At 54.9% G+C, this 56,782-nt stretch carries 56 protein-coding genes (2 of these 56 cut by a window edge); 46 read left to right on the top strand and 10 right to left on the bottom strand.

Annotated features, from left to right (window positions below; translation table 11 throughout):
- Window positions 1–141: the 5' end (the start) of a vWA domain-containing protein gene (locus P9H32_RS12535; protein ID WP_322609240.1), read on the bottom strand. The gene continues 1,326 nt to the left of window position 1, outside the view; only the first 141 of its 1,467 coding nucleotides appear in the window; its start codon is at window positions 139–141; its stop codon lies beyond the left edge, outside the window.
- A 98-nt stretch (window positions 142–239) separates the two neighbouring features.
- Here P9H32_RS12535 and P9H32_RS12540 point away from each other — a divergent pair, with 98 nt between their 5' ends.
- Complete coding sequence (locus P9H32_RS12540) at window positions 240–689, top strand: hypothetical protein (protein ID WP_322609241.1); 450 nt, start codon at window positions 240–242, stop codon at window positions 687–689.
- Window positions 690–718: 29 nt separating this feature from the next.
- On the opposite strand, the gene P9H32_RS12545 is transcribed toward P9H32_RS12540, so the two are convergent.
- Window positions 719–1,693, bottom strand: a complete 975-nt coding sequence (locus P9H32_RS12545) for an NmrA family NAD(P)-binding protein (protein ID WP_322609242.1) — start codon at window positions 1,691–1,693, stop codon at window positions 719–721.
- A gap of 147 nt (window positions 1,694–1,840) precedes the next feature.
- On the opposite strand from P9H32_RS12545, the gene P9H32_RS12550 reads away from it, so the two are divergent.
- The 7 genes from P9H32_RS12550 (at window position 1,841) to P9H32_RS12580 (ending at window position 9,769) form a co-directional block, all read left to right on the top strand.
- On the top strand, window positions 1,841–2,680 hold the full coding sequence (locus P9H32_RS12550; RefSeq protein WP_322609243.1) for an NAD(+)/NADH kinase: 840 nt from the start codon (window positions 1,841–1,843) through the stop codon (window positions 2,678–2,680).
- 212 nt (window positions 2,681–2,892) lie between these two features.
- Window positions 2,893–4,251: a cytochrome ubiquinol oxidase subunit I gene (locus tag P9H32_RS12555; protein WP_322609244.1), complete on the top strand. Its 1,359-nt coding sequence runs from the start codon at window positions 2,893–2,895 to the stop codon at window positions 4,249–4,251.
- Window positions 4,252–4,253: 2 nt separating this feature from the next.
- Window positions 4,254–5,255, top strand: coding sequence for a cytochrome d ubiquinol oxidase subunit II (cydB, locus tag P9H32_RS12560; RefSeq protein WP_322609245.1), 1,002 nt, complete (start codon window positions 4,254–4,256; stop codon window positions 5,253–5,255).
- Window positions 5,256–5,342: 87 nt separating this feature from the next.
- Window positions 5,343–6,416: a VanZ family protein gene (locus P9H32_RS12565; protein WP_322609246.1), complete on the top strand. Its 1,074-nt coding sequence runs from the start codon at window positions 5,343–5,345 to the stop codon at window positions 6,414–6,416.
- Complete coding sequence (locus P9H32_RS12570) at window positions 6,368–7,555, top strand: VanZ family protein (RefSeq protein ID WP_322609247.1); 1,188 nt, start codon at window positions 6,368–6,370, stop codon at window positions 7,553–7,555. Before P9H32_RS12565 ends, P9H32_RS12570 begins: the two co-directional genes overlap by 49 nt.
- A gap of 85 nt (window positions 7,556–7,640) precedes the next feature.
- Window positions 7,641–9,071, top strand: a complete 1,431-nt coding sequence (locus tag P9H32_RS12575; protein ID WP_322609248.1) for an efflux transporter outer membrane subunit — start codon at window positions 7,641–7,643, stop codon at window positions 9,069–9,071.
- A complete protein-coding gene (locus tag P9H32_RS12580) occupies window positions 9,068–9,769 on the top strand; it encodes a potassium channel family protein (protein ID WP_322609249.1) in 702 nt (233 codons plus the stop codon). The genes P9H32_RS12575 and P9H32_RS12580 overlap by 4 nt, the downstream gene beginning before the upstream one ends.
- Before the next feature lie 15 nt (window positions 9,770–9,784).
- Here the strand turns inward: P9H32_RS12580 and P9H32_RS12585 are convergent, their stop codons facing one another.
- On the bottom strand, window positions 9,785–10,825 hold the full coding sequence (locus P9H32_RS12585) for an LIM domain-containing protein (protein WP_322609250.1): 1,041 nt from the start codon (window positions 10,823–10,825) through the stop codon (window positions 9,785–9,787).
- Between the two features lie 131 nt (window positions 10,826–10,956).
- Between P9H32_RS12585 and P9H32_RS12590 the strand changes: the two genes are divergently transcribed.
- From P9H32_RS12590 to P9H32_RS12615, 6 genes are all read left to right on the top strand, one after another.
- Window positions 10,957–11,496, top strand: coding sequence for a glycine cleavage system transcriptional repressor (locus tag P9H32_RS12590; RefSeq protein ID WP_322609251.1), 540 nt, complete (start codon window positions 10,957–10,959; stop codon window positions 11,494–11,496).
- A 32-nt stretch (window positions 11,497–11,528) separates the two neighbouring features.
- Complete coding sequence (locus tag P9H32_RS12595) at window positions 11,529–12,908, top strand: PFL family protein (protein WP_322609252.1); 1,380 nt, start codon at window positions 11,529–11,531, stop codon at window positions 12,906–12,908.
- A gap of 78 nt (window positions 12,909–12,986) precedes the next feature.
- Complete coding sequence (gene msrA / locus P9H32_RS12600) at window positions 12,987–13,538, top strand: peptide-methionine (S)-S-oxide reductase MsrA (RefSeq protein WP_322609253.1); 552 nt, start codon at window positions 12,987–12,989, stop codon at window positions 13,536–13,538.
- Between the two features lie 89 nt (window positions 13,539–13,627).
- Window positions 13,628–14,269 (top strand): PAQR family membrane homeostasis protein TrhA, encoded by a 642-nt coding sequence (gene trhA, locus P9H32_RS12605; protein WP_322609254.1) that lies wholly within the window; start codon window positions 13,628–13,630, stop codon window positions 14,267–14,269.
- 188 nt (window positions 14,270–14,457) lie between these two features.
- Window positions 14,458–16,074: a bifunctional phosphoribosylaminoimidazolecarboxamide formyltransferase/IMP cyclohydrolase gene (gene purH / locus P9H32_RS12610; protein ID WP_322609255.1), complete on the top strand. Its 1,617-nt coding sequence runs from the start codon at window positions 14,458–14,460 to the stop codon at window positions 16,072–16,074.
- Between the two features lie 260 nt (window positions 16,075–16,334).
- Window positions 16,335–18,041, top strand: coding sequence for a DEAD/DEAH box helicase (locus P9H32_RS12615; RefSeq protein WP_322609256.1), 1,707 nt, complete (start codon window positions 16,335–16,337; stop codon window positions 18,039–18,041).
- 12 nt (window positions 18,042–18,053) lie between these two features.
- Here P9H32_RS12615 and P9H32_RS12620 read toward each other — a convergent pair whose 3' ends face one another.
- Window positions 18,054–19,961: a RecQ family ATP-dependent DNA helicase gene (locus P9H32_RS12620; RefSeq protein ID WP_322609257.1), complete on the bottom strand. Its 1,908-nt coding sequence runs from the start codon at window positions 19,959–19,961 to the stop codon at window positions 18,054–18,056.
- Window positions 19,962–20,092: 131 nt separating this feature from the next.
- Here P9H32_RS12620 and P9H32_RS12625 point away from each other — a divergent pair, with 131 nt between their 5' ends.
- The 4 genes from P9H32_RS12625 (at window position 20,093) to P9H32_RS12640 (ending at window position 26,555) form a co-directional block, all read left to right on the top strand.
- Entirely contained in the window at window positions 20,093–20,869 is a 777-nt protein-coding gene (locus P9H32_RS12625) for an META domain-containing protein (RefSeq protein ID WP_322609258.1), read from the top strand.
- Window positions 20,870–20,953: 84 nt separating this feature from the next.
- The gene (locus P9H32_RS12630; protein ID WP_322609259.1) at window positions 20,954–22,645 is read left to right on the top strand and encodes a hypothetical protein; all 1,692 of its coding nucleotides are present in this window, start codon (window positions 20,954–20,956) and stop codon (window positions 22,643–22,645) included.
- Between the two features lie 14 nt (window positions 22,646–22,659).
- On the top strand, window positions 22,660–23,445 hold the full coding sequence (locus tag P9H32_RS12635) for a TIGR00266 family protein (protein WP_322609260.1): 786 nt from the start codon (window positions 22,660–22,662) through the stop codon (window positions 23,443–23,445).
- 140 nt (window positions 23,446–23,585) lie between these two features.
- Window positions 23,586–26,555 (top strand): AIR synthase-related protein, encoded by a 2,970-nt coding sequence (locus P9H32_RS12640; RefSeq protein WP_322609261.1) that lies wholly within the window; start codon window positions 23,586–23,588, stop codon window positions 26,553–26,555.
- 219 nt (window positions 26,556–26,774) lie between these two features.
- Here P9H32_RS12640 and P9H32_RS12645 read toward each other — a convergent pair whose 3' ends face one another.
- On the bottom strand, window positions 26,775–27,356 hold the full coding sequence (locus tag P9H32_RS12645) for a TetR/AcrR family transcriptional regulator (RefSeq protein WP_322609262.1): 582 nt from the start codon (window positions 27,354–27,356) through the stop codon (window positions 26,775–26,777).
- A 247-nt stretch (window positions 27,357–27,603) separates the two neighbouring features.
- On the opposite strand from P9H32_RS12645, the gene P9H32_RS12650 reads away from it, so the two are divergent.
- The 13 genes from P9H32_RS12650 (at window position 27,604) to thiE (ending at window position 41,947) form a co-directional block, all read left to right on the top strand.
- Complete coding sequence (locus P9H32_RS12650) at window positions 27,604–28,158, top strand: carboxymuconolactone decarboxylase family protein (protein ID WP_322609263.1); 555 nt, start codon at window positions 27,604–27,606, stop codon at window positions 28,156–28,158.
- 86 nt (window positions 28,159–28,244) lie between these two features.
- Window positions 28,245–28,979: an SDR family oxidoreductase gene (locus tag P9H32_RS12655; protein ID WP_322609264.1), complete on the top strand. Its 735-nt coding sequence runs from the start codon at window positions 28,245–28,247 to the stop codon at window positions 28,977–28,979.
- Window positions 28,980–29,059: 80 nt separating this feature from the next.
- Entirely contained in the window at window positions 29,060–29,998 is a 939-nt protein-coding gene (locus P9H32_RS12660) for a ketopantoate reductase family protein (protein WP_322609265.1), read from the top strand.
- Window positions 29,999–30,058: 60 nt separating this feature from the next.
- A complete protein-coding gene (locus P9H32_RS12665; protein ID WP_322609266.1) occupies window positions 30,059–30,868 on the top strand; it encodes a haloacid dehalogenase type II in 810 nt (269 codons plus the stop codon).
- Window positions 30,861–32,024 (top strand): iron-containing alcohol dehydrogenase, encoded by a 1,164-nt coding sequence (locus tag P9H32_RS12670; protein WP_322609267.1) that lies wholly within the window; start codon window positions 30,861–30,863, stop codon window positions 32,022–32,024. Before P9H32_RS12665 ends, P9H32_RS12670 begins: the two co-directional genes overlap by 8 nt.
- A gap of 20 nt (window positions 32,025–32,044) precedes the next feature.
- A complete protein-coding gene (locus P9H32_RS12675) occupies window positions 32,045–33,082 on the top strand; it encodes an NADP-dependent oxidoreductase (RefSeq protein WP_322609268.1) in 1,038 nt (345 codons plus the stop codon).
- A gap of 12 nt (window positions 33,083–33,094) precedes the next feature.
- Complete coding sequence (locus tag P9H32_RS12680) at window positions 33,095–33,742, top strand: DsbA family oxidoreductase (RefSeq protein ID WP_322609269.1); 648 nt, start codon at window positions 33,095–33,097, stop codon at window positions 33,740–33,742.
- Between the two features lie 184 nt (window positions 33,743–33,926).
- The gene (locus P9H32_RS12685) at window positions 33,927–35,153 is read left to right on the top strand and encodes an efflux RND transporter periplasmic adaptor subunit (protein ID WP_322609270.1); all 1,227 of its coding nucleotides are present in this window, start codon (window positions 33,927–33,929) and stop codon (window positions 35,151–35,153) included.
- 35 nt (window positions 35,154–35,188) lie between these two features.
- Entirely contained in the window at window positions 35,189–38,344 is a 3,156-nt protein-coding gene (locus P9H32_RS12690; protein ID WP_322609271.1) for an efflux RND transporter permease subunit, read from the top strand.
- Window positions 38,341–39,681 carry a TolC family protein gene (locus P9H32_RS12695; protein WP_322609272.1) on the top strand — a complete coding sequence of 447 codons (1,341 nt, stop codon included), beginning with the start codon at window positions 38,341–38,343 and terminating at the stop codon, window positions 39,679–39,681. Before P9H32_RS12690 ends, P9H32_RS12695 begins: the two co-directional genes overlap by 4 nt.
- Window positions 39,682–40,074: 393 nt before the next feature.
- Entirely contained in the window at window positions 40,075–40,395 is a 321-nt protein-coding gene (locus P9H32_RS12700; RefSeq protein WP_322609273.1) for a hypothetical protein, read from the top strand.
- 104 nt (window positions 40,396–40,499) lie between these two features.
- Window positions 40,500–41,294: a hydroxyethylthiazole kinase gene (gene thiM, locus P9H32_RS12705; RefSeq protein WP_348534485.1), complete on the top strand. Its 795-nt coding sequence runs from the start codon at window positions 40,500–40,502 to the stop codon at window positions 41,292–41,294.
- A 2-nt stretch (window positions 41,295–41,296) separates the two neighbouring features.
- Entirely contained in the window at window positions 41,297–41,947 is a 651-nt protein-coding gene (gene thiE / locus P9H32_RS12710; protein WP_322609275.1) for a thiamine phosphate synthase, read from the top strand.
- A gap of 98 nt (window positions 41,948–42,045) precedes the next feature.
- Here thiE and P9H32_RS12715 read toward each other — a convergent pair whose 3' ends face one another.
- Window positions 42,046–42,591: a MarR family winged helix-turn-helix transcriptional regulator gene (locus P9H32_RS12715; protein ID WP_322609276.1), complete on the bottom strand. Its 546-nt coding sequence runs from the start codon at window positions 42,589–42,591 to the stop codon at window positions 42,046–42,048.
- Between the two features lie 105 nt (window positions 42,592–42,696).
- On the opposite strand from P9H32_RS12715, the gene P9H32_RS12720 reads away from it, so the two are divergent.
- The 9 genes from P9H32_RS12720 to P9H32_RS12760 all read left to right on the top strand — a co-directional run bounded on the left by P9H32_RS12720 (window position 42,697) and on the right by P9H32_RS12760 (window position 48,792).
- Entirely contained in the window at window positions 42,697–43,602 is a 906-nt protein-coding gene (locus P9H32_RS12720) for an EamA family transporter (RefSeq protein WP_322609277.1), read from the top strand.
- A 15-nt stretch (window positions 43,603–43,617) separates the two neighbouring features.
- Complete coding sequence (locus P9H32_RS12725; protein ID WP_322609278.1) at window positions 43,618–44,235, top strand: nitroreductase family protein; 618 nt, start codon at window positions 43,618–43,620, stop codon at window positions 44,233–44,235.
- 98 nt (window positions 44,236–44,333) lie between these two features.
- Window positions 44,334–44,738, top strand: coding sequence for a VOC family protein (locus P9H32_RS12730; protein WP_322609279.1), 405 nt, complete (start codon window positions 44,334–44,336; stop codon window positions 44,736–44,738).
- An 83-nt stretch (window positions 44,739–44,821) separates the two neighbouring features.
- Window positions 44,822–45,214, top strand: coding sequence for a nuclear transport factor 2 family protein (locus tag P9H32_RS12735; protein WP_322609280.1), 393 nt, complete (start codon window positions 44,822–44,824; stop codon window positions 45,212–45,214).
- 48 nt (window positions 45,215–45,262) lie between these two features.
- Window positions 45,263–45,730 carry a hypothetical protein gene (locus P9H32_RS12740; RefSeq protein WP_322609281.1) on the top strand — a complete coding sequence of 156 codons (468 nt, stop codon included), beginning with the start codon at window positions 45,263–45,265 and terminating at the stop codon, window positions 45,728–45,730.
- Between the two features lie 78 nt (window positions 45,731–45,808).
- On the top strand, window positions 45,809–46,246 hold the full coding sequence (locus tag P9H32_RS12745) for an SRPBCC domain-containing protein (protein WP_322609282.1): 438 nt from the start codon (window positions 45,809–45,811) through the stop codon (window positions 46,244–46,246).
- 36 nt (window positions 46,247–46,282) lie between these two features.
- A complete protein-coding gene (locus P9H32_RS12750; RefSeq protein ID WP_322609283.1) occupies window positions 46,283–46,753 on the top strand; it encodes a VOC family protein in 471 nt (156 codons plus the stop codon).
- A gap of 44 nt (window positions 46,754–46,797) precedes the next feature.
- Window positions 46,798–47,532 carry a DUF4386 domain-containing protein gene (locus P9H32_RS12755; RefSeq protein WP_322609284.1) on the top strand — a complete coding sequence of 245 codons (735 nt, stop codon included), beginning with the start codon at window positions 46,798–46,800 and terminating at the stop codon, window positions 47,530–47,532.
- Window positions 47,533–48,090: 558 nt separating this feature from the next.
- On the top strand, window positions 48,091–48,792 hold the full coding sequence (locus P9H32_RS12760) for a YczE/YyaS/YitT family protein (protein WP_322609285.1): 702 nt from the start codon (window positions 48,091–48,093) through the stop codon (window positions 48,790–48,792).
- Between the two features lie 10 nt (window positions 48,793–48,802).
- Here the strand turns inward: P9H32_RS12760 and P9H32_RS12765 are convergent, their stop codons facing one another.
- Window positions 48,803–49,972 (bottom strand): MFS transporter, encoded by a 1,170-nt coding sequence (locus P9H32_RS12765; RefSeq protein WP_322609286.1) that lies wholly within the window; start codon window positions 49,970–49,972, stop codon window positions 48,803–48,805.
- A gap of 214 nt (window positions 49,973–50,186) precedes the next feature.
- Here P9H32_RS12765 and P9H32_RS12770 point away from each other — a divergent pair, with 214 nt between their 5' ends.
- From P9H32_RS12770 to P9H32_RS12795, 6 genes are all read left to right on the top strand, one after another.
- Entirely contained in the window at window positions 50,187–50,930 is a 744-nt protein-coding gene (locus tag P9H32_RS12770) for a peroxiredoxin-like family protein (RefSeq protein ID WP_322609287.1), read from the top strand.
- A gap of 41 nt (window positions 50,931–50,971) precedes the next feature.
- On the top strand, window positions 50,972–51,661 hold the full coding sequence (locus P9H32_RS12775; RefSeq protein WP_431311701.1) for a DUF2293 domain-containing protein: 690 nt from the start codon (window positions 50,972–50,974) through the stop codon (window positions 51,659–51,661).
- A gap of 174 nt (window positions 51,662–51,835) precedes the next feature.
- Window positions 51,836–52,411 carry a TetR/AcrR family transcriptional regulator gene (locus P9H32_RS12780; protein WP_322609289.1) on the top strand — a complete coding sequence of 192 codons (576 nt, stop codon included), beginning with the start codon at window positions 51,836–51,838 and terminating at the stop codon, window positions 52,409–52,411.
- A gap of 66 nt (window positions 52,412–52,477) precedes the next feature.
- Window positions 52,478–52,927 carry a DUF3795 domain-containing protein gene (locus P9H32_RS12785; RefSeq protein ID WP_322609290.1) on the top strand — a complete coding sequence of 150 codons (450 nt, stop codon included), beginning with the start codon at window positions 52,478–52,480 and terminating at the stop codon, window positions 52,925–52,927.
- A 153-nt stretch (window positions 52,928–53,080) separates the two neighbouring features.
- The gene (locus tag P9H32_RS12790; RefSeq protein ID WP_322609291.1) at window positions 53,081–53,407 is read left to right on the top strand and encodes a TfoX/Sxy family protein; all 327 of its coding nucleotides are present in this window, start codon (window positions 53,081–53,083) and stop codon (window positions 53,405–53,407) included.
- A 10-nt stretch (window positions 53,408–53,417) separates the two neighbouring features.
- A complete protein-coding gene (locus P9H32_RS12795) occupies window positions 53,418–54,056 on the top strand; it encodes a DNA-3-methyladenine glycosylase I (RefSeq protein ID WP_322609292.1) in 639 nt (212 codons plus the stop codon).
- Window positions 54,057–54,109: 53 nt separating this feature from the next.
- Here P9H32_RS12795 and P9H32_RS12800 read toward each other — a convergent pair whose 3' ends face one another.
- The 3 genes in view from P9H32_RS12800 to P9H32_RS12810 are tightly spaced (at most 12 nt apart) and all read right to left on the bottom strand, a layout consistent with a single transcriptional unit that may run on beyond the window.
- The gene (locus P9H32_RS12800) at window positions 54,110–55,183 is read right to left on the bottom strand and encodes a hypothetical protein (protein ID WP_322609293.1); all 1,074 of its coding nucleotides are present in this window, start codon (window positions 55,181–55,183) and stop codon (window positions 54,110–54,112) included.
- On the bottom strand, window positions 55,164–56,402 hold the full coding sequence (locus tag P9H32_RS12805) for an acetate/propionate family kinase (RefSeq protein ID WP_322609294.1): 1,239 nt from the start codon (window positions 56,400–56,402) through the stop codon (window positions 55,164–55,166). The genes P9H32_RS12800 and P9H32_RS12805 overlap by 20 nt, the downstream gene beginning before the upstream one ends.
- 12 nt (window positions 56,403–56,414) lie before the next feature.
- Window positions 56,415–56,782 carry the end of a M20/M25/M40 family metallo-hydrolase gene (locus P9H32_RS12810; protein WP_322609295.1) on the bottom strand. It continues 850 nt past the right edge of the window, so 368 of the gene's 1,218 nt are visible here — the last part of the coding sequence; its start codon lies off the right edge, out of view; its stop codon occupies window positions 56,415–56,417.

A 56,782-nucleotide genomic window follows, 5' to 3' on the forward strand; every position in this document is an offset into this window, starting at 1 on the left:
CTGAAAAGCGGCACCTTGCTTCTGGTAATATTTCAATGCAACCACGCCGCCTGCCACGAGAATGAGAATCGCATGCAGCGCAATACTGAGGATTGCCGCACTCGAATTCGCAATGCGTTTCTTTGTTTTCTGAACTTCCATACGCTCCCTACCGCAATACAAGGACTCAAGAACTGGAAAAGTTTACGCGAAGCCCTCCGCCAAAGTCAAAGCAATCGAAAAACAGGTTCCCATTTAACATGGGCGGACGGGGGAATAAATCGGCAGAGGGCTGCATTTTCTTTTTGCTTCCAACCATCGGCGATTCGACCTATAAGTTCAGGCACTTTGAATTCCAACCTTTGGAAATTGTACTTATGGAACAGGATCAGAAATTCGAAAATGATGTGCTTTTTAAACCGGCGGTCGGCACCGGGTTTGCGGTGGCCTCGGGACTTTCCTTCTTTTTTCTCTGTATGATTCTGCCGCTGGTTGGGCCGGCGGGAAGCCGGGTGGAACATGCCGGTCAGAATAAAGTGGCATTTCTTGCTGTACTGATTCTTACGTTTGCACTGGCTTCCTTTTCCGTTTTTTCGAAAATGGGACGTCGAAAAATTGACGGCTCGCCATTGCCGCTGTTTTCATTCGGTTTGAGCGGGATCTGTCTTTTGATGCTGGTTATTCTGCTGTTCGACGGATTCGCGATCTGACTTTGAATTCGCTCGTGACCTGAAAAAGGTCAGGATGCCCGGGCGTTTCGAGGCATCGGCTCATCGAATGTTTCAAGGACAGAAACGTTCGTCTCTTTTTGTGCCGATGGACTTTCTTCAAGGGCCCGGCGCATGGCTTCGGCGGCCCGCTGCGGCTTAACCCGGAAACGATGGCGCGGCCGGTTGTTTTCGATTACCGTTGGGTTTTTCACGCCGGCGAGCAGGCGGCGGGCAAGGGTGTAGTTTACGGATGAAAAAAATGCGACCCAGTGGCTGCTCAGCCAAGGTGTAAGGACGGGAACGGGCAGCATCAGCCGGTGCAGACCGCGCAGTTTTGCATATTCTTTCATCAGGTCCCGATAGGAGAGGCAGTCTTCTCCGCCGATTTCAATGATTTCACTGTGCCAGATCGGAATTTCCAGGGATTGGAAAAGATAGGCGAGCAGATCGTCGATGCCGATGGGCTGGGCTTTGGTGCTTACCCAGCGCGGCATAATCATCAGCGGAAGATGCTCGGTGAGGTCGCGGATCAGTTCAAACGAAAGGCTGCCGTTGCCGAGGACAATGGAAGCGCGCAGTTCAAGGGTGGGAATGCCGGAGTGCCGCAGAATATAACCGACATCCTGCCGGCTGCGCAGGTGGGGGGATAGATTATCCTCACTGTTGCCCAGTGCGCCGAGATAGATGATCCGTTTCACGCCGGCGCTGCGCGCCATATGGGCGAAATTTTCGGCGGCTTGGATCTCTTTTTCCTCAAAACCGCGGGTTTCATGAAGGAAATGGACCAGAAAATAGGCGGTGTCGACACCGCAGAATGCGCGCCAGAGGGAGGCGCGTTCGAGCAGGTCGCCTTTAAAGGCGGTTATATTCGGGGCTGAAACGTTTAATCGTGAAGGATCTCGAACGATACACTTGATTTCATGACCGGCCGCGGCGAGTTCGGGGAGCAGTTTTGAACCGATGTAGCCTGTAGCTCCCGTCAACAGAATCTTGTGTTTTTTCATGTGATATCCTCCTGCTTTTTTATTCGTTCGGGCGATACGGCGGTTGCTTACAGATTAAGTGCCTGAGAGTGGAAGCAGTGGTTTCGGCGATTGCGCCGGCGTTTTGAAACGGTTACATTCTGAACCGTGAAAAAAATCGGTGTCATTGTGAATACGAAACGCCCGCGGGCGGAGCATGTGCTAAGTGAGCTGCGAGATCTTGCGGCAGCGTTTGATTTTCGGCTTTTTACAGAAAAGCCGGAAATGGCGGAGGCGTTGAACGCTGAACTGCTGCCGGCCTCTGAATTCGGAAGACAGGTCGATGTGGCTCTGGCGCTGGGCGGGGATGGAACGGTGCTTTACACCGCACTGGCTCTGCACGGTTCCGGGGTGCCGATTATGGGCGTGAATCTCGGCAGTCTTGGATTTCTCACCAGCGTGAGTGATTCGGAAATTCGTCCGGCTCTGGAGGCCATAAAAAACGGGACGTGCAGTGTTTCCGTTCGGGATGTGGCGGAGTGCCGGGTTTTCCGAAACGATGAATTGATCGGCGTGCAACGTTCGCTGAATGATGTTGTGCTGGGCTGGGGGGCGTCGTCGCGCATTAACACATTCAATCTGGTCATCGACGGTGAGAATGTCAGTTCGTTCATGTGCGACGGTATGATTGTTTCAACCCCTACGGGCAGTACCGCGCATTCGCTGTCGGCGGGCGGGCCGATCCTGCATCCCGGCGTGCTCGGATTCGGCATCAATGTAATTTGTCCGCATACGCTGGGTTCACGGCCGTTGGTGGTGCCGAATACAAGTTGTATTGAGATCCGGGTGGTGAAGGCGGTAAAAGAACTGATTCTGTCTATTGATGGACAGGATGAGTTTTTAATGGAGCAGGGCGGACGGATTGAAATCCGGCGCAGTGAGCACGGCGTACAGTTCCTGCAGTTGGAAAACCACAGCTATTTTTCAGTCCTTGCCCAGAAGCTGCATTGGCGCGGTTCAAGTCTTTGAGGAATCGCCGGGCGGTATCGGGGCTGATCGGTTTGTTCTCCTTTCCCTGAAAAAACGTAATGTCAAAACATGTAAATGGTGGTCATATTAATGGCTTATTATTTATCGATAAATAGGTATTGAATTACTAAAATGGTCGGAGTATCTATTTAGTTTCAATTCATGTACAAGCATGTACATGTTTTAAAATTTCACCGAAACTGGAGAGATGAATGGATGCTGTGTTACTGGCGCGTATACAGTTCGCGTTAACGATCATGTTCCACTATATCTTCCCGCCGCTGACGATTGGTCTGGGCTGGATGATTTTTATGTATAACACGCGTTATCAGGAAAACGGGAATCCCATTTTCCGACAACTGGCGCATTTCTGGACGAAGGTATTCGCAATTTCGTTCATCATCGGGGTGGCAACCGGTATCGTGATGGAATTCCAGTTCGGGACGAACTGGGCCGGCTATTCGCGTTTTGTGGGGGATATCTTTGGTGCTCCGCTGGCGGCGGAGGGTGTTTTCGCCTTTTTCCTGGAATCGAGTTTCCTCGGTATTCTGCTCTACGGCCGCAAGCGCGTGTCGCAGAAGCTGTACTGGTTCTCCAGTTTCATGGTGGCGCTGGGAGCAACGATGTCGGCCTTCTGGATTGTGGTGGCCAACTCGTGGCAGCAGACTCCGGCGGGATTTGAAGTTGTCACCGAAACTGTGAACGGGGTGGTCATTCAGAAAGCCGTACTTACGAACTTCTGGGAGGCTGTGTTTAATCCGTCCACACTGCCGCGCTACTCCCACGTCATCACCGGTGCATTGACCGTTGGCGTATTTTTCATTCTCGGTACGTCCGCCTGGCAGGTCGTGAAAGAGCGCAATGTGGAGTTTTTCCGTACGTCTATGCGCACCGCCGTTATTCCGGCGTTTATGGTGATTATGATTACCATGTTTGTGGGACATAAACACGGCCACCAAGTCGCGGAAACCCAGCCGGCCAAGCTGGCGGCCTTCGAAGGAATCTGGGAAAGCGGCCCCAACGCGCCGCTCATGCTGTTCGGTCTGCCGGATCAGGATGCCGAGAAGAACCACTTTGCCATTCGGATTCCCGGGATGGTCAGTCTGATGGTCGGCGGTCGTTTTGATACGGAAATCCAGGGGCTGAAAGACTTTCCGAAAGAGGACCGCCCGCCGGTGGCCATTTCATTCTGGGCGTTTCACCTGATGTTCTACATGGGGATGTGGATGGCTTTTGTTGCATTCATCGGCGTCATTTTCTGGCTCAACAAGAAGCTGCTCGACCATCAGCTTTACCTGAAAATCTGTGCCATCACGGTGCCGATTCCATTCCTCGCCAACGAAGTGGGCTGGGTGGCTGCCGAAGTGGGGCGCCAGCCGTGGGTGGTTTATAATCTGTTGCGTACAAAAGAAGCTGTTTCCAAATCCGTTCCGGCGGGACAGGTGCTCGCTTCCATCATCATGTTTTCCATTATCTATGCGTTGCTTTTCGGCCTCTGGATTTATCTGCTGAAAAACCAGTTTGCCAAGGGGCCCGAATCCATTGAAGCCCTTGAAGGGGAGGTTGAATAATCATGGAAGCATTGCAAATTATCTGGTTTCTGCTCATCGGGATTCTCGTTATCGGGTATTCGATTCTCGACGGATTCGATCTGGGCGTTGGCTTTTGGCACCTCTTCGCCAAAAAGAAAGGGGAACGCACGGCGTTCATTCATTCGATCGAGCCGTTTTGGGACGGTAATGAAGTCTGGTTGCTTACTGCCGGCGGTGCGCTTTTTGCCGCATTTCCGCCGGTTTATGCCACCGTGTTCAGCGGGTTTTATCTGGCGATGATGCTGGTGTTGCTTGGGCTGATCTTTCGCGCGGTGGCCATCGAATTCCGCAACAAGATTGAATCCGAAAAATGGGTGAAGGCATGGGATATTGCTTTCTCGTTCGGCTCGATTCTGCCCTCCATTCTCTACGGCGTTGCCATTGGCAACATTCTCCAGGGACTGGAACTCAACGCCATTGGTGACTATACCGGCGGATTTTTCGCCCTGCTGAACCCGTTCGCGCTGTTCTGCGGGATTGTCGGTCTGGCCATGTTTGCGCATCACGGTGCGCTTTATCTGGCCATGAAGCTCGAAGGCGAAACAGCAGAGCGGGCCGGGAAATGGGCGCAGAAAACCTGGTATATATTTCTGTTCACCTTTATGCCGACCCTGGCTTACGGCGTTAAATTCTGCATCAGCGGGGACTACAAGTTCGTCTGCATGCTTCTTATTGTTTTCGCGCTGATCAGCAATTTCCTGGCTTTTGCGTTCAACAAAAAAGGTAAAGCCGTAGCCGCTTTTCTGTCTTCCTCGGTTACGATCGGGCTGGTTATGCTGTCCGTTGCTGCGGCGCTTTTCCCGAATATCGTGCCGTGCACCAACGAGCCGGACTGGGGACTCACCGTTTTCAATGCGTCCTCCTCGATGCGCACCCTCGGCTGGATGCTGGGCATTGCCCTCATCGGTATGCCGCTCGTGCTGGGCTACACCTGGTTCATTCACCATGTCTTCCGGGATAAGGTAAAAGTCCATAAAGATTAAGTTCGGCATCTATTCTTCCGGTGGTATGTTTTCCGGTCGATGGACGAAAGCCTGAACCAATTGAAAAAGCGGCTGCCGGCGTTAATTATGCTGGCAGCCACTTTGTTTGTCTGGCCGGCAATTGATCCCTGCCGCCCGGCCGGTCAACCGTTGCTCGATCATCCGCAACTGGTTGCTGCTGACTTTGTTCACGGCGATTGTTCTGCAACGAACGGCATTATCCGCATCAATCAGCATGCCGCAGGCGATCATCCGGAAGTGATCTTTGATCTGGGGAATGTATCCCGTTATGAAATCATCCGTCTCAGCGGTTGTCTGCAGGCGGATCCGGTTCCGGATATTCATGCCGGGCATACCGTTTCGCTTCGTCTTGATCAACGGCTGGCCGACGGGCAGTTATTGCGCGGAAGCTGGCACCGGATGTCGGCCGTTGGAACGCTGGAACGTTCTTTTTTCATTCAGGATTACATGCTGGAGAACGATGCCGTTGCTACGCAGGTGGTTCTTTCGCGCCACGGTTCAGTCGGTTCGGCGGCATTTGATTCGATTCAGGCGGTGCCTGTGGTGCGGAGCGGTTTTTACCCCTGGGTCCGCTGGAGTTTTATTCTGACCTGGTGTCTGCTCGGCATATTCTATTACCGGATCTGCCGTCTCCATGAGCGTCCGCTGCGTTACCTCATTCTGCTGAATGCGCTGGTGATACTTGTTGGCGTTATGCTGCCGACACGCTGGTTTCAGTACGGGCCGGGATTCCTGCGCTGGTTTTCCCAGCTCGAAATGCAGACATCGCCGGCTGTTTCTCCGGCATATGAATTGGTTGCAGCCGGGCTGGGCAGTGGTCTGCTGGACCATTTTGAATATATTATCGGACGCTCCACCGGACACTTTCTCTTTTTTGGATCGCTGGCTTTTTTAACCTTTCTTTCGGGGGCGCTGGAGTGTCGGGAATACCGTTTTTATCCGCGGGCCGGGCTCGACATTCTGCTCTTCGGTGCCGTAACGGAGTCGTTGCAGTATTTTGCTGTGGAACGCACGGTCGACATTCAGGATATGCTTTGCAATACATACGGCATGTTGGTTGCGTTGCTGTTGTTTATACTGCTCAGAAAAATATGGAGTTCGCTGAAGTGGGAACAGGCTGGTTCAATAAACTTAGATTAAGGTTTCCCGCATTGGTGCTGCTGGGTATTACCCTGTTGTTCTGGGGGAATTATGACCGTTATCAGCCGGTGGCTGAACCCTTGTTGCAGACCCCGCTCCTGGTAAATGCTTTGCGTACCCGCGGCGATGCCTCGCAAACCAACGACACCATTCGGCTGCATGTTCCAACGGGTGGAAAAAACGCAGAGGCCCGTTTCCGGATTCTGGAAAAGCCCGCTTATTCAACCATCCGTCTTGAGGGCCGAATCCGGACTCAGAATGTGGTGCGTGGAAAATATCCCTGGAGCAGTGCGCGTCTGTTGCTGATCCAGCGTGATGCAAAAGGAAAATGGATTCCGGGAACGCATGGCCTGCTCGATGAGGAAGGGACAGTGCCGTGGACCTTTCAGCAACAGGAATTCGAGGTTTTTCCCGGTGCTGCCACGGTGGAAGTGGTGCTGCAGCAGATCGGGAAATCGGGAACGGCCTGGTTTGATCAGATTATTGCGGTGCCGGTTGAACTTAAATCCACTTATCGTCCGGTTCAACTGCTGTTTCTGGCGGCGTGGCTGTGGATGGGTTTTCTCTATTTTCGGCGTTGCCGGCTGGACCGCCGTAAACTGCGTATTCTCATTCTGCTGAATGTCTTTGCCATTCTCTGTGGAACACTGGCACCCACTCTCTGGATCCAGAAGCCGGTCGACGGTTTAAAGCTGCGGCTGGAGCAGTTGCAGAAACGACTGGAGGCAAACGAGCCAAAGCCTGTGAAGGAGAAGCCGAAGGTTTCTGAGCAGAAATCTGAAAAATCATTTTCACCGAAACCGGTGGTTCGTGAAAAGGAGACGGTCGCCGTGAACGGGATGATTGAGGCCGTTGAACAGGTGCACCGCATCGGTCATTTTGCTCTTTTTGCAACACTCTGTTTTCTGGTCTATTGCTCGGCGGCACTTGAGGGGCAGAGCCGGGAATATTTTGGAAAGGTGGCCTTTGATATTCTGCTTTTTGCCGCCGTCACAGAGTCGTTGCAGTATCTCACGATGGACCGAACTCCGGGATTCAGCGACTGGATCATTGATGTCTGCGGAATGGTTGTGGCCTTTTTGCTGTTCGGTTTGGTTCGTTTCACCGTTCCGGTGTTTTCGGAGGTTGGAAAAAGTTGATGCGGTTTCGGCGTTTGACTTGTGCTGTTGCAGTTTCTATCATCTTTCCCTTAATAAATGATCACTTTTAAAAGGAGCTCTTCCTATGAAATTCCGTTGGTTTCTGTACTCAATTTCCGGTTTGGCTCTACTGAGCGGCTGTTCTTCGCTGCCCTCTGTGGGCCCGGACTATGAAAAACCTGAAGAGTCCGCTCCGGATGCCTGGCACAGTGCGGTACAAAAAGAATTCAAAAGCGGAACGCCGGATTTGAAGACCTGGTGGACGGCTTTTAATGATCCGACGCTGAATTCGCTGATCGAACGGGCTTCGACCAATAACTTCGACCTGAAAACTGCGGCGGCACGAATTGAGCAGGCGGCGTCATTGCGCGGTGTCAGCGCGAGCCGGTGGTGGCCGGAAATTATGGCCGGCGGATCCGCTTCCGCATATCAGACTACTGAGGCGAATACCCCTCTCGGGGAAAGCCGTACCGGCGAATTATACGATGCCTCTCTTTCCATGGCCTGGGAGCTGGACCTGTGGGGAAGGGTTCGCCGTTCTGTTGAATCCGCCGATGCTTCGCTTCAGGCGCAGGTGGAAAACTATCGGGATATTCTCGTCGTGCTTTATGCGGAAATTGCCCAGAACTATATCAGCTGCCGGACGCTGCAGGAGCGGATTTATTTTGCAGAAAACAATCTGGAAGCCCAGGGGGAAACGTTGGAGCTGACGCAGAACCGTTTCGATTCCGGACTGGTCCCGGCACTCGATGTATCGCAGTCGCAGTTGAATCTTTCGCGTACAAAATCCGCCATTCCGTCGCTGCGACAGGAGTTGGTGGTGGCTATCAACCGGCTCAGTGTGCTGGTGGGGGAAATGCCCTATGCGCTCGAGGAAGAGCTGAAAACACGTGCCCCGATTCCTGCGCCGCCCGAAGAGTTGCTGGTCGGGGTGCCGGCCGATCTGCTGCGTCAGCGGCCGGATATTCGCCGTGCGGAACGCGAGCTGGCAGCACAGCATGCATTGATCGGAGCAACTCAGGCGGAGCTGTATCCGACGCTGGCGCTGCCGGGTACACTGGCGGTGGAATCCACGGGTTCCGATCTCTTCAGCGGAGCAAATACCTTTTATAGTTTCGGACCTCAGTTGAAATGGAGTATTTTTAACGGTCGCCGTATCCGCAGTCAGGTCGATGCCGAGAAAGCAGGAACAAAAGCCGCTCTGCATACCTATGAACAGACGCTGCTGCTGGCCCTCGAAGAAGTTGAAGATAATATGTCGGCTTATGCCCATGAAAAAGACCGGATTGAATCGCTGGAAGTGGCGGCGGAGGCCGCTGAGAAATCGGTTGAACTTGTCACAGAACTTTACTCTTCGGGCCTGACCGATTTCCAGAATGTGCTGAACATGGAGCAGGCACTTTTGGAGCAACAGGATCAACTGGCCCGGAGCAAAGGTCTGGTGAGCGCTTACATGGTTGGTGTTTATAAAGCGCTGGGTGGCGGCTGGAGTCTTTCCGAAAAGGATGCTGAATGAGTCGTGCGCGGCCGATTATCAATGCTTTTTTGAAAGGGCGCTTTGGTCTCTTTCTGGCCACGATGATGGCCATGTTTTTCGTCATGCCGATGGCGGGAAAAAATCAGGGCGTGGTTGATAATGCACTCGGCTGGTTCAGTATTGCGGTGCTGCTTTCCTGTCTTCGGGCGATTTCCAGCACCCGGAAGTTTTTTATGTTCATGGCCTGTCTCACGCTGGTCAATGTGATGCTGACCGGGCTTGAAATGGCATGGACTGGAGAGGCGCACGGTTTTCTTTTAGCGGTAACCGGATTCAAGGTGGTTTATTTTGTGCTCGTCTTCTACAGCATCATGCGGTTTGTCCTGATGAATGATGCGGTGACGGAAGATAAAATTTACGGAGCGATCTCCGCCTATTTCCTGATGGGAGTGATCTGGTCTTTTGTATATACCGGATTTTTTATCCAGGATCCGACTTCTTTCAATGTGCCCGAAGCCTGGCTTTCGTCTGATGCCGTCAACTCGTTCTGGGCTGTTTATTTCAGTTTTACCACGCTGACCACTCTGGGGTACGGCGATATTACGCCGCAGACACCTCTTGCTCAGTCCTATGCGATGATGGAGGCGGTTATCGGTCAGGTTTTTCTGGCGGTGATTGTTGCTCGGTTGATTGCTCTGCATATTTCCCACGAACGGGAAAATGATCAAAAAGAGTAGCCGAACCCATCGGGTTTATTCTAGCGGTGCTTTTTTCGGAAGCGAAGACACATCTACTTCTTCAATCCACTGTTTCAGGGCATTCCATCCCTTAAAACCTGCGATATCATTGAAGAAACGATAGCCATCGCCATAGTCTGGATCTTTGCTGGTTTCAATAGTATCCAGTGCATCCAGATAGTTTTTTTTCCGGCAGTACTCTGCTGCGGCGAATTGTGAGATGCCTTCGTGGACCCAAAGCGGAGCATCCTCGAGTTTCGGAAAATGTTCGTGCACCATATCGTGCATCAGTTCGTGGACTGCGGCCACCCGGAAGATCTCTTCATGCAGATGGTTTACAATATAAACAGATTCGGTTGACTGCTTTTCGTTTTTGCGCCAGCTGCCGAAAATTCCGCGTTTAACCAGCATGGTCTGGCGGCTGTAGAGTCCGCGGATGGTCACCGGTTCATCGGTTTTCCGAATGGTGCCGGAAAGCTCTTCCATCTCGGTGCGGTTTACCAGCTTCAGCTGCGGTATGGTCCGGAGCTGAAGCCCGGTCCAGGTTTCGAGCTCCCGGCGGGCGCGGTCATATTGTTCCAGCGCGGCGTCGTCTGTGTAAACCGACCAGCGGCGGCAGGTGCTGCACACGATGCGTCCGTCGCTGAGCTCAGTCGGATCTTTTGCCGGCAGGCCGCAGGAAAAGCAGGTCGGGCTGTTGCTCATGCATTCATCGCAATAGTTGTGTCGGGTAATGCTGTAGCCTGATTCAATATGTGCTCCGCAGATTTCGCAGCGGGGCAGGGTGCTGTTGAAACACTTCTTTGAGCAATATATTTTCCCCTCGGACTCGATGTATTGGCCGTTGATGGGGCGGCCGCATTTGGCACATTTCGGCCGGAGTTTATCTACGCATTGTTGGGAACAGCAGGCGTGCCCTTCATAGTTCCAGTAGCGTCCAGGCAGGGTTTCGCCGCAGACCTCGCACACGGTCGGGTTTTCGTCCGCCAGCAGTTTTGTGCCGGGAAGCACGAACAGGATCTGCAATGCGCTTAACATGGATCGACGGGAAAACATAACGCAATGCTATGCCATCACCGTCGAAACGCAATACCGAAAAATTCCTTTCCCGTGAATAGAGCATTCTTTTTTGTTCCAATGGATGGAAAAAGAGCGATAGTGTCTGTTCAACCATTGGAAAGGTAAAAATGGCGAACAGAAACAATTTGGTAATTTCGGTAATGGATCGCGACCGTCCGGGCATAGTGGCCGAGGTGACGGAAGGCATCAGCTCTCTCGGCGGCAATCTGGCCGATCTGCGTGAATCAGTGCTCCGCGGGTACTTTACGATGATTCTTGTGGCCGATTTTCCGGCCGAAGTGACCGTTGAACAGGTGCAGGAAGCGCTGGCAACAGGAAAAACCTCCCACGTTTCCGTGGAATCGGTTACGGGAACACTCGATGAAACCGAGCGTTCAGAGCAGGTGTACATTCTCTCGGCCGTGGCTAAAGACCGCGTTGGACTCGTGGCACAGGTTTCGCGTTTCTGTTACGACCGCAGCGTCAATATCCTCGACCTCGCATCGCATGTTGATGGCGATCAGTACACCATGATGCTTCAGCTGGAATTTTCCGACACCCGGTCGGTGAAAAAATTCAGATCCGAACTTTCCCGGTTCGGTGAAAAAAGCGGGCTTAATCTGGTGTTGCAGCACAACGATATTTTCCGCGCAACCAACGAAATATAGTAAAAGTTAAAATTTTAAATTGGAAACCTGACATGATCCGCTCCGACCAGATTCTTAAAACCGTTGATATGATCCAGAAAGAAAATCTGGATGTGCGCGCTGTGACCATGGGCATCAGTCTGCTGGACTGCCGTACCGGCGATGCCGAAACCACGGCACAGAAAATACAGGAAAAGATCCGGCTGCTGGCCGGAAATTTTGTGGAAACCTGCGACCATATCGGCGGCATGTACGGTGTGCCGGTGGTGAATAAGCGGATTTCGGTCACACCGGTTGCTCATGTGGGGGCCGGCTTTTCGCTGGACGGTTTTGTTCGTTTGGCTAAAGCGCTCGATGATGCCGCAGCGGAAGTGGGCATTGATATCATCGGTGGCTATTCCGCCAACGTTGAAAAAGGCATCAGCCAGGGCGATATGAACCTGATCCGTGCAGTGCCCGAAGCGTTGGCCTCCACCAGCCGCGTCTGTTCATCCATCAATGCCGGTTCTACACGACATGGTCTGAATATGGATGCCGTAGCGCTGCTGGGCGAAACCGTCAAAGCCGCCGCCGAAGCCAGTAAGGAATCCGGTGGTTTCGGTGCTGCAAAATTTGTGGTTTTTTCCAATCAGCCAGGTGATAATCCGTTTATGGCGGGGGCGATCCACGGACTCGGCGAGGCCGAAGCGGTGATTAATGTCGGGGTCAGTGGACCGGGTGTGATTGCCCGGGCGCTGGAACGAAAAATCGAAGCCGAAGGGGCCGAAAACCTTGGGTTGGATGATTTGGCGGAAGAGATCAAACAGGCGACGTTCCGTGTGACCCGCTGTGGCGAGCTGATCGGCCGACAGGTCGCCGAAACGCTGGGGCTTCCGTTTGGTGTGGTCGATCTGTCTCTCGCGCCGACACCTTCCGTGGGGGATTCGGTCGGCGAAATTCTGAATATTCTCGGGGTGGACGATATCGGGGCACCCGGATCGACCGCGATCGTGGCGATGCTGAACGATGCCGTGAAAAAGGGCGGTTCGTTCGCCTCTCAAAGTGTCGGCGGCTTGAGCGGGGCATTTATTCCGGTGATGGAGGATTCGGTGCTGGCCGATGCCGCCGAACGGGAGTGCCTGATTCTTGAAAAACTTGAGGCCATGACCTGTGTCTGTTCGGTGGGGCTCGATATGGTGCCGATCCCCGGAGACACCAGTCCCGAAACCATTGCGGCCATTATTGCCGATGAACTGATGATCGGGGTGATTAATTCAAAAACGACCGCAGCTCGGTTGATTCCGGTGCCTGGAAAAGCGGCGGGCGAATATGTTTCGTTCGGCGGTCTGTTCGGTGCCAGTGTTGTCCTGCCGGTTCGCAATACCGGGCGCTCTTCACGCTTTGTGAAGTTTGGCGGCCGCATTCCGGCTCCGATTCACAGCTTGAAAAACTGAGAACCGTAACCGCATTTCGGGAAGCCGCCTATTGAACGAAATACAGTAATGTCCCTCTAAACGGAACAGGAGGCCATCATGACATTAAGGTTGTTCGTATTGTGTGCACTGGGGCTGGCTGTTGCGGCCGGCGCGGCGGAAAAGGAGTCGGAAATGGAAAAGGCAATTTTTGCGGCGGGATGTTTCTGGGGGGTTGAAGCCCTGTTTGAGGATCTCGACGGTGTGGAGTCGGCAACGTCCGGTTATACCGGCGGACATACAGAAAATCCCACGTACAAAGAGATCTGTTATAAAGATACCGGCCATGCCGAAGCGGTGGAGGTGATCTATGATCCCGGGAAAGTGTCGTATGAAGAGCTTTGTATTCATTTCTGGCGCCTGCACGATCCGACCACAATGAATCGTCAGGGGCCCGATCGCGGGTCGCAGTACCGCTCCGCCATTTTTTATCTGAATGATGCGCAGAAGGCAGCGGCCGAAAAGGTACTTCCGGAGGCGCAGAAGCGATGGAAAAAACCGATTGTCACGGAAATCACGAAGGCCTCTGCATTCTATCGGGCGGAAGAGTATCATCAGGATTATTTCAAAAAACACGGGCCGCACGGCTGCCACTATTTGCGTGATTGGTAGGGAGGAGGCCGCCGGGTTCTGCGCGGCAGACTGCCGGTGAAATGATTCCGCCATGGGAAGAACATAAAACCTGAATTACAAAATATATCATGGAGAAAAAAGATGATTACAGTGCCGGTGAAGAGCTGGCGAATGCGATAACGCACGGGATCGGTTTTGTCATTGGTATTGCGGTGCTCGTGTTGCTGGTGGTTTTTTCCAGTCTTCGGAAAGGGCCGTGGGAAATCGTCAGCTGCGCCATCTACGGAACGACGTTTATTCTGCTGTTTCTCGGCTCCACGCTTTATCACTCCGCCCGGAAACCGGGCGTGCGGCGGGTGATGAAGATTATCGACCACTCGGCGATCTATCTGTTGATTGCCGGAACCTATACCCCTTTCACGCTGGCCCCGCTGCGGGGTGCGCTGGGCTGGAGTATTTTCGGAGTGATCTGGAGCTGTGCGCTGATCGGGATACTGTTTAAAGCCTTTTTCACCGGTCGCTTTAAGTGGGTTTCTCTGGGGAGTTATCTGCTGATGGGCTGGCTTTGCGTGATTGCGGTGAAGCCGCTGTTTGAACAGCTCTCCACAACGGGGTTCGTGTTTTTTGTGGTCGGCGGCCTGTGTTATACCGTAGGTGCTGTGTTCTATGCCTGGAAATCGCTGAAATGGTCCCATGCCGTCTGGCACCTGTTTGTTCTGGCCGGCAGTCTCTGCCACTTTTTCAGCATTCTCTTCGGTATTGCCTTGTAAAATCGCTCCTTTCCGCCCTGGCTGCATCATTTTTTTCGTCTGAAACTATCTTTTCTAACACCCACGATCGTGGGGGTTAGATGATATACTTGAGCGAAAAGATCCAAGGATTGGAAAAAATGAGTGCAATCGGTTGGGTCTGTCGGTAAAAAACATGGTTTTGAGCCAACCCCAAGGGAGTAATTTGCATGAACGTAAAGATTGAGCGCGCACTTTTAAGTGTATCCGACAAAGCGGGAATTCTGGACTTTGCCCGTCATCTGCATGAAATGGACGTGGAACTGCTGTCCACCGGCGGCACGGCGAAGGCCATTCGCGAGGCCGGTATTCCGGTGAAGGATGTTTCCGAATTTACCGGTTTTCCGGAAATGCTCGACGGCCGTGTGAAAACGCTCACTCCGCAGGTACATGCGGGGATTCTCTACATGCGCGATAATGAAGAGCATGTGAAAACGATGGAGGATCACGGGCTCGGCCAGATCGACCTCGTGTGTGTGAATCTTTATCCGTTCGAGGAAACCATCGCCAAAGAGGGCGTCACGTTGCCGGAAGCGATCGAACAGATCGATATCGGCGGTCCGACCATGATCCGCTCCGCGGCGAAGAACATGAAATTTGTGACGGTGGTCACGGATCCGGCGGATTATGCGCAGGTGATTGAGGAAATGAAGGCGAACGACGGCACCACCACCGAAGCCTTCCGTTTTGTGCTGGGTCAGAAAGTATATGCGCGAGTTGCGGAATACAACGCGGCGATCGCCACCTATCTGGCGGAGCAGGTGGCTGATCAGCAGCTGGCGAAGCCGTTTGTAAAAGCCTATTCCGACGGCAAAGAACTGCGTTACGGCGAAAACTCCCATCAGAAAGCCTGGCTCTACAAAGATGCCGACTCCCGTGAAGCCACGATTGCTCTGACTAAAGTGCTGCACGGAAAAGAAATGAGCTATAATAACTATGTGGATGGCGACGGCGCGCTTGAAGCGGTTAAAGATCTTGCCGGACGTCCCGGTGTTTCTGTCATCAAACACACCAATCCGTGCGGCTATGCCACCGGCGAAACGCTGGCCGAAGCTTTTGAAGCGGCGTGGGCCGGTGATCCGATCTCGGCTTTCGGTTCTGTGATTGCGGTCACTGAAAAGGTCGATATGGCGACGGCGTCCTGTCTTGATGGCCGTTTCATCGAAGCGATTATTGCTCCGGGTTACGACGAAGATGCACTGGATCATCTGATGAAGAAAAAGAATCTGCGGATTCTGAAACTGAATGAGCCGATGGGTAAAGCGCTGCCGCAGCGGATGGTCAAGCAGATCAACGGCGGCCTGCTGGTGCAGGATGTGGATACGGAAATTCTGGAAAGCTGGAGTGTTCCGACCGAGGTGCCATTTGCGGAAAACAAAAAAGAGCTCGCGCTCTTCGGTATTGCCGCAGCCAAGCACACCAAGTCCAACGCGATTGTGCTGGTGCAGGAATATAAGCCGGGTCAATTCCGCGTGCTCGGTATGGGGGCCGGTCAGCCGAACCGTGTGGATGCGCTGAAGAAGCTGTCGGTTTCCAAAGCCGTGGAAAACCTGAAGACGGAAAATCCGGATATCACCGAAGAGGAAATTCAGAAGATCATCGGCGAATGTGTCTTTGTTTCCGAAGCCTTCTTCCCGTTTGCCGACAGCATCGATGCCGCCAGCGAAATGGGCGCGAAGTTTATCGTCCAGCCCGGCGGTTCGATTCGCGACGACGAAGTGATTGAGGCCTGCAACAAATACGGCATTGCCATGGCGATGACCAATATGCGGCATTTCAAACACTAGTATGTAAACGCGGCTTCCGCCGCGTTTTGCACAAAAAGTCCGCCGGATAACGGGAACGGAGCTCGAAGCTTCATCGGTGTCTGTGCGGACTTTTTTTTAATTTAATGGGTTGATAATAATTCTGAAGCGCGTATAACCGCGCTTCGTTTTTGCAGAACCACGGTAAAGTGTTCTGTTCATTCGGGGTCGAATTTCTGCGATGGGCGCGGAGAGCATGGCTTCGAGTCATGCGGTAAGTGTGCCGCCTATATAAGGAAATTATGAACTTCTCCGATTTGGGGCTGAGCCCCGATACGCTTAAATCTATCCAGCTCCTGGGATTTGAAACACCGACTCCGATTCAGGAACAGGCGATTCCAATCCTGCTGGAAGGGTCAAAGGACTTTGTCGGCCTGGCGTCGACCGGTACCGGAAAAACCGCGGCTTTCGGTCTGCCGCTGCTGGAACGCGTAGACCCGTCGAACGATATGCCGCAGGGCATCATTCTTTCGCCGACCCGCGAGCTCTGCCTGCAGATTGCCGATGACCTGAAAAAATTTGCCCGGCATCACCACGTAAAAATTACGGCGGTTTACGGCGGCTCCAACATTTCCACGCAGATTCGCGATCTGAAGCGTGGCACACAGATTATTGTAGCGACTCCCGGTCGCCTGCTCGACCTGATCGAACGCCGCGCGGCAAAACTCGATCAGGTATCCGTAGTCGTTTTGGACGAAGCGGACGAAATGCTCAATATGGGCTTTAAGGATGAGCTGGACGCCATCCTGGAAAAGGCACCGGAAGATCGTGTTACCTGGCTGTTTTCGGCCACGATGGCCAAAGGGGTGGCGCGTATTGCCGCTAACTATCAGACCGATCCGGTTGAAGTCTCGGTGGGCGGCCGCAACGAAGCGGCGGCCAATATTGAGCATTTCTGTTTTATGGTGCATGAAAAGGACCGCTACCCGGCGCTGAAGCGGATTCTGGATTATCTGCCGGAAATTTACGGCGTGATTTTCTGCCGTACCCGGGCCGAAACCCAGACGGTGGCGGAAAAGCTGATGGCCGACGGCTATTCGGCGGAGGCACTGCACGGAGAACTTTCGCAGGCGCAGCGCGATGCGGTGATGCGTAAATTCCGCACCAAGACGGTACAGATGCTGGTGGCCACCGACGTGGCGGCGCGCGGTATCGATGTGAACGACATTACCCACGTGATTCATTATAAACTGTCCGACGAAACCGCTGCTTATACCCATCGTTCCGGTCGTACGGCGCGTGCCGGTAAATCCGGGGTTTCGATTGCGCTCATCAATATGCACGAGCGTCGACGGATCGGTGAACTTGAACGCCGGAACAATATCCGGATCAAACTGGAAAAAATTCCGGATGCAAAAGCGATCTGCGAAAACCAGCTGCTGGCCCTGATTCACCGGGTGGTGGATGTGAAGGTGAATGAGGAAGAGATTGCCGATTATCTGGCACCGGCCTATGAAGCGCTCTGTCATCTCGACAAGAAAGAGATCATCAAGCGGTTTATCGGTATTGAGTTCAACCATTTCCTCGATTACTACCGCAATGCCGAGGATTTGAATGCCAAGTCCAAACCGCGCCGCGAGCGCCAGCCGGGGCAGCAGCGTTCGGAAAATTCCAAACGCAACCGCCGCATGGAAGCCTATGATACCAAGCGGTTTTCCATCAACGTGGGCCGCGTGCACGGCGTGAATGCCGGAGCCATTGTCCGCCTGGTCTGCGAACACAGCGGAATTAAATCGAATAAGATCGGTGCGATTGATCTGGGACGTGATACCTCCAATTTCGAAGTCGCCAAAGATGCGGCGAATGATATCCGCAAAGGGCTGCAGAACCTTAAGCTCGACGGCCGCAGTGTCAGTGTCCGCGCAGCCTCCGGCGGAAAACCCGGCGGCAGCAGTGGACCGGGCGGTCGTTCCGGCGGACCGCGCAGGGGCGGACGTCAGCGCGACTAAGGTCCGTCGGTCTCAGGTCAGCTGCTCCAGCAGATTCTTAAATGGAATATGGGTGCAGCTGCCGAAAAGGGCATTGCCCCGCAGGGACCGGTCGGCCGTTACCGCCGGGGAGTTCAGGCCGCAGAGAAAGCGTGCCTTCTGTCGCGCACTGCCCAGCGCATCCCGGTGTTCAGCGGCCAGCGCATGGATTTGTTTCAGGATGTCAGGATCGAGGTCCGGCGTCGGACGGCCGGGGAGTCTGACGGCTTTGTCGCCTTTGCAGATGCCGCAGTGTCCGCATGCTTCGATGGGTTCGCCGAAATAGGTGAGCAGGCGGCTGGTCAGGCACCGGGTCTCTTCTGCATAGGCCACCATGGTATTGATGCGATCAATTTCTAGTTGTTCATGTTGGCTGAAGAGATCGGTCAGTTTCCGGCATAATTCGGCGCGGTCGACGTTCTGTTCCAAACGTTTGAAGCGCTGACGGTATCCGGCCATTTTCAGGGTGATGAACCCTTTCTCCTGCAGATTCTCGAATGCGCGCAGCACGACATCCCGTGGTTGTCCGCCGCGTTCGACGGCGGCATCCATATCGAGCGTAATCCATTTGCGCGCCTTTTTACCGCAGGCAAACAGTTTGCGCAGAAACGCGGCCTGCTGTTCGGAATAAGAAGAAAGAATTTCCGCGCCGGATTTATGGGCTTCGAAGCGGATGTCGCTGTAGTAGTACCCGTCGAAAGCAATAATGCCGAAGAGTTCAAGGTGGGTCAGCAGGGTGCTGACCACCAGCGGGCGGATATCGTGTGTTTTCGACAGCTCCCGGGCGGTGATGTCGATGTTGTCGCCTTCATCGAGCAGCTCGTCAACCAGCGCGGAAATATGGGCTGCATCGGGCGTATCTCCATAGACAAAGTTTTCCAGCGTGGTGGTGTCGTCGGCACAGGCAAACAGTTCGCAGATAGCGGGTTGGCCGTCGCGCCCTGCGCGCCCGGTTTCCTGCAGATAGCTCTCGAAACCTTTGGCAAGGTGGAAGTGGTAGACATAGCGGATGTCCGCTTTATCGACTCCCATGCCGAATGCAATCGTTGCGCAGATGATCGGGATTTCGCCGTTCATAAACTTTTCCTGCGTTGCGCTGCGTCGTTCATTGGCCATACCGGCGTGATAGGGCGCGGCATCAAAACCATTTTCGCTGAGGAGCTTTGCGGTTTCCTCGGCATCTTTCTGCAGATGCACATAAACAATGGTGGGGCCGGCGGGGCGTTCCCGCAGCCGCTGGATCAATAACCGGCCGCGATCCGTATTGCTGCATTCCGTTACCCGGAATTCGAGGTTGGGGCGGTAGAAGCCGGTGTTGATTACATCGGCGGGCAGAATGCCGAAGGCCCGGGCCATATCGTCCGAAACCTTCGGCGTGGCGGTGGCGGTGAGGGCGAGCACGCGTTCGACGTTCAGCGATTCAACGGCCTGGGCGAGTTTGAGATAGTCCGGTCTGAAGTTGTGCCCCCATGCGGAAATGCAGTGTGCTTCGTCGACCGCCAGGAGGCTGATCTGCTGCCCCCGGATCAAATTCAGGAAGCGTTCATTGGTCAGACGCTCCGGAGAAACGAAGAGCATTTTCAGTTCGCCGCGGCGTACAGCATTCGATACCTCGCGATAATCCTCTTCGGTCAGGCTGGAATCCAGTCGCTCGGCGGCAATGTTCTGTTCCTGCAGTTTATCGATCTGATCCTTCATCAGAGCCAGAAGCGGTGAAACCACGAGTGTCAGACCGGGCAGCATCAGCGCGGTGAGCTGGTAGCAGAGGCTTTTGCCGGACCCCGTGGGAAATATGGCCGCCGCACTGCGGCCGGCCAGGAGGGTTTCAATGGTTTCAAGCTGGCCTTTTCTGAACTGGTCGAAGCCGAAAATCTCTTTGAGTAATTCGCCGGGGGTGCTCATATCGGAATCCTTTTGAGTAATCTCTTCAGTATGGGGAAGCGGGGCTTCGGGAAAAGAATTCTTTTCAATTTGCAGAATGCTTATGAGGTCATCATGATTTCGGTTCTTTATTGACCGTGTTGGAGGGTGTGATGAAACGATGGGCTGTGTGGAGTGTTTTGTGCATATTGCTGTGCGTTTCCTGTAAAACTTCGATGAAGGAGATTCCTGAAATTGAAGGTATCGCATGGGAGCTTTCCGGAATCCTTGCTTCGGATGGACAATGTGTTCCGCCGGTTCACAACTCGCTGGTCTGGTTTAAACTGTCCGAGGGTCAAATTACGGGTAATGCGGGGGCGAACCGTTTTTTCGGTGAGTATGTCCTCAAGGGGCAGAAGATACATTTTTCGCTGATGGGCTCGGGCATGATGATGGGGACCCCGGAACTGATGGCGCAGGAGAATCAATTGCTGAAACGGCTGGGTGAGGCTGTTGATTATCAGGTGGTCGGAGAAGAACTGCAGCTGCGGAATGAAAATCAGCGCGTCGTTGTGCAGATGAAGCCGCGTCTGGAGCCGGCCCTGTTTTCCGGAGTCTGGAAAATGACGGGGGTGAATAACGGAAAGGGCGGCGTAACCAGTTTGTTGGCCGGGACTGAAATCTCCCTTGAGTTTACGCCGGATGGTGCTGTGTCGGGATCGACAGGATGTAATGTGCTCACCGGAAGCTGCACGTTGAAAGGTGAGACGATCAGGTTCAATCCGTTGGCGACCACCCGCAGGTTTTATTCGCAGCCTGAAGGGGTTATGGAGCAGGAATCGGCCTTTCTTCAGGCGCTGGAAAATTCCAGGGTCTGGAAAATCGAAGCGGATGTTCTTGAGTTGCGGGACGAATCCGGTGCGTTGCAGGTGAAGGGTGTGTTGAAGTAGGAGCTTCCAATCACTGGAATAATTTATAATAGCAGAAGCGGACGGCCTCTGGGACTATGTCTGCACAACATAAAGGAGCATGGTATGAAATGGAGTAAAATGACGGCTGTGGCTGTATGGGCTGTGGCGATCGGTGTGCAGGCTCAGGTGGAAAAGCCGGTGGTGATGGAAGAGGCCATGCTGTCGGTGTCGATTCCGGGGGTGCATGGATTTATTGATGAAGTCGGACTGGTGGCATCGAAAGCATCGCCGATGATGAACGGGGCGATGCTGAAGAGTATGCTCGGTATGCAGCTGGGCGATATGAGTCTGGCGGGAATTCCGTCGGATGGCGGCCTTTCGATTGTGGCGCTGGACCCGACGAATATTTTTGCCGTGCTTGAGGTTTCGGAAGCGCAGTCCTCGGCCTATCTGAATATGGCTAAAGCCAAAAAGCTGCAGGCGGTGTATCTCGACGGCGCTGTGGTGGTGGCCGGCGATGACGGTGCACTGAAAACGGGAAAAAGCAAGCTGGGTGCGGTTAAGGCGGAGTTGCTGGCGGGAAATGCGCCGGTGCTGAGTTTGGCGATGCAGCCGGCGGACGTTATCGAGCGCAATCGCGAGGCGGTTGACGGATTTATGCAGATGATGCCGGCGATGCTGGGTATGAGCATGATGCAGCAGCCGGGGGCCTCGTTGGATTCGACGCAGAGCATCACTAAACTGCTGCAGGGCGAACTTCTTGTGTTGCTCTCTCTTTCCGAACAGTGTTCGGATGCGGAGGTGAGGCTGGCGCCGGAAAACGGTTCGCTGGTGCTGAGCGAAACGTTTGTTCCAAAGGCTGGAACTGCGTTGGCCAAGGCGGTGAATGCACCGGTGGTTCATCAGGAAAACCCGGCACTCCATTCCGGACTGCTGGGAGAGGGGGCTGTGCGGATGGATATGGTATTTTCCAATCCGGAGGCGCTTTCAGAATTCATTTCCGCAGAAGCGGTTAAAACCGTCAAGGCGATGGATCTGGTTGATGTTGATGCGGCCGCAGTGGCGGACATCATCACTAAGTGGGTTCAGATTTATGCAGGCACAGGATGTGAAGCTGTTTCCTTCGGTGAAGATGGTTTTTCGGTGTGCTATGTGATGGAGCTGACGGATGAAAACCGAACGCTTGAAGTGCTGCGCGGTATGAATGCCGATATGACACCGTTCCTGAAAATGTATGAATCTCTGGGGATGCCGTTATCGATGGCCTTTAAAGAAAATGTCCGGGAGGCTGACGGGCTGAACATTCATGAGTTCGGTTTTGAATATGACCTCTCGGCCATGCCGGAGGAGCAGCGGGTGCAGATGGAGGCTATGGGAGTGCAGAAAATGGCGTTCGATTTGGCGATTACCGACGGCATGCTTTTCTATGCGGAAAAAGGCGGGGTCGAAAAACTTGTTGCTGCAGTGAAGGCCGGGAAGACCGCGCCGAAAATCAAAGCCCGTTCCGTTTATCCTGAGGGTGGTTTCTATTATCTGGACTGGGATATGGGAAAATATATGGCATTCGTTGCTGAATCCCTTCCGGCCGATCCTTCCACGGCGATGATGAAGCAGCAGATGAGTACGCTGTTCAAAGGCACTGCTCCGGTGACCTCGGCCGGCTTCAGAAAAGATGGCATGGTCAACTGGAGTTTAACCATTCCGGGTGACCTGATCGCAAAATGCGGTCAGATGATTATGATGGCCCAGATGCAGAGTTTACAGCAGCCGCAACCCGGTGCTCCGGGATTCGCGCCGGTTGTGCCGGGAGAGTAAAAGGAGAAAGAATCATGAAATGCCACGAAGTGGATTATACGATTATCGGTGATGACCTCCAGACGGTGGAAGTCGAACTTGATCCCGGCGAAACGGTGGTGGCCGAAGCCGGGGCCATGAACTGGATGGATGACGGTATCCTGTTCGAAGCTCGAATGGGGGACGGATCGCAGGCCAATGAAGGGCTGATGGGTAAACTGTTCAGTGCCGGAAAACGGGCCATTACAGGCGAAAGCCTGTTCATGACCCATTTCACCAATCAGAGCGGCGGCAAACGATCCGTAACTTTCGGCGCGCCTTATCCCGGAAAAATTGTTCCGCTCGATATGGCGCAGTGCGGGGGTGAAATGCTCTGCCAGAAAGATGCTTTTCTATGTGCCGCCAAGGGCACATCGATTGGTGTTGCTTTCACCAAAAAGTTCGGTGCCGGATTTTTCGGCGGGGAAGGGTTTATTCTCCAGCGGCTGCAGGGGGACGGTATGGCCTTTTTGCACGCCGGCGGAACCATTGTGGAGAAAAAACTGAGTCAGGATATCCTCAAGGTGGACACCGGCTGCATTGTCGGGTTTACGCCGGGAATTGATTACAACATCGAGCGGGTGGGATTAAAGTCCGCCTTTTTCGGTGGGGAAGGACTTTTCTTGGCGACCCTGCGCGGAACCGGCACTGTATATCTGCAGAGCCTGCCGTTCTCCCGTCTGGCGGACCGGATTATCGCACATGCGCCGTCGGTCGGTGGTGAGCGTCAGGGCGAAGGCTCTGTGCTGGGTGGCCTCGGCGATCTGATCGGCGGGCGCTGAGTTACTTTTCATCCATTGGGAAACTGAATCCATCCCGCCGATTCCGGCGGGATTTTTCATTTCTGGGTTTCACCGGCTCGCCTTTATGGCTATGGTCCCCGTTTTACTTGAGAAAAACCTAAATCGGGTGGAGCTGGACTATGATTTATCGCATTGAAATCGGATTGAAAGACGGGGTGCCGGACGCGCGAGGCCGCGGGGTGATTCATCGGGCGGCGGGCGCGCTGAAAATGGATATTGCCGAATGCCGCACGCGCGACGTGTATAAAGTGGTGGCGAATATCGACGAGGCGAAAGCGGCGGAAGTCCAGAAGGCCTTTGCCGATCCGGTCGTTGCCGAATCCGCTATGGGCCGTCTGCCGGCACCGGAAAATTTTGACTGGATGCTCGAAGTCGGCTTCAAACCGGGCGTGACCGATAACGTCGGCCGTACGGCCCGCGGGGCACTGCAGGACGAAGTCGGCCGCGAACTCGAATGGGAAGAACAGGTGTATACCTGCATTCAGTATTTTCTGACCGGAAACCTGACCCGTGAAGATGTGGAGCATCTCGGCAAAGACCTGCTGGCCAACACCCTGATCCAGACGATTCAGGTGTTCTCCAAAGACGAATGGCTTGCCGCTGCGCCGGATATGACTGCCCCGATCTTTGACGACCATCCGGAAATCAAGGTGAATGTCATTGAGCTGCCCGACGATGATGAAGCGCTGATGAAGATTTCTTCGGAAGGGATCCTTTCGCTGTCGCTCGAAGAGATGCGTACGATCCGCGCCCACTATCTGCGCGACGATGTGAAAGCGCACCGCAAAGCGCTGGATCTGCCGGAATGGCCGACTGATATCGAGCTCGAATGCATTGCCCAGACCTGGTCGGAGCACTGCTCGCACAAGATTTTTTCCGGTACGGTTGAATACAAAGACGAAGAGACCGGCGAAACGGAAACCATTCATTCGCTCTACAAAACCTATGTGAAAGCCTCCACCAAGAAAGTGGAGGAATCCATCGACTGGCTGATTTCGGTTTTCACCGACAACGCGGGCATCGTGAAATTCAACGAAGACCTGCACCTGGTCTATAAAGTCGAAACCCATAACTCGCCGTCAGCGCTGGATCCGTACGGCGGCGCCATGACCGGCATCGTCGGCGTGAACCGCGATCCGCTGGGCACCGGTATGGGGGCGGCTTTGGTTTCCAATGTCTGGGGCTACTGTCTCGGTTCACCGTTCTACGACAAGGAAGTGCCTGAAGGCCTGATGCATCCGCGCCGTATCCGCGACGGTGTGCACGAAGGGGTGATCGATGGCGGTAACCAGTCGGGTATTCCGTACAGCCGCGGTTTTGAGTGTTTTGATGAGCGCTACCTCGGCAAGCCGCTGGTTTACTGCGGCACGATGGGCACGATTCCGGTGGAAGTAACCGGCGGTCCGTCCGAGCGCAAAGAGATTGAAGTGGGCGACTGGACTGTCATGTGCGGCGGCCGGATCGGTAAAGACGGCATTCACGGCGCCACCTTTTCATCGGAAGAGCTTCGCACGGAATCGCCGGCGCAGGCGGTGCAGATCGGCGATCCGCTGACGCAGCGCAAGCTGTATGAATTCCTGATCGAAGCGCGCGACCTCGGCCTGTTCCGCTGCATCACCGACAACGGCGCGGGCGGTATCTCCTGCTCATTCGGCGAAATGGGTAAATATTCCGGCGGCTGCGAGTGCGAACTTGCCGGCGCACCGCTGAAATATGAAGGCCTCCAGCCGTGGGAAGTGCTTGTTTCTGAGGCGCAGGAACGCATGACGCTTGCGGTGCAGCCCGAAAAACGCGAAGAATTTGAAGCGCTCGCGAAGCAGCGCGATGTCGATGTGGCCTTTATGGGCAAATACAACGACTCCGGTTACTTTACCGTTAAACAGGACGGTAAAGTGATTGCCAGCCTCGATATGGATTTTCTTTATGAAACCGGCTGTCCGACACTGGTCATGCCCGGGGTCTGGAAAAAGCCGAGCATTCCGGCGCCGGTGGTTGAACAGCAGGAAGATTATTCGGAAACGCTGACGAAGCTGATGGGCGATCTGAACATCTGTTCGCGTGAATACAAGAGCCGGATCTATGACGGCGAGGTGAAAGGCCTCTCTGTTGTGAAACCGTTCGTTGGTGTGAATGCTGATGTTCCATCGGATGCGACGGTGATGCGCGTGGAATACGACAAGGATCGCGGCGCGGTACTGGCCGAAGGTATTAATCCGTGGTTCTCGGATATCGATACCTACGATATGACCGCATCGGTGATCGATGAAGCGGTCCGCCGCGTCATTGCGGTCGGCGGCGATCTGGAGCGTATTGCGATTCTGGACAACTACTGCTGGCCGGATCCGGTGGAATCGGACAAGACGCCGGACGGTGCGTATAAAATGGCGCAGCTGGTTCGCTCCAATAAAGCGCTCTACGACTACACCACGCTTTACAAAACACCGGCGGTTTCCGGTAAAGACTCGTGTAAAAACGACTCCACCCGCGGCGGTAAGAAAATTTCGATTCCGCCGACGCTGCTCATTTCCTCGATCGGTCAGATTGACGACGTGAAAAAAGCGGTCACCATGACGCTGAAAGATGCCGGCGATGTGATCTATGTGATCGGCGATACCAAAGAAGAGCTCGGTGCCTCGGCCTACTACCGCCTGCTGGCGGAGGAGCAGGGCACACCGCTCAACTATGGCGGTACAGTTCCGGCGGTGGACGGCGAAAAGGCGCTTGAAATCTACGCGGCCATGAACAAGGCAACGGATGCCGGCCTGCTGAAATCGGCTACGACTCCCAATAAGGGCGGTCTGGCGGTTTCACTGGCACTGACGGCGATCGGCGGACAGCTGGGTGCGGATGTGGATCTGTCCGGTCTGGGTGTTGATGCTGAAACGGCACTGTTCTCGGAATCCAACAGTCGGTTCGTTGTAACCGCTGCTCCGGAAAAAGCGGCTGAGCTGGAAGCGCTCTTCGACGGACTGCCGATCACTAGGGTCGGTGCGGTGACCGAAGATAAAGTGCTGAAGGTTGCCGGGGCAGTGAACGTGGACATTGATGCCCTCGTTAAACCGTTCAAAGAAACGCTGTACGGCGTTTAAAGCAAAGCGGGCATCTGGCTCGTTTAGGTGAAGAAGAACCCTGTCTCGGAATTCCGAAGCAGGGTTTTCTTTTTCCAGTCATTGGAAAAGCGATGAAGCATTCTCAATATAAAATGAATGCAGGTCATTGTTGCCCTGAGTCCACACCGCTGTTCGGGGTTGGACGGCTGGGGCGGGGCTGAAGCCGGGCGGAAATGGATAGAGATTCCGATATACGGACTAAGCCTGCCGGCTCGTGTGGTTCCACGGCAGCCAGGGTAGGCCCTGGCGCAGACTTTCGCGCATGCGTTCCGCTGCTTCAGCTTTGTAACCGTACACGCGCAGTCCGAAAATATGAACCATAATGGAGGCGGCACGTTTCCTTGCGGTTTCGGTGTCGAATTCCTGTTCGAGGTAACTGCGGAAGAGAGCCTCGATTTCATCGAGTTTTTCCGAGGCCAGTTCGTGCAGCGAGTTGCCTTCGGCGGCCAGTTCGAGCTGCGTTTTGATCAGGAAACAGCTGTTATAATCTTCCTGCGTGGATTGCTCGATCATCGATTCCAGCACCGTGCAGATGCCTTTGAGCATGCCGTCCGGCCCCTCAAGTGCGGTTCTGATCCGTTTTTTTGAGTTTGCGGCATAGGTGTCGAGTGCTTCCCGGTAGAGGCCCTCTTTGTTTTTGAAGGCCAGGTAGATGGAGCCCGGCTGAAGACCGGTGGTTTTGACCACCTGCTGCATGGACGATGCGCTGTAGCCGTGCTGCCAGAACAGCCGGATTGCATTCTCTATGACTTCGTTCCGATCAAATTGCGCCTTGGCCATCGTATACTCCTTTGTCTTCCGAATTTTGTTTATCCGGGCATCTGATGAGTAATATAGCAGATCGGATTGAATAGTCATTCAAAAAGTTTATTCATTGTAAACGACGTAAAATAAAGTGATTAGATATTTATATGGAATGGTCATTCAAAATTAAACTTGAATGATCATTCTATGAGGTCTATAACCCGGACGTATTGATACGGAACGGTCTGGAAGGGCCGATAGTAAACCCCGAATGGAGAGAACAATGAGTGCTTTTAAAATTCACACAATCGAGTCCGCGCCGGAAGAGAGTAAGCCGATGCTGGAAGATTCACTTCAATCGTTCGGCATGGTGCCGAATCTGCTGGCGGTACTGGCGGAGGCGCCTGGTGTGCTGGATGCGTACAAACTGCTGCACGAGCGGTTTGAAAACTCTTCCTTCAATGCGGAGGAGCTCACGGTGGTCTGGCAGACCATCAATGTGGAGCACGAGTGTCACTACTGTGTCCCGGCGCATACGGCGATTGCGGGCATGATGCAGGTTGATCCGGTCATTACGGAGGCGCTGCGGAACGAGACTGAGCTGCCGACTGAAAAACTGCAGGTGCTTCGTGAGACCACGTTGTCCATGGTTCGGAACCGCGGACGGCTGACCGATGCGGAAAAGGACACCTTCTTTGCTGCCGGTTACACGCCGCGTCAGCTGCTGGAAGTGGTACTCGGTCTGTCGCAGAAAATCATCAGCAACTATGTAAATCATCTGGCGGATACCCCGGTCGATGAACCGTTTCAGAAGCTGGTCTGGGAGAAGAAAAAATAATCGGCAGTCCTGTTTCAGGTCGGGCTGGACGGGAGCGGTGCCGGACCGGCACAGTGAGCACATATATTGAATGGAGGAAGTGAATCATGGGGATTTCTATTGAAGATAAAGTCGCGCTGGTGACCGGGGCCAACCGGGGCATCGGCAGGGCGGTTGTGGAATCATTTATCAACCACGGTGCAAAGAAGGTTTATCTGGCGGTTCGTCGGCCGGAATCGGCCGCGGAGCTGGAAGCGCAGTATGGCGACAGGGTGGTCACCATCCGTGCGGATGTGGCTGATAAGGTTTCGATCGAGGCGCTGGCCAAACAGGCCGCGGATGTGGATGTGGTGGTCAACAATGCCGGGATTGCGATTCCGAACAGCCGGGTGCTTGATGAACGCGCCGAACCCAATCTGGTTGATGAGCTGCAGGTCAATGTATTCGGTCTGCTGAATGTGGCACACGCTTTTGCCGGCATACTGGAAAAAAATAACGGGGCGCTGGTTCAGTTGAATTCGGTGGCGTCGTTCCGCGACTTTGCCGACATTGCAACCTATTCCGCCTCCAAGGCGGCGGCGTATTCGCTGACCCAGGCGCTGCGTGAAGACCTGAGCAAAAAGGGCGTACAGGTGGTCAGTGTGCACCCCGGCGGCGTGGTAACGGATATGGCGGAAGCCTGCGATGTGACGACCTCAACCCCGGCTTCGGTGGTCGGCGAAGCCTTGGTGGATGCGCTGGCCAACGGCGACTTTTTCGTCTACCCCGACCCGGGAGGGCAGATGATCGGCGCGGCCTATCAGCACTTTGCGGACGAAATCGTGATGGCCGACTTTTCATAGGCGGCCGTGAAACGGATCTGAACATGGTGAATGTCCGCCGCCGGGAACGGTACGGCGCAATAAGCAAAACGGGAAAACTTATGAAAATCGGAATCATTGGAGCGGGTGCGCTCGGCTGTTATTACGGTGCGAAACTGGCGCGCTGCGGAGCGGCTGTTCATTTTATCGCCCGGGGAGCAACGCTTCAGGCACTGCGCTCGAAGGGCGTGACGGTTCATCGCGATGACGGATCGTTTAGCGTTTCCGATTTCCATGCGACCGACCGGGCGGATAACGTCGGGCCGGTGGAGTTATTGATCGTTGCGACCAAAAGCTATGCCTTTGAAGCAATCGCCCCGGCGTTGCGCGCACTCAAAGGTCCCGACACCATTGTTCTTCCCCTGCAGAACGGAGTCGACAGCGCCGAACGCCTTGGCGTGCTCGCGGATCCCGAACATATTCTGGGCGGACTGACTTATTTACCCGTCTCAGCCATAGCTCCCGGCGTGGTGCGGCAATCAGGCGTCGAAAAACCGATACTGCTCGGTCCCCTGAACGAGGCCGATGAAGCGGCCGCCCGGACCACGCTGTCCGTATTGCAAAAAGCGGACATCGCGGCCGAACGCCCCGCCGATATTCGCGTTGCGCTCTGGATGAAATACATGCTGGCCATTTGCACCATGGGCGTCCAGTCGGTCACCGGATGCCCCATTGGACCAACCCGCGAAGATCCCGACACGCGGGCGCTGTATCTCGCCTGCCTGCGTGAAGTGGACACCGTCGCCCGGGCGGGCGGCGTCAACCTGCCGGACGGCGCACAGGAAAACGCGATGCGCGCCATCGATTCATATCCCGCCGCAGTCAAAGCGTCCATGCTTCAGGATCTGGAATGCGGCAAGCCGCTGGAACTCGAAGCGATGCACGGAACGCTGGTACGGCTCGGTAAAACATACGGTGTAGAAACGCCTGTGAATCAGTTTATTTATGCTGCTCTCAAACTCCGAGCCGGCGGTTCTGTCGGCAGCGCAGCAGGCGATTAAAAGAACAGCCCCGGCATTATTACGGCCGGGAAACTTATACGAAGTAAGCAGGAGATAAAAATGATTCAGTCACGATTAACCCCCGGTTTGGCCGGTGTCTTTTTTGCCGCCGCATTAACCGTTGCCCGTGCTCAGATAACCCCGGAAAATCAGGAGAACAATATGCCGCCCCCCAAGGTCATTATTTTTGATGTTAACGAAACGCTGCTGAGTTTGGATCCGCTGAAGGAATCAGTGGGCGAAGCCCTCGGCAACCGGGAGGATCTGCTGCCGCTCTGGTTTTCCACGATGCTGCACTATTCGCTGGTGGAAACGTTGTCGGATTCCTATCACAGTTTTGGAGAAATCGGGACGGCGGCGCTGATGATGGTGGCTGAAACCCAGGGCATTGAAATGACGGTTGATGAAGCCCGGGAGGCCATCATTCCCCCGTTGCGCTCTTTGCCGCCGCATCCGGATGTGCCGGAAGGATTGGAGGCGCTCAAGCAGGACGGGCGGTTTAAACTGGTCACACTGACCAACTCCAATGATGCCGGAGCACGAACCAAATTAACCAAAGCCGGTTTAGTCGATCAATTTGACACGCTCTACACCATTGAGGCGCTCCGGAAATATAAACCCCATCCGGATGCGTATCGTATGGTGCTCGACGATCTCGGCCTGCAACCGGAAGACGTACTGATGGTGGCCGCGCATGCCTGGGATCTGGCGGGTGCGGATAACGTCGGCCTGCAGACCGCTTTTATCGCGCGGCCGGGAAAGACCCTTTATCCGAATGCCGCGCGGCCGGATTATGTCGTGAACGATCTGTCAGAACTCGCGTCTATCTTTCTGGAAACAACATTAACACAAGGAGACCTCGATGAATAATTTTGATTTTTACAACCCGACCCGGATTCTTTTCGGTGAAAACCGCACGGCCTCGATCGATGAACATATTCCGGGTGACGCCCGTGTGATGGTGCTTTACGGCGGCGAGAGCGCGCGTCGTACCGGCACGCTTGATGAAGTGCGTCAGGCACTGGGAGATCGTACGGCAGTCGAGTTCGGCGGCATCGAAGCAAACCCGAAGTTTGAGACTCTGATGCGGGCCGTGGAAACCGCCCGGGCGGAGCATGTCGATTTTCTGCTGGCGGTCGGTGGCGGTTCCGTGATTGACGGCACCAAATTTGTGGCTGCGGCCATTCCGTTTGAAGGTGATCCCTGGAGCATTCTGACCGAGCACGGCGCCAATGTGCATTCGGCTATGCCTTTCGGTACTGTGCTGACTCTGCCTGCCACGGGTTCGGAAATGAATCACGGAGCGGTAGTTACCCGGGCGGAACTTCATGCCAAACTGGCTTTTATGAGTCCGCATGTGTTTCCGCAGTTCTCCGTGCTGGATCCGACCAAAACCTACACGCTGCCGCAGCGGCAGCTGTCTAACGGGGTGGCAGATGCGTTTGTACATATTATGGAGCAGTATCTGACCCGGCCCGCCGGGGCCATGGTGCAGGATCGTTTTGCCGAAGGACTGCTGCAGACCTTGGTCGAACTGGCTCCGCAGGTCAACGAAGGCGAGAATGACTACGCCGTTCGGGCCAACTTTATGTGGACCACCACCTGGGCGCTGAACGGTATGATCGGTGCCGGTGTGCCGCAGGACTGGGCCACGCATATGATCGGTCACGAGCTGACGGCACTGTACGATATCGATCACGCCCGGACGCTGGCGATTGTTCTTCCGTCGCTGCTGCGCGAACAGCGTACCGTCAAAGCGGAAAAACTGCTGCAGTATGCTGAACGGGTATGGCATATCACTGAAGGCGATGACGAGGCCCGCATCGATGAAGCCATCGCAAAAACAGAAGCTTTTTTCGAAGGCTTAGGACTTTCTACGCATCTGGGTGCATATGATCTCGGTGAAGAGGCGATTGATGCTGTTGTTGAACAGCTGGAAGCGCACGGCATGACTTCGCTGGGCGAACAGCAGGACATTACACCTGCCGTCAGCCGTCGGATTCTCCAGCGCAGCCTGAAAGCATAACCGATCGGGGAAAATCTATTATGACACAAAGCAAAACATCCAACCGCCGTATCCTCTTGAATGCCCGCCCGCACGGTGCCCCCAAACCGACGGACTTTCGTTTGGAAGAAACAGAAGTTCCAACGCCTGGAAAAGGGGAGGTGCTGTTGCGCACCCTTTATCTGTCGCTGGATCCCTACATGCGCGGCCGGATGAGCGAAGGGCCGTCTTATGCGCCGCCGGTTGAGCTCAATGCCGTCATGGTCGGCGGCACGGTCAGCCGTGTGGAACAGTCCCGGCATCCGGATTATAGTGAGGGCGATCTCGTGCTCGGCTACAGCGGCTGGCAGGACTATGCTGTTTCGGACGGTACCGGGCTGGTGAGGCTCGATTCGGGGATGGAGCGCCCGTCGCTGGCGCTCGGTGTGCTGGGTATGCCGGGTTTCACCGCCTATATGGGTCTGCTCGATATCGGACGGCCGCAGCCCGGCGAAACCGTGGCTGTGGCTGCTTCCACCGGTGCGGTCGGATCGGTCGTCGGACAGATTGCCAAACTCAAGGGCTGCCGTGTGGTCGGCATTGCCGGCGGCGCTGAAAAGTGCAGCGTCGCTGTTGAAGAACTCGGATTTGACGCGTGTATCGATCATCGCGCTGACGATTTGAACGAACAGCTTGCCGCAGTCTGTCCGGACGGGATCGATGTCTATTTTGAAAATGTCGGCGGCAGAGTTTTTGATGCCGTTCTTCCGTTACTTAATGCGAAAGCACGCGTTCCGCTTTGCGGTCTGATTGCCCATTACAACGATACGGAACTGCCGCCCGGTCCGGACCGTCTGCCGCTGCTGACGAAAACACTTCTGACCAAGCGCATTAAAATGCAGGGCTTTATCATCTTCGATGACTACGCTCCGCGCTACCCTGAATTCGCCGCCGAAATGACCGAATGGGTTAAGGCCGGTAAGGTCAGGGTTCGCGAGGATATGGTCCAGGGATTGGAAAACGCCCCCGAAGCCTTCATCGGACTGCTGGAAGGCCGGAACAACGGGAAGCTCGTTATCCGCGTTGCGGATCCTGCCTAGATCAGAAACAGTATGTGTGCTGCAATTAAAGTGGATATTATTTCGGATGTGGTCTGTCCGTGGTGTGTGATCGGTTTCCGGCGATTGGAAAAGGCGATTGCGGATCGGGGCATGGAAGAGGCGGTTCAATTTGAATGGCATCCGTTTGAGCTAAACCCGGACATGCAGCCCGAAGGGGAAAACCTGCTGGACCATATGACACGGAAATATGGATCGACCCCGGAGCAGAGCCATTGCTTTCGAGCGGAGCTGGCGGAACGCGGGGCCGAGCTGGGGTTCATATTTAATTTTTTCGACGGCATGAAGATGGTGAACACGCGCGATGCCCATATTCTGATCGACTATGCAAAAGGGCAGGGACGTCAGACGGAGCTGCAGAGGCGTCTGTTTGCTGCATATTTTGAGGAACAGAAAGATATCTCCGACCGGGAAGTGCTGAAGGGTGAGCTGCAGCAGGCCGGCCTTGATGTTGATGAGGCCTTGCGGGTCTTGCAGGATGATGAGATCCGACAGCGAATTCGCGGGCGGGAGAAGTTCTGGGTTGAACGGGGCATTTCCGGCGTGCCCACCATGATCTTTAATCAGGCGGTCGTACTCAACGGTGCGCAGCCGGCTTCCGTATATGGCGATATACTGGATGATTTCAGGGGGCAGTTTTAACGTGCTGACCCTTGCGTATCTTACGCTTTATCAGGGTGTAGAAACTTAATCTGAATGTTTTCAGGCCGATGCGGTCCAAAATGACTTGTAAATAGAACTTGAATGGTCCTTCAAGAAGAACTAAAAGCCACACCCAACAGATGACAAAACCCTTGTTAGGGAAATTTTTTAACGGAGACGGAAAATGAGCATGACTGAAAAAGAAGAGCAGGTTGCAGCAACATCTCGGCGTAAACCGGTTGTTATTTCATTGGCCGTCTTCGGGGTTCTGGCGGTTGGGGGCATCTTTTTCGCCGCGCGGCAGGCGCAGGCGGATACGGAAGCACCGGTCACCGTACCTCCGGCCCGGGAGGTTGAGGTGGAGCTCGTGTCGGAAACTCTGACACGGACGTGGCGTGAATTTTCCGGTCGCATGGCGGCGGTGGATCGGGCGGAAATCCGACCGCAGGTCAGCGGGGCCATTACGGAAATCCGGTTTGCGGACGGACAGCGGGTGGAGAAGGGCGATGTTCTTTTTGTCATCGATCCGCGTCCCTATGCGGCGGCCGTGCAGCAGGCGGAAGCGGAGCTTTCGTCGGCCCGGGCCCAGAGTGAACTTGCGCAGACGCTGCTGGAACGGGCGGAAGTGTTGATTAAGGAATCCGCAATTGCACAGCGGTTGTATGATGAACGCGCCAGCAATATGCAGCTGACCAAAGCGGCGGTACTGGCCGCTGAAGCGCGGCTTGAGCAGGCTCGTCTGAATCTGGACTATGCCTATATCAAGGCCCCGTTTTCCGGCCGGCTCAGCCGCGCCGAAATTACGCTGGGCAATCTGGTCTCTGCAGGGCCGACCGCGCCGTTGCTGACGACACTGGTTTCCGATGAGGGCATTTATGCGGAATTTGAAGTCGATGAAAAAACCTATATGGACCATATCCACATTGCCGCAGGGATTCGGAACCGGGAGATCAAAATTCCGGTGGAGATTACTATCGGGGCCGGGCAGAACCGTTATGAAGGTTTCGTCCACAGTCTGGATAATCAGATTGATGCGTCCACGGGAACCATCCGCGGCCGCGCCTTTTTTCCGAATGAAAACACCGAGCTGGTTCCGGGGATGTTTGTCCGCGTGAATCTGGGCTCGCCGGAAAAGCAGGAGCATATTCTGCTGAATGAAAAGGCGATCGGAACCAATCAGAGCCGCAAATATGTCTATGTGGTGAATCAGGACCATGTTGTGGAATACCGGGAGGTTATTCTTGGTGAAAATATTGCCGGCCGTCGCGTGATTGAAAGCGGGCTGGAAGAGGGCGAAATGGTCATCACCGCCGGCCTTATGCGCATCCGTCCGGGTATGCCCGTTGAACCCATCGTAAAGACTGCAGCACAGCCGGCCGGCCCCGGGCAGCAGCTTTCCGCCAGCAACTGATTCGGCCGCTGTATCGCCTCAACCAGGATTAATTTATGAATCTCTCCCGCTATTTTGTAGACCGCCCGATTTTTGCATCCGTTCTTTCTCTGCTGATTTTAATCGGCGGTCTGATCGCTATGTTCAAGCTGCCTGTGGCGGAATATCCGGAAGTCACGCCGCCGTCGGTGGTGGTGAAAGCCTCGTTCCCGGGGGCGAACCCTACAGAAATCGCCGAAACGGTGGCAACGCCGCTGGAAGAGCAGATCAACGGCGTCGAAAACATGCTCTACATGAATTCGCTCGCGACCTCCGACGGCTCGTTGACGCTGCGCGTGACCTTTGCCATCGGAACCGATCCGGACCTTGCACAGCAGCTGGTGCAGAACCGGGTAACCCAGGCACTGCCGCGCCTGCCGGATGTTACGCGCTCGCTCGGGGTTACCGTCACGAAGAGTTCGCCCGATCTGACTATGGTCATTCATCTGCACTCGCCGGATGACCGCTATGACATGCTTTACCTTCGGAACTATGCCAGCCTGCACATCAAGGATGAGCTGGCCAAAATCGGCGGTGTCGGTGAGGTTCGTGCGTTCGGAGCGGGGGACTATGCGATGCGTATCTGGCTCGATCCCAATCGGGTGGCTGAACTCGGCATGACGCCATCTGAAGTGGTGGATGCCATCCGTCGCCAGAACGTGCAGGTGGCGGCCGGACTGATTGGCGGTCCGCCATACGACGATTCGGTGCAGGTGCAGATGCCGGTAAATGTAAAGGGCCGTTTGCAGTCGGCCGAGGAGTTCGGTCAGGTCATCATCAAACGCAGTGAAGACGGTGTGGTTACACGCTTGAGCGATGTGGCGCGCATTGAGCTGGATGCCCAGACCTATGCTCTGCGGTCGCTGCTCGACGGCAGTCAGGCTGTGGCCATTCCCATTTTTGCCTCGCCGGGAGCCAATGCCTTGCAGATTTCCGCGGACGTGCGTGCCGCGATGGAACGGCTGCAGGAAGATATGCCCGAGGGCGTAACCTATTCGATTGTCTACGACCCGACGGTTTTTGTGCGCAAGTCGATCGACTCGGTGATCACCAGCCTGTTCCAGTCGGTATTGCTGGTGGCGCTGGTGGTGATCATCTTTCTGCAGAACTGGCGTGTCTCCATCATCCCGCTGTTTGCCGTGCCGGTTTCCATTATCGGGACATTCGCCTTTATGCTGATGTTCGGATTTTCGATTAATGTCCTCTCGCTGTTCGGGCTGATTCTGGCTATCGGGATTGTCGTCGATGATGCAATTGTGGTGGTGGAAAACGTCGACCGGAACGTAGCTGCGGGGTTGCCGCCGCGCGAGGCGACGATTAAAGCAATGAAAGAGGTAACCGGTCCTGTGATTGCCACCACGATGGTGCTGGCCGGCGTATTTATTCCGATTGCATTTATCAGCGGGCTGACGGGACAGTTCTATCGGCAGTTTGCACTGACCATTGCCATTGCGGCGTTCATCTCCACGTTTAATTCACTTACATTAAGTCCGGCCATGTCGGCACTGCTGCTGCGGTCGCCGGATGCGCCCCGGGACCGGTTTACCCGGTTTATGGATTTTGCTTTCGGCTGGTTTTTCCGCGGTTTCAACCGGATGTTCGACCGCAACCAGCGGGACTATGACAAAACGTTGAAAAGCGTGACCCGGCATAAAACGGTTTCGATGGTGATCTACGCGCTGCTGGTGGTGCTGGCTGTCTTCTCATTCAAACTTGTTCCGAAAGGTTTTGTGCCGTTGCAGGACAAGCAGTATCTGATCAGTTTCGCTGTGCTTCCGCCGGGGGCCACGCTGGAGCGGACCGAAGATGTGCTGCGAGAAATGCACGCGATCATGAAAACCGAACATGGTGTCAAACATGCGGTGATGTTCCCCGGGCTGTCGATCAACGGCTTTGTGAATTCTCCCGGTGCGGGCATTTCGTTTATTCCGCTGGAGGATTTTGAAAGCCGCAAAGACGAAGGGCTGGATGCAAAATCGATTGCCGCCAAACTGCAGCAGCGGTTCAATGCTATCGACGGAGCCTATATTGCGGTCTTTCCGCCGCCGCCGGTGCGCGGTCTCGGTAGACTGGGCGGGTTTAAACTCCAGATTGAAGACCGCGCCGACCAGGGCACCCAGGCTTTGGACGACGCCGTGCAGGCGGTGCTGAAAAAGGCGAATGAACATCCGGCGCTGACCGGGGTGTTTTCGAGTTATAACGTTAATTTTCCGCAACTGATGGCGGAGGTGGACCGGACCAAGGCCGAGCAGCTCGGTGTGCCGGTGGATGAATTGTTCCGCACGATGCAGGTGTATCTGGGATCGCTCTACGTGAATGATTTCAATCAGTTCGGACGCACCTATCAGGTGATTGCGCAGGCGGATAAGCGCTTCCGCTCGCAGCCGGGAGATATTGCCCGGCTGCAGACCCGTAATCTGGACGGCAATATGGTGCCGCTCGGAGCGATGGTGGATGTGCAGGAATCCTACGGACCTGAAACCGCGATGCGCTATAACTCGTACCTTTCCGCCGATATTAACGGGAATGCGGCATCCGGTTATTCGTCGGGGCAGGCCCAGGAAGCCATTACGCAGATTCTTGAGGAAACGCTGCCGCGCGGCATGGCGTTTGACTGGACGGAAATGACCTATCAGGAAAAGCTGGCCGGTAATACGGCGATCTATATTTTTCCCCTCTGCCTGCTGCTTATTTTTCTGATTCTTGCGGCCCAGTATGAAAGCCTGACGATGCCGCTGGCGGTGATTCTGATTGTTCCGATGAGTATGCTTTCGGCCATGTTCGGGTTATGGGTCACCGGGGCGGATAACAACATTTTCACGCAGATCGCCCTGTTTGTGCTCGCGGGTCTTGCGAGTAAAAACGCCATCCTGATTGTGGAATTTGCCCGCGAGCTGGAGCGGCAGGGAGAGACCATTGTGCAGGCCGCCATCAATGCTTCGCGCATGCGGCTGCGGCCGATTCTGATGACCTCCGTTTCGTTCATTGCAGGGGTGCTTCCGCTGATGCTCAGTACAGGGGCCGGTTCTGAAATGCGCCGCGCCATCGGTCTGGCGGTTTTCTCGGGCATGGTCGGCGTGACTCTGTTCGGACTGGTTTTTACCCCGATTTTTTACATCGTGCTTCGACAGGGCGAGACCCGCCTTTCGAAAAAGAAGGAACTGACCGCATGAAACTAACCATACTTTGGATTTTGCCGCTGCTGCTTGCCGGCTGTGTGACCCGGCAGGAACTGCCGGAATTAAAACAGCCCGATGCCTGGGAGGGGGCCGCCGCGACGGTGACTACGAATGAGCTTTCGGCCTGGTGGACGACGTTCAACGATCCGGCACTGACCGGTCTGGTGGAAACCGCGCTGACCAACAGCCCGCAGCAGCAGATCGCCGCGGCGCGGATCCGCGAGGCACGCGGGATTCGCCGTTCAGCCAAAGCCGGACTTTTTCCAAGCCTTGGAATCCGTGGGGACGCCGGCCGCGAGCGCGAGGCGCTGACGGAATCAACCGGGAATTTTTATACGGCGGGGTTTGATGCTTCCTACGAAGTTGATCTGTTCGGTAAAAACCGGAATACACTGAATGCGGCCGATGCACAGTTGCGGGCGCTGGAGGCTGATCTCCAGGGGGTGGAACTTTCGCTTGCGGCGGAGGTGGTCCGCACGTATATCGATTTCCGGGCGGCCGAAAAACAGCGTGCGATTGCGGGAAAAAATCTGAAGGCGCAGGAAAATACATTGAAGCTGGTGCAGCAGCAGCATGCCCACGGTGAAGCACCGCGATTGGATGTGGAGCGTTCAGAAAGTCTGGTGAATACCACTCGCGCCTCAATTCCGGAATTTCGACGTCTGGCGGAGAATGCACGGTTGCAGCTGGCGGTATTGACCGGACGGCCGTCGCAGGAACTGCGGATTCCGCATGCGGACACTGCTGTTATTCCGGGGGCGGACAGTACACCGCTGCTTCTGGCACCGGTTGATGTGATGGCCGGACGCCCGGATATCCGCCGGGCGGCGGCTGTACTCGAAGCCAATTCCGCGCTCGTCGAGGTTTCTGTGGCGGAACTTTATCCGACGATCAGTCTGAGCGGATTCTTCGGTTTTGCCGACGGGGTTCTTTTCGATTCCGCCCGGATCTGGCAGGGAGCCATCGACGGGGCGGTCAATCTGATCGATTTCGGCCGTGTTGAAGGGCAGATTGATGCTGCGGAAGCGCGTGAAAGACAGGCTTATGAACAGCTTCGGCAGACGGTACTGCAGGCCGTGGCCGATGTGGAAAGTGCAATGACCGACTATGCCCGTATTCGTGAGCAACGCGGTTCGCTTGAGAAAGCCTATAAAAATTCCGCCCGGGCACTGAAGCTTTCGGAAGCGCTGTTCCGCGAGGGTGAGGTTTCGTTCCTGGATGTGCTTGATGCACAGCGCACGGCGAACGATGCCGATTCCGCGCTGGTTTCAGCCGAAGCCGCCCAGGCGAAAAGTGTGGTCCGGCTCTATAAATCGCTGGGGATCTATTAAGGTTCTTTTCGGGGTGCCTGCAGTATTTTCCGCGAGGGAAAAGCCGGGTTTAAACCGCAGGCGAAACAAAAGAAGCCGGATTGAAACCGAGAAATCACCCCCGGTGTTACGTTGCGGATCAACCGCGCCGTCGTCGTAAACTACGCTGAATTAATGTGTAAGCAAAAAACATTATAATATAGCATTAATCTGAATGAAAATAAAACAAAAAAATACTGCAGTTTTTGCCGGGGATGTTCTATAAGCCGCAGCAATTGAACAGAAGTATAGAATGATTCGTCAAAATTCTTTTTAAGAAAATGGCGATAAATTGGAAATCAGATTATTCCGAAAAGCTCCGGGTTTGTAATCCCGGGAATGGAATGTTGATTTCTGAAGAAAGGAAAACAGACCATGAAAACAAATGTCATGAAAGAACGGGAAAGCGATAGGACCGCAGGTGATGCAATCACATTCGGTGCGTTACTGCTGGCACCGGCTGTCGGGTTGATTGTGGCCCTGATTATGCACCGTATCATCGATGCCCGTTTCTCTGAAGTGCTGTTTATGTCGCTACTGGCGGTTGCGCCGATCTGTATTGTCGGGGAATTGATCCGCTGGACTGTACAGGTCCGGAATCCGATGCGCAAACGGATTGGCTATGACCGGCGTCAGCCCGAACGGCTGCCGCACTTTGTTCCGCCGGGATTGCAGTCCCGTTCGCGTAATCGTTGAACGAACGGATTATTCCGTTTCCGGAGTTGATCCGGTGAAGGTAAAAGCGTAGCTCTTTACGGGTTACGCTTTTTTTATGATTAATCTTCGCCGGATCGAAAATGATGAAAGAAAAACTTTGGAAACATATTTCTGCCGTTCGCACTCAGTCTCCATTGGTACAGAACATTACCAACTACGTGGTCATGAACAATACCGCCAATGCGCTGCTGGCGGTCGGGGCCTCGCCGATCATGGCTCATGCCCTCCGGGAAATAGATGAAATGGTTGCGCTCTGCAATGCGCTAGTGGTGAATATCGGAACCTTGGATCATGCGTGGTCCGATGCCATGCTACAGGCGGCCCGCCGGGCGCGGGCGCTTAAAAAACCGTGGATTCTCGATCCCGTCGGCGCAGGGGCTACATCTTATCGTGATCAGGTTCTATCGCGCCTCATTGCCCTGCGCCCGACGGCGATTCGCGGTAACGCCTCCGAAATTCTGGCGCTGGCCAATGCGAATCAAAGCAGGACGAAAGGTGTCGACAGCACCGCGCAGAGTTCGGAAGCGCTGGACGCCGCAAAGGCCCTGCACAAACTCACCGGCGCGGTTGTGGGTATTTCCGGCGAAACTGATTTTATCGTATCCGATCAGCCGGTTATTCAGATTCACAACGGCACACCGCTGATGACGCGCGTTACCGGACTCGGCTGTTCCGCAACCGCGCTGATCGGCGCGTTTCTTGCCGTGACTGAAAACAGCGCCGAAGCCGTGGCCGCCGCAACGGCCCTGCTGAGTATTGCCGGCGAACTCGCCGAAAAAAACAGTAACGGTCCCGGCAGTCTGCAGATGAACCTGCTTGATAAACTTTACAATCTGACCGAAGACGAATTCAAAAACACCCTGCGCATCGAGGCCTGATCATGGCCAATCCATTTCCTTATCGGCTGTATCTGGTAATTTCCGAGGCAGACTGCGCCGGCCGCGATTTTGTCCAAGTGGCCGAGCAGGCCGTGCAGGGCGGCGTCGATGTGGTGCAGCTGCGCGAAAAACACGCGACGCCCGAAGAATTCCTCCGCAAAGCCGAACGCCTGCAGACGATGCTGCAGACCTATGATGTTCCATTGATCATCAACGATAATCTCGACGTTGCTATGCAGTCGGGCGCCTTCGGCATCCACGTCGGCCGCAGCGACTGTTCACCCGCCCGCATCCGCTCCGTCTGGGCGGATTGCCGCTCGCTCGGCTACTCCATCGAACAGCTCGACCAGCTTGAAACGCAGGACGCGGAACTCGCCGACTGCTTCGGCATCAGCCCCGTCTTCAGGACCCCGACCAAAACCGATACCGTCACCGAATGGGGCCTCGACGGCATCCGCACTATTCGGGAACGTACCGACAAGCCCCTCGTCGCTATTGGCAGCATCAACGCCGAAAATGCGGGCGACGTCATCCGCGCCGGCGCCGACTGCCTCGCCGTCGTCTCCGCCATCTGTCAGGCCGCCGATCCGCAGCAGGCCGCCCGCCGAATCCGCAATCAAATCGACCACGCCCTGCGCTCAACCCATCCGTAACGATTTTTCCAAGCATTGGAAAAAATGTACAGAACCGCCCCGGTGGAAGCTTTAAAAAGTCCAATATGTTTTAGCCTGCCTCATTGAGGCGCTCTTCTTTATTCTTTTTCGGTGAGGTCCGGCGCGGGCGGTTCGAGAATGGATAGGACCTTCCTGAGTAAGCGGTCGAGCTCATCCCGGTCATCGGATCCGAGCGGGGCCAGCAAGGCCTCGATATTATCGACGTGTGCCGAAACGGCTTCATTGATCAGGTCGAAGCCTTTCTTGGTTAGCTGCACCAGCCGGCTGCGCGAATCGGCGGGGTTGGCCAGCCGTTCGATTAGGCCCCGGGTTTCGAGACGATTCATCCGGTGGGTCATGGTGCCGGAGGTGATCATGAGCATGGAAAACAGTTCGGTGGGGCTCATGCGGCAGGGCTTTCCGGAGCGCCGCAGCGTGGCCAGGACATCGAATTCCCATAAGGTCAGGTTGTAGACGGAAAATACTTCGCCGAGGTTTCGCTGGGCAAAAGCCGCACTTCGTTTAATGCGTCCAATCGTGCCCATGGCCGCCAGTTCAAGATCCGGTCGTTCTCTGCGCCATTGATCCAGAATGACGTCGACCCGGTCGGTTTGAGGTTGTTCGTTCGTTTCAGTTTTCTGCATCGGATTCCTTATTTTTAACAGGTGGGGTATTTCTACGCTTTATTATCTTGAACTCAAGATAAAACGCGCTACCGTCCAGATATCTTGAATTGAAGGTAAATAGGTATGAATACAAAAAAACACATCTCAACCCTGCTCGACACAGCTCTGACGGCCGTGACCCCGGTCATCTGGGGCACCACCTATCTGGTTACCACTGAGTGGCTCCCTCCCGGGCGGCCCTTCACGGCAGCGCTGATCCGCACGCTGCCGGCGGGGCTGTTACTGGTGGCCTGGACCCGCCACGCCATTCCGCGTTCGCATTGGCTCAGAATCGGGGTGCTGTCCTTGCTCAACATCGGCTTCTTTCAGGCGCTGCTCTTTATTGCGGCCTACCGCCTGCCCGGCGGGGTAGCCGCGGTGGTCGGGGCTCTGTCCCCGCTGCTGGTAATGCTCATGGCCTGGTGTGTGGACAGCGATCGTCCGGGCATCGCCGCCGCCGGCGTGGCCGGGCTGGCGGTGTCCGGGATGGCCCTGCTGTTTGTCTCGCCCGGAGACCGGTGGGATCCGCTTGGTCTGACCGCCGCGGTAGCGGGAACGGTATGCATTGCGTCCGGCACATTTCTTTCGCGCCGGTGGCGAAACCGGATGCCTATACTGGCATTTACCGGCTGGCAACTTACGCTGGGCGGTTTGGCCCTCATTCCGTTTGCGATCCTGCTGGACCCGCCATTGCCCGCCCTCGAAATGCGCCATTTCGCCGGTTATCTCTATCTGGCTCTGTTCGGCGCACTGTTGGCCTATGTGCTTTGGTTTCGCGGCATTTCACGGCTTTCGCCGGTGGCCGTCTCTTCCCTCGGCCTGCTCAGCCCTTTGACTGCCATCGTGTTTGGCTGGGCGTTGCTTGGCCAGTCGCTGACCCCCTTGCAAATTACAGCCATGGGGTTGGTTCTGGGATCGGTGCTGGCCTTGCAATGGCTTATTTCGGTCTCCCCGGGAGGCCGTCAAACTGATGAAAAAAACAACCCGTAAATAAGGAGTGGAAACATGAAAAAAACCGTACAGGAACTGTTGGAATCCCGCGTCTCAACGGGAAAATTCGATCCGTCACGCAAACTGGAGGCCGATGTGCTGCAGGAACTTGTCCGGCTCGCGACACGAGCACCGAGCGCGTTCAACCTGCAGAACTGGCACTTCATTGCCATTCAGTCCGATGAGGCCCGCGAGCTCCTGCATCCGCTCGCCTATAACCAGCCCCAGATTCTCGCCGCATCGGCCGTGTTTATCGTGTGCGGCGAACTCGACGCTCATGAACGGCTGCACGAAACCCTGCAGCCTTCTGTGGAGGCCGGTATGATCACCGATGCGATCCGGGAAACGTGGGTCGAAATGGCGAAGGCTTCGTATGGGGAAAACGAACAGGCCCGGCGCGATGAAGCCATCCGCTCCGCCTCGCTGGCGGCGATGAGCCTGATGGTTGCGGCCGAGGGCATGGGGCTGGCCAGCGGAGCGATGGGCGGTTTTGATCCGGCGGGCGTGATGGACGCCTTCGGCCTGGACCCGGCCCGGCTCCCCGTGATGTTGGTGGCCGTCGGCCATGCCGCCGAGGGGAACTGGCCGCAGAAACAGCGCCGGGCCACGGAGGAGGTCTTAGAGTTTCGCTGAGCATGGACGCTGATAAAAAAAGGACAGGATCTGCAGGACAATGCATGCCTGAAGATCCCTGCTCGCTAAATCGAAATACGAACTGAAAGGAGCGAAGAATGATATTCCCCAAGACAACAATGCGCGTTGCCCGTCCAACAGACCACCTACCGGAAATTGCAGCCATGTATGAGAAAGGCCTTGGCTTCGAGGTGTTAGCCCGGTTTGAGGATCATGAGGGTTTTGATGGCGTTATTCTGGGTATTCCCGGGGCAGCATACCATCTGGAGTTTACCCACCACCGCGGGGATTGCGTCGGAAAAGCGCCGACAGAAGACCACCTGCTTGTATTCTATATCGAGGATGCTGCCGGGTGGGCCGAGCGATGCGAGCAAATGGAGTCCTCCGGTTTTCTCCGGGTACCGTCGTTTAATCCATATTGGGATGCATGTGGCAAAACATTCGAAGACCTCGATGGTTACCGGGTCGTACTTCAAAACGACAAATGGAATCAACAGCCCTAACAGCTTAAGGCCGGCACGGTTTCCGGCCGAGGATCCAAACGTATCACTTACAAAACACTGACATTCCACCATAGGAGGCTACTGTGAAACTAACCCAACCGGAAAAAGAACTTAAAGCCGCTGTTGAGCACCTTATTCACAGCGGGTGCAACTACAATCTGAACGAGTTCGGGAATATCTACACCCCCGACTTGAAGGTCGTCATCATCGATCCGTCCAGCCAGGTGGCGATTCTAAATTACGAACAGAATTATGAATTTTTCAAAGCGAAGCGCGACTCCGGCGCAAGTCCCTTGGAAGAAACCGTGAATTTCGTCCATTTGGATATCTCAGGCGATTACGGCTACGTCGTTGTCATCCGTCACGTTGCGATGGACATCGAACGCCAAAAGGTGGTGTTTTCGCTGAATCTAAGAAAATGCGACGGGGTATGGAAAGTATTCCGCGAAACAGCGATGATCAGCGATGAGCTTTGACCGGGTCCAGCATAAGCATCGAAAATACAGTTTGAATGGAGGCTGAACATGAAATTGTCCGAAGCGTACCGCCCCCGACCCATTCGATTTCTTGATCATTGGGAAATCGGCGAATGGAGGCTAAAAGCTTACAGCATTACATATACCGAGGCTCCGCTCGATTCGATCCTCGTTAAAGCCGCCCGCCATGTGATCACGGAACGTTTAAAGAAGAGCGCATCCGGAACCAAACATTATGGAGTAGGGTTTGCGGGTATTCATCAGGGAAAAACAGGAAACTTTGTTTTTGTGGATTGGTGGGCTGATGAAAATGAGTTGAACCATCACGTCTACGTATCACGTTCCGACTGTCCTTCAGAGCTGGAATACATGACACCTACCGGTCTGGCCGCCTGCACCTGGGACCTTTATCTGATCGGCCACGAACGTCGGGCCTGGGTTGAGTTTGTTCTGATGCAGGCTTCCAACCCGGATCTGGCCGGTTACCTTATGGCTACCATGAACGCGAAAATATAGTGCATTATTTTCAATTATGTTCCCGCGCAACATCAGTTGCACGCTGTACCTGAATATAGAAAAACCAATGGAGAAAGTATGAAGATCATTGAAACTGAAGTTCATATATCGGCATCTCCCGAGCGCGTGTGGGATGTCCTCACGGATTTCGAAAAGTTCCCTGAATGGAACCCATTCATCAGAACGGTTGAGGGGAAAGTTCGTGTCGGCGCAAGGCTCACGGTTCGCATTGCAACGCCTAGCGGCAAGGAAATGACATTTAAACCGACCGTAAAATCAGCCACAGAAGAAAAAGAGTTCAGCTGGCTGGGGCACTTTCTGTTTCCCGGTTTGTTTGACGGCGAACATATTTTTATAATCAAATCCAGTGAAGCCGGTTGCGTGCTGCTTCAACAAGAAAAATTTGGCGGTCTGCTTGTTCCGCTCATGTGGAAAAGCCTTGGTCAAGACACCCGGGCCGGGTTTGAGCAAATGAATCAGGCACTCAAAGAAAGAGCAGAGAAATCCGGCATATAAATCATTCTTAACGTAAAACGCACAGGAGGTTTGATTATGATCGTGCAGAAAAAACGATTGGGAGAACTCGTACTCCGCAGCGAGGAACCGGAAGCATTGGTGAAATTCTACCATGAAGTCATCGGGCTTGAACTCTTCGCTGCGCCGGGCACCACCACCTTCCTCAAGGTGGCCGATGATTTAGAGGGTCATCCTCAACTGCTCGTGATATTCGACTCAAAACATGCCTACAGCGGGCCGCGTCACATGAAGAGCGGCCGGGCGGATTCGAGATCGGGCACGCTGCATCACTTCGCCTTTGCTCTCGAAGCAAAGGACTTCGCCCTTGAGAGGGAGCGGTTGCAGAATATGAACGTCGCACTGGCGTTCGATGAGCACCCGGCTTTCGGCTGGCGTTCGATATACATGCACGATCCCGACGGCAACTCGGTTGAACTGGTTTTCTATGACGCATCCATCCTGAACCCGGATTTAAATCGACGTGTTCTGTCAGCGATAGACCGCTGACGATCGTGCGCAATCCTATGCCGGTTGATTCAAGGAGTATCGCAATGCAGGAAAATGCCAACAGCATACGGCTCGCTCCTATGGCGAGGCTCGCCGGATTGCTGTATCTCGTGATCATTGTGTGCGGCATATTCGCCGAGGCGGGGGTTCGAATGCGCCTGATCGAGTTCGGCGATCCCACCCTGACGGCGGCCAACATCCGGGCTTCCGATATGCTGTTCAGGGCCGGCTTTGCGGCCGACACCATCATGCTCTTTTGCGATGTCGCCATCGCGATCCTTTTCTATACCCTGTTGAAATCCACGGGCAAAACCCTGGCTCTGACGGCTACCGCCTTCCGGTTAGTACAGGCCGCGATATTGGGCGCCGGTCTGCTGCACTGCCTCGGTGCTTTGCTCCTGTTGGACGAAAGCGGATATGGAAGCCTTTTTGCCGAACAGCAGTCTCAGGCGCTCGCGCTGCTTCTGCTGGATCTGCACGGACACGGTTATGATCTCGGCCTGTTGTTTTTTGCGGTCTCCAACTTCATACTCGGATACCTGCTGATCAAATCCCGCCTGTTCCCCGCGTTTCTGGGCTATGGCCTTCAAGCCGCCGCGGCCGTTTATCTTGTGGGCGGTTACATCCGTTTTCTGTTGCCGGACTTTCTGCCGTTCGTTCAGGTGTTCTACGTCATCCCGCTGATTGCCGAACTCTCGTTTGGTCTGTGGCTGTTCATCAGGGGAGTGGGGACTCCATCGGCCGAAAGCCGGCAGATCCCTGGAAGGCCTCGGTTCTGAAGACCGGCTTGGCCGAGGTCGAAACGACTACTTTTGGCTATTTCATGAGGTGGTGGCGCTGCTGTATCCGGGTTGGGCCCGCTGGCATTCGTGTCATTTGCGAATGCACCGACAAGCTGCAGGTTACTATCGGCCGCAATAACGCCCCTCCCAATACCAATGCGGGCAGGTGGGATGTCTGCGGTACAGCATGCGCAACCGCACAGTGGGCACCTCTGAAATTAAGAGCGCTTCCAATCATTGGAAAGGTAGGAATAGCTCCTTTAGCCGTCCTTGCCGCGCCGGTCGGTTGCGTAGAATATTTTATCCGTTTTTGGCCCTCTATCGCAATCGACAGACCTGATAGCGCCCGGTGAAAACCGCGTGGACTATGTGGCGTTTTTCAATATGCTCATCGGCATTATGATGCCGGCCGGTCTGATCGGTGACTGGCTGGGCTGTCTCTGCCATATTCATCTGCCGGATGTGAGCGAACCGGCATGATGGACCGTTTGACAAAATCGAATGAGTCCTTATCCTGCATCGCTCACCTTCCCGGGTTCAGCCGGGGAAAGAAAGATGTATTCAATGAAACTCTCTACGTTGGTTAAAAAAATTGCTCTCTTTATGACCGGCCTTTTTATTATGGCTGTTGCGGTCGCTTTATCGATCAAGGCGGATCTCGGGGTATCACCGATTTCGTGCGTTCCGTATGTCTACAGTTTGAAGACCTCGCTCTCCGTTGGACAATTGACGATTCTGCTGAACATCCTACTGATGGTTCTGCAGGTGATTTTGCTGCGAAGAAACTACCGTATTATTCAGCTGATTCAGCTTCCGGCGGTGATGGTCTTCGGCATGTTTATTGATCTGGCGCTGCTCCTGTTGGCGGATCTGCCGGTATCCTCTTACGGGCTGCGGGCTTTCTGGTGCATGCTCAGTTGTGCGGTGCTGGGATTCGGCGTTTTTCTGGAGGTGAAGTCCGATCTGACTTATCTGCCCGGCGAGGGGTTTGTTGCGGCGGTGGTCGAGAAGTTTGAGCACGAGTTCGGCAAAGTAAAGATCGGGGTGGACAGTGCGCTGGTTCTTGTGGGGCTTCTGAGTTCTTTTGTGCTGCTGCATCAGTTGAAAGGGATTCGTGAGGGGACGCTGGCGGCCGCTCTGCTGGTTGGGCTGTTTGTTAAGTTCTACAGCCGGAAGTTGTCGGTAGTTGATGGGTGGCTGAGCGGCGGTGTCGCGGCAGCAACCGTTCCGGTCTCTGTGCAGAGAGACGAATCCTGAGTTACCGTTTTCAGGGACGCCGTTGTGCAAAGCGGAGGGTGATGAGAACGGCGAGGGCCGCGCAGCCGGCGGCGGCGAGGAAGACGGAAGCGTAGCCGTGCGAGGTCGCCAGTATTCCGGCCAGCGGGGCGGTGATGGCATAGGAAATATCCAGAAATGCGGCATAACCTCCAATCGCGGTACCGCGCATCTGCGGCGGCACGAGTTTAACCACTTCCACACCCATGGCGGGAAAAATCAGGGAGCATCCTCCGCCGGCCAATGCGGCCCCGATCCAGGCCATTTGGCTGCTGCCGGATTTCCAGAGCAACAGCAGGCCGGTCATCTGAACCAGCAGCGAGACGACCGTGATCTGTATGCCGCCGAGTTTGTCCGGGAGGTGTCCGGCAACTATGCGCAGCAGTACAAAGGCTAAACCGAAAAAGGACAGGGCCAGTCCGGCGTGGTTCCATTGGTTTGCATGAAAGAAGAGTGAGGTGAAGGCGCCAATGACGGCAAAACCGACGCCCTGCAGCGCCAGAACCAGTCCGGGGCGCCAGATTTTACCGATGACGTTTGCGAGGGGCAGACGCGTGCCGGGGTGGGGGGCGACGGCCGGAACGCGGCGGTTGATCAGCCAGGCCAGCAGTGGAAGCAGCAGGGTGGAGAGACCTAATGAAGCAAAGCCCCAATGCTGATTAAACCAAAGGCCGATCGGGGCGCCGGCGGCCAGGGAGCCGAAAATCGCCATGCCGACCCATGACATGACTTTTCCGGACTGGCCGGGGCCGGCCAGTCCGAATCCCCAGGCGAGTGTGCCGGTGAGCAGCTGGCTTTCGCCGAAGCCGAGAATAATCCGGCCGATCAGCAGCGCTGCAAATTTCCAGTGTACGGAAACCGGAAGCAGGGCCGCTGAAAGGTAGGCCACGCCTGCCAGAGCACAGGCTGCGAGGCCCTGCATGGCGGCGCGGCGGGCGCCGTAGCGGTCGGCCAGTCCGCCGGCATAGCCGCGTGTGGCAACGGTGGAGAGGAACTGAATTCCGATCGCGAGACCGACCATCGTATTGCTGAGTCCGAGGGTGTTGTGCACAAACAGCGGAATAACCGGTAACGGCAGGCCGACGGTGAGATAGGTGATGAAAACCGCGATGGTTAATGATCGCAGGGGCTGATCCGAAGTTTGATTTTCTGGAGTGGACATATGGCGGTGTATTTCAGGGTTAAAAAATGATCTTCTGCACAAGGGGCGGTGAAAAGATCCGGTCGAAAATAGGTTCCGCCCGCAAGATGTCAAGAAATGTGCGGACTGTTCGGCTTCGAATGAAGGTGATGATCTTTGTGTAAAACACTGGTTAAAGATTGAACGCCGGCCGTAAGGAGGGACTCCATAGGGGTTTAAAAACAAGGAGAATCGCATGAATGTGTTAAAAACTGCCGGAGCTATGCTTGCCGTAACCACCCTGCTGGTTTCCTGCACAGAAGAATCAGGAGAATCAGAAATGAGCACAGAACAGACAGAAGCCAGTCTGAAAGCCCAGTTGGAGAGCCGGAAAACCGCATTCGGTGCAAAAGCCCCGGCGGATGTGAAGAAGATCTATGCCGAGGGAATTCAGGCCGTCATTGACAGCGGGATTCTGCAGCATGCAAAACAGGTTGGAGATGTTGCTCCCGATTTTGAGCTGATGAATGCGTCGGGCGAAAAGGTCAGACTGAGTGATGCGCTGAAAGAGGGGCCGGTGGTGCTGATGTGGTATCGCGGGGGATGGTGTCCGTACTGCAATCTGACGCTGCATGCCATGCAGAAAGAGCTGCCGAATTTCAAAGCCGCCGGTGCGACGCTGTTTGCGCTGACGCCGGAAGTGCCGGATAAATCCATGAGTACGGCGGAGAAAAATGAACTGGAATTTCAGGTGCTGAGCGATTTGAACAATACCGTGGCCCGCGAATACGGCGTGGTGTTCAAGCTGACCGATGAAGTGGCGGCGATTTATGAGGAAAAGTTCGGGCTGTCGGATTACAATGGAAATGAATCTGCCGAGCTGCCGCTGGCGGCGACGTATGTGATCAATCAGGATGGAAAAATTACGTATGCCTTCCTCGATGCGGATTACCGCAACCGGGCTGAACCTGCTGAAATTACTGCGGCACTGAAAAAATGAGGGTGATTCTGTTCGGGGGATTCTGATAATCTGTATGGATGATGAAGGACCCTGAACATGAAACTCTTCTGGTTACCTCTTCCCCGAGTCCGTTTCACCGTTTCGTGTGGGACAAACAGGGGAGGAGGCTGGATATTCCCGAGCATTGGGACTGTCTTAAACCGGGTGACGCCGCTGTAACCAAAACGCTGAAAAGTCTTGGCCCGAGCTGGACGGCTACGCGCAAAAAAGGCCGCAAAGTATTTTCCGATGGCGTCTGGGCTCCTGCGGAAAATATTGCGGAGGCCAAACGCCTTGTTGCGGAAAAGCGTGCGGCCCCCGATTATGCCAGAAAGCGCGAAGCCGATCTGAAACGCCGGGAAAGAAAGCAGGCCGAATATGAGGTCATGTTTTATGAAGCATTGCTGAACTGGCTGGATTTCCATCCGCGCTATCAGGCCGAAGCTGAAAAGATGGCCAAACTGATCTGTGCGCACGCTGTGCCGGTCGGCAGTGGAACCGTGGCCCGCACCGAACGCATCCCGATTGAAGACCGCGCGTCGGCCGCCGTCATCGCCTGGATGCGGCACGCCACCACCGCCTACGACAATATGCATATTCCGCTGGTTAAAGGCCGGCGCAGGGAAGTCCGGCGCGAGCTGGCGCAGCAATCCAAAAAGATTCTTTCGGCCTATCGGCAGGGACGGGATATTGACCGGGACCTCTGCCCGCTGGCGCGGGCGTTGCGTTAAGGTATGTCGTCCCGCTTTTAGATCGTCTTTCCGTTGGAACAGCTTAAACGCGGGACAATGAACCTTATATTCCCATTTATTAGGGAATGCTCGTGTTTGCATCAATGGGTGACTGTTTCCGAACGTTGGAAATTTATATTGACTGTTTGGTCAAATAAGATCTAGATTGCGCCCATGTCACGAGGAAAACCATTATCATTCGATCGCGAAGAAGTGCTTCTGAAAGCGATGGAGCTGCTTTGGCGCAAGGGCTATGAAGCGACCGGGCTGGCCGAACTGCTGGAGCATATGGGCATTCAGCGACAGAGTTTCTACAACACTTTCGGAAACAAGGAAAAACTGCTTTTCGAGGCGATCGACCTTTACAGTACTCGCCTGCACACCATGCTGCGCGAAGCTGTTGCCGGAGCGGAAACTCCGTTTGAAAAGATTGATCGTATTTTTGATTTCTGGCAGAGGACAACGGAGTGCGGCTGTTTTATAGGAAACTGCGTGGCTGAATTCGGCGCAACACATGAGCGGGTTGCGAAAGAAATGGACAGCCAGCTGAGTTCTCTTCGCGCTATCCTCAAAGATATTTTTCAGGAGGCCGTCGACGGCGGCGATCTGCCGGCTGATCGCGATACCGACGTGCTGGCCACCACGATGGTTACCTACGGGCAGGGGCTGGCATTAATGGGAAAAACTGCCCTGGGTAGGGAGCAGATGAGGGGCGTTATCGAAATTATGAAGCGCTCGCTGAAGCAGTAATTTTTTTGATCATTATTTGACTGATTAGTCAATTTAGGCGCAGCAAGGAAAAGGAGCAGTAGACATATGATCAACGCTAAAGAACTAACCGCTCCGTGCGGGCTGGCCTGCTGGGCCTGTGCCTACTACAAGGATAATATTACTGACGAGTTGGCGGGGAACGTTGCGGCGATGCTGAAGATGGATATTTCCGATGTGGCCTGTAGGGGTTGCCGTAGTGAAAAAGGGTGTAGCTTTGAAGCGCCGATGACGGATTGCCAGGGTTGTAAAATGAAAAAATGTGTGGTGGAGAAAGGCCTGCACAACTGTTCGGAGTGTGCCGAATTCCCGTGCGAAAATCTCATGCCGGTTGTGGATGGATCGGATCGGGCGCCGCATAACACCAAGATGTATAACCTGAGCCGAATCCGCCTGATCGGCCTGGAAGCATGGGCCAAAGAGGCGGCTTTGATTCAGCAGATATATTTCAACGGAAAATTTGTTTACGGACAGGCCCCGGCATTAGTGGAGCAGTAAGTCCTGAACTCATTACGACACCCCTTACCCTGCTTGAAACAGTGGTCGCTACCTTCATTGCATCCAAACTCTACCGGAAAAGAGGATTGCTTTAAAACGGAGTAGGCTTCTCTCGGCGGGCGATCTATACCTTATACAAATAGGGAATCCAAAATGTCGGTATCCAACGAATTTCTTGAATATGTACTCGATCAGTTTCGTGAATGGGGTGATGTATCGTTGCGGAAAATGTTCGGCGGTGCGGGGCTTTTTCGCGAAGGGAAAATGTTCGGGCTGGTGGCTGACGATGCGGTTTATCTGAAGGTGGATGATTCCAACCGCGAAAAGTATGAAGCCGCCGGCTCGGCCCCGTTTCATCCGTGGGAAGACCAGCCGATGATCATGTCGTACTGGGAACTCCCGGCGGATATTCTTGAAGACCGGGACGCGTTGCCGGAATGGGCGGCGGAGGCGTTTGAGATTCAACTGAAAAAGAAATGATCGAAATACGATGAGTGAACCGAACAGCAGTTATCTGATTGCAGGTGATGACGGAATCCCGCGGTGCCGGTGGGGGCATGGGCCGGATATTTACCGGAAATATCACGATGAGGAGTGGGGGCGTCCGGTGGCGGACGACACCCGGCTCTTTGAGAAGATCTGTCTGGAGGGGTTCCAGTCGGGCCTCTCCTGGCTGACTATTCTGCGTAAACGGGAAAATTTCCGCGCGGCCTTTGCCGGATTCGATTTTAACCGGATTGCGGAATTTGGTGACGCCGATGTTACGGCGCTCGTACAAAATGAGGGCATTATCCGTCACCGCGGAAAAATTGAAGCAACGATCAATAATGCCCGGCGGGCGCAGGAACTGGTGCACGAATTCGGCTCGCTGGCGCGCTATATCTGGCAGTGGGAGCCGGACTCCCGCGAGCCGCAAATCGGGGAGCAGACCGATACGCCGATTCCCAGCATCACGAAGACCTCGCAGGCATTAAGCAAGGATCTGAAAAAACGCGGCTGGAAATTTTTCGGGCCGACAACGGCTTATGCGTTTATGCAGGCCATGGGTTTGGTGAATGATCATGTGGAAGGCTGTGCCATCCGGGAGACCGTTGAGCGTGAACGCCGTGCGTTTGAGCGGCCCCGTTAGCGCGGAGGTTATCCAGCGCTTAGGGGCATCATTTGACGGGCTGGTTTTCCGGTTCAGTCCGTGGTTTCAGCAGGCTGACGCAACAGCGGGATCTGTTCGGCCATAATCTGCATCAGCGGGGTTTCAAAACACAGCCAGTCGATTTCAGGGCTTTTTCCGGGGTTTGGGAGCTGTTTCAGAAGACGCGGACCGAGTGTCTGTCCGGCCTTTGCATAGCGTCCGGAAAATACAATGCGGTCAAATCCGTCCATCGCAGCCAGCGCCATGCCGGTGCGCAGGAGAATGCGGTATTCCAGCACCTTTCTGGCCAGGGCCAGTTCCTTCTCTTCTGAAATCAGTACTTCTTCAATGGTTACCGGGCGACCCGCAAGAGCGAGCATTCCGCTTTGCCGGGACAGCATTTGATTGAGCTGTTCCGGGCCGGCCTGTTCTTTGCGGGCGAGTGTCAGCACTACTCCGGAATCAATATCTCCGCAGGAGGTCTGCCCGGGCAGGCCTTCGAGCGGGGTTGCTCCGCCGCTGACCATAACCGGTTTTCCGTTAAGCACCGCGGCCATTTCCGGCCGCGGTTCCAGGCAGATCGAAATGATTTTTTCAGGCTTGGGCTGTCCGGGATCTGCGGACGCTTCGGCGGCCTGGGTTGCGGCTTCATGAAATAATCCGTGGTAGCCGTAACGGCGAATGCCGGTGCCTTCGAGTGCATCTGCATCGATGGCATAAAGATATTCGCGGGCCGGGAGTTTTTTAAAGAATGCGGTATCGAAAAACAGCATTACCGGGCAGGACGGCAGGTGGCGATCCGCACATTTAATGAGTTCCAGAACCGCCGGAAGATGCATCGGGGCTGAGGGGATTCGGGTACGCAGTTTTTCAATGACGTCGGGCGTTGCTTCGGTATGCGTGTCAAAGCCCTGACCGCCTGCCGCCACATGAAGTCCGATGGTGATTTCCGAGAGGGAATATCCAGCTGCTTCAATCCGGGAAAGGAGTTGTTGGAATGCGGTGGAAAGGCTGATTTCGCTGCGGATTCCGGGAATGGCACCCTGCAGGGCTGCAGTCTTTTTCCCGGGCGGGAAAAAGCCGTAAGCGAGTGCGTTGATTTCGAGTTTAAGCAGTAAGCTTTTCATCTTCAGACTCCTTTTCTGGAGAGGTATTAATGGGTTGCTGCAGCAATTGGTAGGTTTCCCGCGCAATGGCCAGTTCTTCGTTGGTCTGGATGACCAGGATGTGCATCCGGCTTTCGGGGGCGGCGATATCGCAGGGCAGGGTGGTTGCCGTCCGGTTTTTTCCGGTGTCGAGCTGAAGGCCGAAGCAGGTGAGATCCCGGCAGACTTTTTCGCGGACATCGGGCACCTGTTCGCCCACGGTATCGGTGAATATCACCGCGTCGGGCTGACCGATTACCGTTAGATAGGCTCCCAGATATTTGCGGATGCGCCAGATATAAGCTGCGGCGGTGTCCCGCACGGATTCATCGGGGTCGTCGGTCGTGAGAATGTCGCGGATATCTCCGGAGGTTCCGCTGAGTCCCAAAACGCCGCTCCGCGTATTCAGCACCTTTTCGACGGCCGATTCTCCGCCCTTTTCAGAGATCAGGAGGCTGAGCGTAAGTGCCGGATCGATATCGCCGCAGCGGGTGCTCATGATGAGTCCCTGCAGGGGTGAAAAGCCCATGGTGTTGTCCACGCTACGACCGTTTTTCACGGCGCAGAGACTGGCTCCGCCGCTGCCGAGATGGCAGCTGACAACATTCAGGGTGTTCAGTGGTTTATTCAGTATGCGGGCCGCTTCCTCCACCACAAACCGGTGGCTGGTGCCATGAAAACCGTATTTGCGAAGGCCATGCCGCTCGCGGAGTTTTTCAGGAATGGCATAGGTGTAGGCTTCCTCCGGGATGGTTGCATGAAATGCAGTATCAAAGACCGCAACCTGCGGAAGGTCGGGATACTGCATGCTGCAGCTGTGCATTAAATTCAGGGTCGGCGGATTATGCAGTGGCGCGAGGTTGTTGAGGGCTTCCAGCCGCTGAACGGCTTCCGGGTTCATGCGGGTCGGCTGGGTGAACCGGGTGCCGCCGTGGACGGTCCGGTGTCCGAGTGCATCGGGTTTGAGTCCGGCCTCTTCCAGCAGGTGCATCACCTCCTTGAATGCCGCGCCGTGGTTGGGCATATCAGCATAGTGTACTTTCTGCTCACCTCCGCCGACGCGATGATAGATGCGTGATGATTCAGCCGTTGCCGGTCCGACCCGCTGGGCTTCACCCGCCGCAATTTCGGTTTCGGCGGGGAAGGCAATGAGCCGGTATTTCAGCGATGAGCTGCCGCAGTTGAAAACAAGAATGTTCATGCATCCACTCCGTTATATTTCATCTGCGGTCCAGCCGCAGACCGGTACGCCGATCAGTGCGTGCACAATGGATGCCGTGCCGTAGACAGATTGCTGGATATCGGAGCAGGCCACCTGTTCGTTTGCGGCGTGCGCATGATCTTCGTTCCCGGGGCCGTAGCCGATGGTGGGAATGTTGAAGTCGTTCACCAGTACCGCGCCAGCTGTACCCATTCCGAGTTTTCCGAGTTTCCATCGGCCGGTTCGTACTTCGCAGTCGGCTGCGGCCAATGCCTGCCGTGAACGCTCGATCAGCCGGCAGAACGGATCCGTGGTCCAGGCGTTGGAAATGCGCCGTACGGTGACCATGTGTCCGCTGTGCATACGCTGGGTCTCTTCGT

Source organism: Pontiella agarivorans (assembly GCF_034531395.1).
GTDB classification, from domain to species: Bacteria; Verrucomicrobiota; Kiritimatiellia; order Kiritimatiellales; family Pontiellaceae; genus Pontiella; species Pontiella agarivorans.

Excerpts from the sequence above, each read along its gene's own strand:
- P9H32_RS12540 (WP_322609241.1), top strand. The coding sequence starts at position 240 with ATGGGCGGACGGGGGAATAAATCGGCAGAGGGCTGCATTTTCTTTTTG.
- P9H32_RS12545 (WP_322609242.1), bottom strand. The coding sequence starts at position 1,693 with ATGAAAAAACACAAGATTCTGTTGACGGGAGCTACAGGCTACATCGGT.
- P9H32_RS12555 (WP_322609244.1), top strand. The coding sequence starts at position 2,893 with ATGGATGCTGTGTTACTGGCGCGTATACAGTTCGCGTTAACGATCATG.
- cydB (WP_322609245.1), top strand. The coding sequence starts at position 4,254 with ATGGAAGCATTGCAAATTATCTGGTTTCTGCTCATCGGGATTCTCGTT.
- P9H32_RS12565 (WP_322609246.1), top strand. The coding sequence starts at position 5,343 with ATGCTGGCAGCCACTTTGTTTGTCTGGCCGGCAATTGATCCCTGCCGC.
- P9H32_RS12570 (WP_322609247.1), top strand. The coding sequence starts at position 6,368 with ATGGAGTTCGCTGAAGTGGGAACAGGCTGGTTCAATAAACTTAGATTA.
- P9H32_RS12575 (WP_322609248.1), top strand. The coding sequence starts at position 7,641 with ATGAAATTCCGTTGGTTTCTGTACTCAATTTCCGGTTTGGCTCTACTG.
- P9H32_RS12580 (WP_322609249.1), top strand. The coding sequence starts at position 9,068 with ATGAGTCGTGCGCGGCCGATTATCAATGCTTTTTTGAAAGGGCGCTTT.
- P9H32_RS12585 (WP_322609250.1), bottom strand. The coding sequence starts at position 10,825 with ATGTTTTCCCGTCGATCCATGTTAAGCGCATTGCAGATCCTGTTCGTG.
- P9H32_RS12590 (WP_322609251.1), top strand. The coding sequence starts at position 10,957 with ATGGCGAACAGAAACAATTTGGTAATTTCGGTAATGGATCGCGACCGT.
- P9H32_RS12595 (WP_322609252.1), top strand. The coding sequence starts at position 11,529 with ATGATCCGCTCCGACCAGATTCTTAAAACCGTTGATATGATCCAGAAA.
- msrA (WP_322609253.1), top strand. The coding sequence starts at position 12,987 with ATGACATTAAGGTTGTTCGTATTGTGTGCACTGGGGCTGGCTGTTGCG.
- trhA (WP_322609254.1), top strand. The coding sequence starts at position 13,628 with ATGGAGAAAAAAGATGATTACAGTGCCGGTGAAGAGCTGGCGAATGCG.
- purH (WP_322609255.1), top strand. The coding sequence starts at position 14,458 with ATGAACGTAAAGATTGAGCGCGCACTTTTAAGTGTATCCGACAAAGCG.
- P9H32_RS12615 (WP_322609256.1), top strand. The coding sequence starts at position 16,335 with ATGAACTTCTCCGATTTGGGGCTGAGCCCCGATACGCTTAAATCTATC.
- P9H32_RS12620 (WP_322609257.1), bottom strand. The coding sequence starts at position 19,961 with ATGAGCACCCCCGGCGAATTACTCAAAGAGATTTTCGGCTTCGACCAG.
- P9H32_RS12625 (WP_322609258.1), top strand. The coding sequence starts at position 20,093 with ATGAAACGATGGGCTGTGTGGAGTGTTTTGTGCATATTGCTGTGCGTT.
- P9H32_RS12630 (WP_322609259.1), top strand. The coding sequence starts at position 20,954 with ATGAAATGGAGTAAAATGACGGCTGTGGCTGTATGGGCTGTGGCGATC.
- P9H32_RS12635 (WP_322609260.1), top strand. The coding sequence starts at position 22,660 with ATGAAATGCCACGAAGTGGATTATACGATTATCGGTGATGACCTCCAG.
- P9H32_RS12640 (WP_322609261.1), top strand. The coding sequence starts at position 23,586 with ATGATTTATCGCATTGAAATCGGATTGAAAGACGGGGTGCCGGACGCG.
- P9H32_RS12645 (WP_322609262.1), bottom strand. The coding sequence starts at position 27,356 with ATGGCCAAGGCGCAATTTGATCGGAACGAAGTCATAGAGAATGCAATC.
- P9H32_RS12650 (WP_322609263.1), top strand. The coding sequence starts at position 27,604 with ATGAGTGCTTTTAAAATTCACACAATCGAGTCCGCGCCGGAAGAGAGT.
- P9H32_RS12655 (WP_322609264.1), top strand. The coding sequence starts at position 28,245 with ATGGGGATTTCTATTGAAGATAAAGTCGCGCTGGTGACCGGGGCCAAC.
- P9H32_RS12660 (WP_322609265.1), top strand. The coding sequence starts at position 29,060 with ATGAAAATCGGAATCATTGGAGCGGGTGCGCTCGGCTGTTATTACGGT.
- P9H32_RS12665 (WP_322609266.1), top strand. The coding sequence starts at position 30,059 with ATGATTCAGTCACGATTAACCCCCGGTTTGGCCGGTGTCTTTTTTGCC.
- P9H32_RS12670 (WP_322609267.1), top strand. The coding sequence starts at position 30,861 with ATGAATAATTTTGATTTTTACAACCCGACCCGGATTCTTTTCGGTGAA.
- P9H32_RS12675 (WP_322609268.1), top strand. The coding sequence starts at position 32,045 with ATGACACAAAGCAAAACATCCAACCGCCGTATCCTCTTGAATGCCCGC.
- P9H32_RS12680 (WP_322609269.1), top strand. The coding sequence starts at position 33,095 with ATGTGTGCTGCAATTAAAGTGGATATTATTTCGGATGTGGTCTGTCCG.
- P9H32_RS12685 (WP_322609270.1), top strand. The coding sequence starts at position 33,927 with ATGAGCATGACTGAAAAAGAAGAGCAGGTTGCAGCAACATCTCGGCGT.
- P9H32_RS12690 (WP_322609271.1), top strand. The coding sequence starts at position 35,189 with ATGAATCTCTCCCGCTATTTTGTAGACCGCCCGATTTTTGCATCCGTT.
- P9H32_RS12695 (WP_322609272.1), top strand. The coding sequence starts at position 38,341 with ATGAAACTAACCATACTTTGGATTTTGCCGCTGCTGCTTGCCGGCTGT.
- P9H32_RS12700 (WP_322609273.1), top strand. The coding sequence starts at position 40,075 with ATGAAAACAAATGTCATGAAAGAACGGGAAAGCGATAGGACCGCAGGT.
- thiM (WP_348534485.1), top strand. The coding sequence starts at position 40,500 with ATGAAAGAAAAACTTTGGAAACATATTTCTGCCGTTCGCACTCAGTCT.
- thiE (WP_322609275.1), top strand. The coding sequence starts at position 41,297 with ATGGCCAATCCATTTCCTTATCGGCTGTATCTGGTAATTTCCGAGGCA.
- P9H32_RS12715 (WP_322609276.1), bottom strand. The coding sequence starts at position 42,591 with ATGCAGAAAACTGAAACGAACGAACAACCTCAAACCGACCGGGTCGAC.
- P9H32_RS12720 (WP_322609277.1), top strand. The coding sequence starts at position 42,697 with ATGAATACAAAAAAACACATCTCAACCCTGCTCGACACAGCTCTGACG.
- P9H32_RS12725 (WP_322609278.1), top strand. The coding sequence starts at position 43,618 with ATGAAAAAAACCGTACAGGAACTGTTGGAATCCCGCGTCTCAACGGGA.
- P9H32_RS12730 (WP_322609279.1), top strand. The coding sequence starts at position 44,334 with ATGATATTCCCCAAGACAACAATGCGCGTTGCCCGTCCAACAGACCAC.
- P9H32_RS12740 (WP_322609281.1), top strand. The coding sequence starts at position 45,263 with ATGAAATTGTCCGAAGCGTACCGCCCCCGACCCATTCGATTTCTTGAT.
- P9H32_RS12745 (WP_322609282.1), top strand. The coding sequence starts at position 45,809 with ATGAAGATCATTGAAACTGAAGTTCATATATCGGCATCTCCCGAGCGC.
- P9H32_RS12750 (WP_322609283.1), top strand. The coding sequence starts at position 46,283 with ATGATCGTGCAGAAAAAACGATTGGGAGAACTCGTACTCCGCAGCGAG.
- P9H32_RS12755 (WP_322609284.1), top strand. The coding sequence starts at position 46,798 with ATGCAGGAAAATGCCAACAGCATACGGCTCGCTCCTATGGCGAGGCTC.
- P9H32_RS12760 (WP_322609285.1), top strand. The coding sequence starts at position 48,091 with ATGTATTCAATGAAACTCTCTACGTTGGTTAAAAAAATTGCTCTCTTT.
- P9H32_RS12765 (WP_322609286.1), bottom strand. The coding sequence starts at position 49,972 with ATGTCCACTCCAGAAAATCAAACTTCGGATCAGCCCCTGCGATCATTA.
- P9H32_RS12770 (WP_322609287.1), top strand. The coding sequence starts at position 50,187 with ATGAATGTGTTAAAAACTGCCGGAGCTATGCTTGCCGTAACCACCCTG.
- P9H32_RS12775 (WP_431311701.1), top strand. The coding sequence starts at position 50,972 with ATGAAGGACCCTGAACATGAAACTCTTCTGGTTACCTCTTCCCCGAGT.
- P9H32_RS12780 (WP_322609289.1), top strand. The coding sequence starts at position 51,836 with ATGTCACGAGGAAAACCATTATCATTCGATCGCGAAGAAGTGCTTCTG.
- P9H32_RS12785 (WP_322609290.1), top strand. The coding sequence starts at position 52,478 with ATGATCAACGCTAAAGAACTAACCGCTCCGTGCGGGCTGGCCTGCTGG.
- P9H32_RS12790 (WP_322609291.1), top strand. The coding sequence starts at position 53,081 with ATGTCGGTATCCAACGAATTTCTTGAATATGTACTCGATCAGTTTCGT.
- P9H32_RS12795 (WP_322609292.1), top strand. The coding sequence starts at position 53,418 with ATGAGTGAACCGAACAGCAGTTATCTGATTGCAGGTGATGACGGAATC.
- P9H32_RS12800 (WP_322609293.1), bottom strand. The coding sequence starts at position 55,183 with ATGAAAAGCTTACTGCTTAAACTCGAAATCAACGCACTCGCTTACGGC.
- P9H32_RS12805 (WP_322609294.1), bottom strand. The coding sequence starts at position 56,402 with ATGAACATTCTTGTTTTCAACTGCGGCAGCTCATCGCTGAAATACCGG.